48 protein-coding genes and 2 tRNA genes (2 of these 50 running past the window's edge) are annotated in these 57,492 nt (G+C 59.9%); 25 read left to right on the top strand and 25 right to left on the bottom strand.

The genetic code is table 11. The features are described from left to right. The 3 genes from A3OQ_RS0100835 to A3OQ_RS0100825 form a co-directional block, all read right to left on the bottom strand. Positions 1–1,224 carry the 5' portion of an OpgD/OpgG family glucan biosynthesis protein gene (locus A3OQ_RS0100835; RefSeq protein ID WP_020173450.1) on the bottom strand. It extends 351 nt beyond the left edge of the window, so the window shows 1,224 of its 1,575 coding nt (coding positions 1–1,224); its start codon is at positions 1,222–1,224; its stop codon lies beyond the left edge, outside the window. Between the two features lie 415 nt (positions 1,225–1,639). Then, complete coding sequence (locus A3OQ_RS25170; protein WP_020173449.1) at positions 1,640–1,765, bottom strand: hypothetical protein; 126 nt, start codon at positions 1,763–1,765, stop codon at positions 1,640–1,642. A gap of 132 nt (positions 1,766–1,897) precedes the next feature. Then, positions 1,898–2,134 (bottom strand): hypothetical protein, encoded by a 237-nt coding sequence (locus tag A3OQ_RS0100825; protein ID WP_020173448.1) that lies wholly within the window; start codon positions 2,132–2,134, stop codon positions 1,898–1,900. A 141-nt stretch (positions 2,135–2,275) separates the two neighbouring features. On the opposite strand from A3OQ_RS0100825, the gene A3OQ_RS0100820 reads away from it, so the two are divergent. The 4 genes from A3OQ_RS0100820 to A3OQ_RS0100800 all read left to right on the top strand — a co-directional run bounded on the left by A3OQ_RS0100820 (position 2,276) and on the right by A3OQ_RS0100800 (position 7,268). Then, a complete protein-coding gene (locus A3OQ_RS0100820; protein WP_020173447.1) occupies positions 2,276–3,865 on the top strand; it encodes a gamma-glutamyltransferase family protein in 1,590 nt (529 codons plus the stop codon). 98 nt (positions 3,866–3,963) lie between these two features. Then, on the top strand, positions 3,964–4,623 hold the full coding sequence (locus tag A3OQ_RS0100815) for a hypothetical protein (protein WP_020173446.1): 660 nt from the start codon (positions 3,964–3,966) through the stop codon (positions 4,621–4,623). Between the two features lie 66 nt (positions 4,624–4,689). Continuing rightward, positions 4,690–5,625, top strand: a complete 936-nt coding sequence (locus tag A3OQ_RS21005) for a hypothetical protein (protein ID WP_020173445.1) — start codon at positions 4,690–4,692, stop codon at positions 5,623–5,625. Positions 5,626–5,639: 14 nt separating this feature from the next. Beyond that, entirely contained in the window at positions 5,640–7,268 is a 1,629-nt protein-coding gene (locus A3OQ_RS0100800) for a Dyp-type peroxidase (protein WP_020173444.1), read from the top strand. Positions 7,269–7,418: 150 nt separating this feature from the next. Here A3OQ_RS0100800 and rpoD read toward each other — a convergent pair whose 3' ends face one another. From rpoD to oxlT, 3 genes are all read right to left on the bottom strand, one after another. Next, positions 7,419–9,464 carry an RNA polymerase sigma factor RpoD gene (gene rpoD, locus A3OQ_RS0100790; protein ID WP_020173442.1) on the bottom strand — a complete coding sequence of 682 codons (2,046 nt, stop codon included), beginning with the start codon at positions 9,462–9,464 and terminating at the stop codon, positions 7,419–7,421. 214 nt (positions 9,465–9,678) lie between these two features. Continuing rightward, positions 9,679–11,646 (bottom strand): DNA primase, encoded by a 1,968-nt coding sequence (gene dnaG, locus A3OQ_RS0100785; protein WP_020173441.1) that lies wholly within the window; start codon positions 11,644–11,646, stop codon positions 9,679–9,681. A 190-nt stretch (positions 11,647–11,836) separates the two neighbouring features. Further along, on the bottom strand, positions 11,837–13,153 hold the full coding sequence (gene oxlT, locus A3OQ_RS0100780) for an oxalate/formate MFS antiporter (protein WP_026595349.1): 1,317 nt from the start codon (positions 13,151–13,153) through the stop codon (positions 11,837–11,839). Positions 13,154–13,622: 469 nt separating this feature from the next. Here oxlT and A3OQ_RS0100775 point away from each other — a divergent pair, with 469 nt between their 5' ends. From A3OQ_RS0100775 to panB, 5 genes are all read left to right on the top strand, one after another. Beyond that, positions 13,623–14,342, top strand: a complete 720-nt coding sequence (locus tag A3OQ_RS0100775; RefSeq protein ID WP_020173439.1) for a GntR family transcriptional regulator — start codon at positions 13,623–13,625, stop codon at positions 14,340–14,342. Between the two features lie 39 nt (positions 14,343–14,381). Beyond that, complete coding sequence (oxc, locus tag A3OQ_RS0100770; RefSeq protein ID WP_020173438.1) at positions 14,382–16,199, top strand: oxalyl-CoA decarboxylase; 1,818 nt, start codon at positions 14,382–14,384, stop codon at positions 16,197–16,199. Positions 16,200–16,294: 95 nt separating this feature from the next. Next, positions 16,295–16,750, top strand: coding sequence for a PAS domain-containing protein (locus A3OQ_RS0100765; protein ID WP_026595347.1), 456 nt, complete (start codon positions 16,295–16,297; stop codon positions 16,748–16,750). A gap of 97 nt (positions 16,751–16,847) precedes the next feature. Continuing rightward, a complete protein-coding gene (gene frc / locus A3OQ_RS0100760; protein ID WP_020173436.1) occupies positions 16,848–18,101 on the top strand; it encodes a formyl-CoA transferase in 1,254 nt (417 codons plus the stop codon). Between the two features lie 200 nt (positions 18,102–18,301). Beyond that, positions 18,302–19,123, top strand: a complete 822-nt coding sequence (gene panB / locus A3OQ_RS0100755; RefSeq protein ID WP_020173435.1) for a 3-methyl-2-oxobutanoate hydroxymethyltransferase — start codon at positions 18,302–18,304, stop codon at positions 19,121–19,123. A gap of 192 nt (positions 19,124–19,315) precedes the next feature. Here panB and A3OQ_RS0100745 read toward each other — a convergent pair whose 3' ends face one another. The 3 genes from A3OQ_RS0100745 to hisN all read right to left on the bottom strand — a co-directional run bounded on the left by A3OQ_RS0100745 (position 19,316) and on the right by hisN (position 21,486). Next, complete coding sequence (locus tag A3OQ_RS0100745) at positions 19,316–20,020, bottom strand: thioredoxin domain-containing protein (protein WP_152428264.1); 705 nt, start codon at positions 20,018–20,020, stop codon at positions 19,316–19,318. 108 nt (positions 20,021–20,128) lie between these two features. Then, positions 20,129–20,578 carry a GatB/YqeY domain-containing protein gene (locus A3OQ_RS0100740; RefSeq protein WP_026595346.1) on the bottom strand — a complete coding sequence of 150 codons (450 nt, stop codon included), beginning with the start codon at positions 20,576–20,578 and terminating at the stop codon, positions 20,129–20,131. 110 nt (positions 20,579–20,688) lie between these two features. After that, the gene (hisN, locus tag A3OQ_RS0100735) at positions 20,689–21,486 is read right to left on the bottom strand and encodes a histidinol-phosphatase (RefSeq protein ID WP_020173431.1); all 798 of its coding nucleotides are present in this window, start codon (positions 21,484–21,486) and stop codon (positions 20,689–20,691) included. A gap of 180 nt (positions 21,487–21,666) precedes the next feature. Between hisN and A3OQ_RS0100730 the strand changes: the two genes are divergently transcribed. Then, positions 21,667–22,221, top strand: a complete 555-nt coding sequence (locus A3OQ_RS0100730) for a hypothetical protein (protein ID WP_020173430.1) — start codon at positions 21,667–21,669, stop codon at positions 22,219–22,221. Positions 22,222–22,643: 422 nt separating this feature from the next. On the opposite strand, the gene A3OQ_RS0100725 is transcribed toward A3OQ_RS0100730, so the two are convergent. Then, positions 22,644–23,612 (bottom strand): N-formylglutamate amidohydrolase, encoded by a 969-nt coding sequence (locus tag A3OQ_RS0100725; RefSeq protein WP_020173429.1) that lies wholly within the window; start codon positions 23,610–23,612, stop codon positions 22,644–22,646. Between the two features lie 220 nt (positions 23,613–23,832). Between A3OQ_RS0100725 and cpdR the strand changes: the two genes are divergently transcribed. From cpdR to A3OQ_RS0100710, 3 genes are all read left to right on the top strand, one after another. After that, positions 23,833–24,216 (top strand): cell cycle two-component system response regulator CpdR, encoded by a 384-nt coding sequence (gene cpdR, locus A3OQ_RS0100720; protein ID WP_020173428.1) that lies wholly within the window; start codon positions 23,833–23,835, stop codon positions 24,214–24,216. 106 nt (positions 24,217–24,322) lie between these two features. Further along, positions 24,323–24,397 (top strand) — tRNA-Val (locus A3OQ_RS0100715). A 178-nt stretch (positions 24,398–24,575) separates the two neighbouring features. Further along, positions 24,576–24,651, top strand: a tRNA-Ile gene (locus A3OQ_RS0100710). A 51-nt stretch (positions 24,652–24,702) separates the two neighbouring features. Here A3OQ_RS0100710 and A3OQ_RS0100705 read toward each other — a convergent pair. The 3 genes from A3OQ_RS0100705 to A3OQ_RS24970 form a co-directional block, all read right to left on the bottom strand. After that, positions 24,703–25,548: a Fic/DOC family protein gene (locus A3OQ_RS0100705; protein ID WP_020173427.1), complete on the bottom strand. Its 846-nt coding sequence runs from the start codon at positions 25,546–25,548 to the stop codon at positions 24,703–24,705. A gap of 6 nt (positions 25,549–25,554) precedes the next feature. Further along, on the bottom strand, positions 25,555–25,746 hold the full coding sequence (locus tag A3OQ_RS24215) for an antitoxin VbhA family protein (protein ID WP_152428263.1): 192 nt from the start codon (positions 25,744–25,746) through the stop codon (positions 25,555–25,557). Between the two features lie 153 nt (positions 25,747–25,899). After that, entirely contained in the window at positions 25,900–26,718 is an 819-nt protein-coding gene (locus A3OQ_RS24970) for a hypothetical protein (RefSeq protein WP_020173425.1), read from the bottom strand. Positions 26,719–26,984: 266 nt separating this feature from the next. Between A3OQ_RS24970 and hemW the strand changes: the two genes are divergently transcribed. Beyond that, the gene (hemW, locus tag A3OQ_RS0100690) at positions 26,985–28,154 is read left to right on the top strand and encodes a radical SAM family heme chaperone HemW (RefSeq protein WP_020173424.1); all 1,170 of its coding nucleotides are present in this window, start codon (positions 26,985–26,987) and stop codon (positions 28,152–28,154) included. Between the two features lie 455 nt (positions 28,155–28,609). On the opposite strand, the gene gltB is transcribed toward hemW, so the two are convergent. Further along, on the bottom strand, positions 28,610–33,289 hold the full coding sequence (gene gltB / locus A3OQ_RS0100685) for a glutamate synthase large subunit (RefSeq protein ID WP_152428560.1): 4,680 nt from the start codon (positions 33,287–33,289) through the stop codon (positions 28,610–28,612). Positions 33,290–33,764: 475 nt separating this feature from the next. On the opposite strand from gltB, the gene A3OQ_RS0100680 reads away from it, so the two are divergent. Then, a complete protein-coding gene (locus A3OQ_RS0100680; protein ID WP_020173422.1) occupies positions 33,765–34,832 on the top strand; it encodes a threonine aldolase family protein in 1,068 nt (355 codons plus the stop codon). A gap of 102 nt (positions 34,833–34,934) precedes the next feature. Continuing rightward, on the top strand, positions 34,935–35,744 hold the full coding sequence (locus A3OQ_RS0100675; protein ID WP_020173421.1) for a hypothetical protein: 810 nt from the start codon (positions 34,935–34,937) through the stop codon (positions 35,742–35,744). A gap of 69 nt (positions 35,745–35,813) precedes the next feature. Here the strand turns inward: A3OQ_RS0100675 and A3OQ_RS0100670 are convergent, their stop codons facing one another. Further along, positions 35,814–36,281, bottom strand: a complete 468-nt coding sequence (locus A3OQ_RS0100670) for an Hsp20 family protein (protein ID WP_026595343.1) — start codon at positions 36,279–36,281, stop codon at positions 35,814–35,816. 287 nt (positions 36,282–36,568) lie between these two features. On the opposite strand from A3OQ_RS0100670, the gene A3OQ_RS0100660 reads away from it, so the two are divergent. Then, the gene (locus A3OQ_RS0100660) at positions 36,569–37,537 is read left to right on the top strand and encodes an alpha/beta fold hydrolase (RefSeq protein ID WP_020173418.1); all 969 of its coding nucleotides are present in this window, start codon (positions 36,569–36,571) and stop codon (positions 37,535–37,537) included. 4 nt (positions 37,538–37,541) lie between these two features. Here the strand turns inward: A3OQ_RS0100660 and A3OQ_RS0100655 are convergent, their stop codons facing one another. Beyond that, positions 37,542–41,048: an indolepyruvate ferredoxin oxidoreductase family protein gene (locus tag A3OQ_RS0100655; RefSeq protein WP_020173417.1), complete on the bottom strand. Its 3,507-nt coding sequence runs from the start codon at positions 41,046–41,048 to the stop codon at positions 37,542–37,544. A gap of 357 nt (positions 41,049–41,405) precedes the next feature. Here A3OQ_RS0100655 and A3OQ_RS0100650 point away from each other — a divergent pair, with 357 nt between their 5' ends. Together A3OQ_RS0100650 and A3OQ_RS20995 are read left to right on the top strand one after the other, a co-directional pair. Further along, positions 41,406–42,089 carry a DUF1007 family protein gene (locus A3OQ_RS0100650; RefSeq protein ID WP_020173416.1) on the top strand — a complete coding sequence of 228 codons (684 nt, stop codon included), beginning with the start codon at positions 41,406–41,408 and terminating at the stop codon, positions 42,087–42,089. 239 nt (positions 42,090–42,328) lie between these two features. After that, positions 42,329–43,516 carry a nickel/cobalt transporter gene (locus A3OQ_RS20995; RefSeq protein ID WP_210162187.1) on the top strand — a complete coding sequence of 396 codons (1,188 nt, stop codon included), beginning with the start codon at positions 42,329–42,331 and terminating at the stop codon, positions 43,514–43,516. A 158-nt stretch (positions 43,517–43,674) separates the two neighbouring features. Here the strand turns inward: A3OQ_RS20995 and A3OQ_RS20990 are convergent, their stop codons facing one another. The 3 genes from A3OQ_RS20990 to A3OQ_RS0100625 form a co-directional block, all read right to left on the bottom strand. Beyond that, a complete protein-coding gene (locus tag A3OQ_RS20990; protein ID WP_020173414.1) occupies positions 43,675–45,411 on the bottom strand; it encodes a peptidoglycan L,D-endopeptidase MepK in 1,737 nt (578 codons plus the stop codon). Positions 45,412–45,700: 289 nt separating this feature from the next. Beyond that, positions 45,701–47,758: a L,D-transpeptidase family protein gene (locus A3OQ_RS24965; protein WP_020173413.1), complete on the bottom strand. Its 2,058-nt coding sequence runs from the start codon at positions 47,756–47,758 to the stop codon at positions 45,701–45,703. A 157-nt stretch (positions 47,759–47,915) separates the two neighbouring features. Further along, positions 47,916–49,421, bottom strand: a complete 1,506-nt coding sequence (locus A3OQ_RS0100625; RefSeq protein WP_020173412.1) for a sigma-54-dependent transcriptional regulator — start codon at positions 49,419–49,421, stop codon at positions 47,916–47,918. Positions 49,422–49,441: 20 nt separating this feature from the next. On the opposite strand from A3OQ_RS0100625, the gene A3OQ_RS0100620 reads away from it, so the two are divergent. Further along, a complete protein-coding gene (locus tag A3OQ_RS0100620; RefSeq protein ID WP_152428262.1) occupies positions 49,442–49,672 on the top strand; it encodes a hypothetical protein in 231 nt (76 codons plus the stop codon). A 3-nt stretch (positions 49,673–49,675) separates the two neighbouring features. Here A3OQ_RS0100620 and A3OQ_RS0100615 read toward each other — a convergent pair whose 3' ends face one another. From A3OQ_RS0100615 to A3OQ_RS0100605, 3 genes are all read right to left on the bottom strand, one after another. Continuing rightward, positions 49,676–49,915 carry a hypothetical protein gene (locus A3OQ_RS0100615; protein WP_152428261.1) on the bottom strand — a complete coding sequence of 80 codons (240 nt, stop codon included), beginning with the start codon at positions 49,913–49,915 and terminating at the stop codon, positions 49,676–49,678. A 306-nt stretch (positions 49,916–50,221) separates the two neighbouring features. Continuing rightward, entirely contained in the window at positions 50,222–50,446 is a 225-nt protein-coding gene (locus tag A3OQ_RS0100610) for a hypothetical protein (protein ID WP_152428260.1), read from the bottom strand. 296 nt (positions 50,447–50,742) lie between these two features. Beyond that, positions 50,743–50,979 (bottom strand): hypothetical protein, encoded by a 237-nt coding sequence (locus A3OQ_RS0100605; protein ID WP_152428259.1) that lies wholly within the window; start codon positions 50,977–50,979, stop codon positions 50,743–50,745. A 357-nt stretch (positions 50,980–51,336) separates the two neighbouring features. On the opposite strand from A3OQ_RS0100605, the gene A3OQ_RS0100600 reads away from it, so the two are divergent. Continuing rightward, positions 51,337–53,193, top strand: coding sequence for a M3 family oligoendopeptidase (locus A3OQ_RS0100600; RefSeq protein WP_026595340.1), 1,857 nt, complete (start codon positions 51,337–51,339; stop codon positions 53,191–53,193). Positions 53,194–53,206: 13 nt separating this feature from the next. Here A3OQ_RS0100600 and A3OQ_RS0100595 read toward each other — a convergent pair whose 3' ends face one another. From A3OQ_RS0100595 to A3OQ_RS23295, 3 genes are all read right to left on the bottom strand, one after another. Next, a complete protein-coding gene (locus A3OQ_RS0100595; protein WP_083931431.1) occupies positions 53,207–53,950 on the bottom strand; it encodes a DUF2019 domain-containing protein in 744 nt (247 codons plus the stop codon). 357 nt (positions 53,951–54,307) lie between these two features. Beyond that, positions 54,308–55,048 (bottom strand): DUF2019 domain-containing protein, encoded by a 741-nt coding sequence (locus tag A3OQ_RS0100585; RefSeq protein ID WP_020173404.1) that lies wholly within the window; start codon positions 55,046–55,048, stop codon positions 54,308–54,310. Then, positions 55,045–56,028 carry a hypothetical protein gene (locus A3OQ_RS23295; protein ID WP_020173403.1) on the bottom strand — a complete coding sequence of 328 codons (984 nt, stop codon included), beginning with the start codon at positions 56,026–56,028 and terminating at the stop codon, positions 55,045–55,047. Before A3OQ_RS23295 ends, A3OQ_RS0100585 begins: the two co-directional genes overlap by 4 nt. A gap of 281 nt (positions 56,029–56,309) precedes the next feature. Here A3OQ_RS23295 and A3OQ_RS0100575 point away from each other — a divergent pair, with 281 nt between their 5' ends. The 4 genes from A3OQ_RS0100575 to A3OQ_RS0100560 all read left to right on the top strand — a co-directional run. Continuing rightward, a complete protein-coding gene (locus tag A3OQ_RS0100575; RefSeq protein ID WP_020173402.1) occupies positions 56,310–56,570 on the top strand; it encodes an AbrB/MazE/SpoVT family DNA-binding domain-containing protein in 261 nt (86 codons plus the stop codon). Further along, a complete protein-coding gene (locus tag A3OQ_RS0100570) occupies positions 56,567–56,947 on the top strand; it encodes a type II toxin-antitoxin system death-on-curing family toxin (RefSeq protein WP_020173401.1) in 381 nt (126 codons plus the stop codon). The genes A3OQ_RS0100575 and A3OQ_RS0100570 overlap by 4 nt, the downstream gene beginning before the upstream one ends. 9 nt (positions 56,948–56,956) lie before the next feature. Next, positions 56,957–57,100 (top strand): hypothetical protein, encoded by a 144-nt coding sequence (locus A3OQ_RS24770; protein ID WP_020173400.1) that lies wholly within the window; start codon positions 56,957–56,959, stop codon positions 57,098–57,100. 128 nt (positions 57,101–57,228) lie between these two features. Next, positions 57,229–57,492, top strand: the 5' portion of a protein-coding gene (locus A3OQ_RS0100560; RefSeq protein ID WP_244427069.1) for a hypothetical protein. Its footprint extends 18 nt past the window's final position; 264 of the gene's 282 nt are visible here — the first part of the coding sequence; it begins with the start codon at positions 57,229–57,231; its stop codon lies off the right edge, out of view.

The raw sequence follows: 57,492 nt of genomic DNA, 5'->3' as shown, positions 1-57,492 counted from the left end.
CGCCGCCCAGTAAAGCCGATAGGCGAGATCGACATTCGTACCCGCGGCGGCGGGCGTCGCCGGCACCCACATGGCGACGATATTGTCGTGGATCTCGTCATCGGTCGGAATCTCGACGAGATGGATCGCGCCCTTGCCCCATTGGCCATGCGGCTCGACCCAAAGGCTCGGACGTTTGTCGTAATTCACGCCGTCCTGATAATGATCGAAATTGCGGTCGCGCTGCAAAAGACCGAAGCCGCGCGGATTCTCGTCCAAGAAGGCAGACGCCATGATGCGCGGCGGATTGTTGAGCGGCCGCCAGATGTGTTCGCCCGCGCCCGTCCACATGGCGAGTCCGTCGGAATCATGCACCTCCGGCCGCCAGTCGGCGCCGGTCGGCTTCACCGTTTCGGAAAACCAGTACATCGACGTCAAAGGCGCAAGCCCGAAGCGGACGATCTCGGCGCGCAGATGCAGGCTCTGCTCGATATCCATGATGACGCTTTTGCCACGCTCCATGCGGAACTTGCAGGCGCCGGCGATTGAGGCGCCTTCGAGCAGCGCATAGATCGTGATCGTGTTGCCGGTCTCGGCGCTATCGATGAAGAATTTGGTGAAGTCGGGAAATTCCTCAGAGCGGTCGGCGACCGCCACATCGAGAGCGACGGCGCGGGCCGAGAGGCCATATTGGTAGAGTTCGCCGATCGAGCGGAAATAAGCGGCGCCGAGAAAAGCGACCCAATCGTTCTTTGTCCAATCGAGCGTGCCGTCGCGCGCCTCCTGGATGCGCAGGCCCGCGAAGCCCGCGCCCTCCGGCAATTGCCTGGCGACGGAATCGTCCGGCATGTCGAAATAGCTTTGATCGTAAATGATCTCGCGCGCCTCGCCATTCGTGACGACATTCATCTCGACGGCTTTGGCGAAGAACATGCCGAGATGGAAGAAGCTGACCGGAAAGCGCTGCGGGCCATCGGCGAAAAGCGAATGGTCCATCTTGAATTTGATCTTGCCCCAGGCCTCGTAATCGATCTTTGCCAGGATTTCGGGCGATGGCCGCTTCGGCCCCACATAGGGCTCGCCTGCCATGCGTTTGGCCGTCTCCTTCAGGAGGTCGAAGGAAAATGGCCGGGGCGGGCCAAATTTCAGCATGTCCATGGCTTGCGCCGTCTCATCCGTGCTCGCGGCAAGCGCAAGGGCGCCGGCCGCCTTTAAAAGAAACCTGCGATCGAGGGATGCGGTCATTCGGTGTCTTTCACGGCGGCCATGCGGCTGATTGGCAAAGAGGATGCCTCAGCCAAACGAGGCTGGGGTTTGGGATTGAGGGAAGCTGGAAGGATGGGAAGCGACCGTCACATGCTATGGAAAGACGTTGAAAAAATGGCTTCGCGGGACGGTAGGGACTTAAAGCATGAGCCGCTTGGCTGTCGAGTCCCAGGGCGGGATGAGCAAAAGTGTAAGCGGTTTTGCGCCCGCATCCCGCCCTAACTTATTAGAATCGATCACATCCATGATTTTGGATCGATTCGATCCAAAATCATCGTGATCTAGAGCGGGATACTTGGCGCCGTTTTGATCCGATCTCGGATGAACATTGAGAGAGCCGCGGGGCGGGGGAACCCCGCAGCTCTCCAGACCTGCCGGGGACGGCGGAATGGGCTTATTTAGGGCTCGACGGAAAAACCGCCGCACTGGCAACGACAGTGCCTTCGGCGACGAAAGTCGCGCTGGCGGCGAGCGCGACAAGCGCGAGGACGATGCGGCGGAAAGTCTGGTTCTGGTTCATCGGGGTTTTCCTGTGCTGGCTGCCGGACTGGCATGGGCACATCAAGCCCCAAGAAAGCTGCGCCCGCCGTGCGGCGCGGCACTTAACGCCTTATTATCAAATGAGGTGACGCTTGTGACGCGAAGGCCGTCACTAATTCTTGATCGGCTCGTGGCGGATCGCGGTGCGCATGAAGAAATAGAGCAGGACGAAGCCTGAGAGTCCGAATATGACTTCAAGCCCGCGGCTGATTGAGGGATCGAGCTGCAACAGGCCGCCGAGCGCCCATCCCGCGGCCCAGGACGCGCCGACCATTTCGGTGCCGACGAGAATGGCGACGGCGACGATCGTCGAAAGGTGAAGCCAGTTGATCTTGGTTGGTCCTGCCACTTATGCGATCCCATATCTCTTGGTGGGGACGGACCCTAACCAAAGAAGCGGCGGATGCAAGCGCCGCTGCGAAGGCTCAAGGCCCTTGTCATTATACCTGCATGGCGGCAAGAGCGTCATGACCCCGAGGACGGCTTTTAAATGATTGAAACTCCGGTCTTTTCCAAGGCGGCGGTCGCGGCCCCGCATCATCTGGCGGCTGAGACGGGCCGGGCGCTTCTCGCCGAGGGGGCCAATGCGATCGAGGCCATGATCGGCATGGCGGCGACCATCGCCGTGGTCTATCCGCATATGAATGCGATCGGCGGCGACGGATTCTGGCTCATCCGCGAGCCATCGGGCAAAGTGCTTTACATCGAGGCCTGCGGCCCGGCCGGCAGCCTCGCCACGATCGAGCGCTACCGGACGCTCGGCTATGACGCGATCCCCGCGCGCGGCCCGTTCGCGGCTCTGACCGTGCCGGGCACAGTTGGCGGCTGGCAGGTCGCTCAGGAGATTGCGACGGCGGTCGGCGGAAAGATCCCGCGCACGGATCTGTTGCATGACGCGGTCCGGCTGGCGCGGGACGGCTATCCGCAATCGAAGACCGAGGCTAAGGCCCAGCCCTTCGAATTCGCGGCGCTTTGCGACGCGCCGGGCTTTGCCGAGACCTATCTCGTCGATGGAAAAATTCCGCCGGAAGGCACGCCTCGCCGCAACGTGAAGCTCGCCGATACGCTCGCGCATCTGGCACAAGCGGGCTTTCCGGATTTCTATCGCGGCGATATCGGCCGCGAGCTTGCGACCGATATGGAGAAACTCGGTATCGCCATCACGCGCGCCGATCTCGAAGGCTTCCAGGCCGTGCGCCGCGAGCCTCTCTCGCTGCGCCTGCCGGGACGCACACATTATAACGCGCCGCCGCCGACGCAGGGCCTGGCTTCACTCATCATTCTCGGCATCTTCAATCAGCTCGGCGTCAAGGAGGCCGAGAGTTTCGAGCACATTCATGCGCTCGTGGAAGCTTCAAAACGCGCGCTGACCATCCGCGATCGGGTCTGCACGGATTTCGACGCGCTCGCGATCGATCCTGACGGCTATCTCTGCCCCGATGCCTTCGAGCGCGAGGCGTCCAAGATCAACATGAAGCGCGCGGCACCCTTTCCTTTACCGCCCGAAGAGGGCGATACGGTCTGGATGGGTGCGATCGACGCGGAAGGCCGCGCCGTGTCCTTCATTCAATCGATCTATTGGGAATATGGGTCGGGCTGCGTCTTGCCGCGCACCGGCGTCAATCTGCAAAATCGCGGCATTTCATTTTCGCTCGATCCGAAAGCCATGAACCCGTTGCAGCCGGGACGAAGGCCCTTCCATACGCTCAATCCGCCGTTGACGGTTTTCGACGATGGGCGCGTGCTCTCCTATGGCTCGATGGGCGGCGACGGCCAGCCGCAATTCCAGGCGCAAGTCATGACACGCATCTTGTTCGGAGAAAGTCTCGCGGGCGCGGTGGATGCGCCGCGTTTCCTCTTCGGCAAGACCTGGGGCGATGCGACGACGACGCTCAAACTGGAGCCGCGCTTCGACAGCCGGCTCTTCGAACAGCTCGAAAAAGCCGGTCACGATATTGAAATCTTCGCCGAGCCCTATGTGAGCCGCGTCGGCCATGCGGGGGCTTTGATGCGCTTTCCCAACGGAAAAGTTGAAGCCACGCATGATCCGCGCTCGGATGGCGGCGCGGCCGGGCTGTGATCGGGCAGCCGGCATGACAACGGCTTTATGACTGTTGCCAAGTCACGCTGAACAAGCTTAACCTTTAAGAGGTGCGAGTTCTCCAAACGGGGGTGGCGATGTCGAATGTTGCCGGCAAGGCCTATGGCATGAATGTCATCACGCCGATGCGGCCGCCCTTTTGGACCGGCGTCAACCGCTTCATTTTCATGTTGACGCGGGCCTTGCCGCAAAGCCTCGCCGGCTTGCTCGGCCTGTCGCTCATTCATTTCGCGCGCTGGGTGATCATCAAGCGCGATCAATGGCCTGATCTCGGCCAGGGCAAACAGACGCTGCAAAACGACTACATGCTATTTTGCAGCAATTTCAACGGCACCTGGGATCAATATATCGACGCCTTCGCCGATGGCCTTCCGGGCGGGCTCGATCTCTTGTGGTATGGGAGCACGAAATATCCGCATTCGATCCCGATCACGCCATTCAAGAATTACATTCGCGCCAATCAGATCGACACGGATTATTACTATAACGCGACGCCCGGCGCAGCGCAGCGCGATGTCAAAGCGGCCTTACGCGTGCGCGCCGAACTTACCGTGCTGTCGCGGGATTTCGCCACGCTGTCGCCGGAGGAATTCGCCCTTCGCTACAAAGCGATGCTGGTGAAGCTTCAAAACGATTTGGGGTCGCAAGGTTACGCGCCCGTCGCGAGCAACGATACGAAGAATGCCGATATCAACCGTCAGCCGCTTATCGCGCTGCAATGGCCGCGCAGCGCCTGAAGCGCGCTACCGGGTCCATATGATTTTTTGCTGGTTTTAGACCGATCGTTTTTAAAAGGATTCCCGATGCCGAATATCGATGCGGGACATTATTTTCTGACCGTGCTCCTTCCGATCAGGAGGGACCCCGTCGAGATCTACGACCATGTCGTCACGACGCCCATGCTGGCCGTACGCGAATGGCTGGCAGGCCTGCCGACGGCGCATCAATCGCCCGTCTGCGTATCGGCCGGTAACAGTCCTTTCGCGCGCAATTTGCGCAATCATTTCGCGCGCTTTTCCGTGATCGACGTGCCGGCCTTCAATGGACGGGTGCAAACCGATGCCGTTGTCATGGCCCTGCGCAAGATCAATCCGATCGTGCCCCAGCCCGTCGATCAGTTGAACACGCCCTATCTTTTCTTCTCGGCCGATTTCAATTGCATCCACGGCGACGACCGGGATCTCGAGTCTTATCTCGCAACTCTCTGGGCGACGATGGAGCCGGAGATCCGCAAGATCTTTCAATATTGCTATGGGTTCGAAACGGTCGAGTCCGCCGCGACATTCACCGCCTTCATCAAACGCGGGCAGGTCGAGACGACCATGCCGTTCCATGATTATTGGATCGACACGCCGAAGCTGCCGACACTGCCATTGCCTTTGATGGGCGCTGCCGCCCTTATCGGTGGTCTCGCGCTTCTGGTGGGTTTCGTCGCGCTCGTCGCGCATGGCCATGTCCTGGTCTGGCTTCTGCTGACGCTGATCGGCGCGGGCATTTTCTTCGGCCTTTACAAGTTCGTCATGGCGCGCGGCGTGCAACCCTTCCCGGCGGCCCATGGCGCGGATCTGCCGGGCGTCCTCAAATCGCTTTATCTGCAAAAGCAATTCACCCGCTTTGCCATAGACAACCAGGGCGCGGATCCCGCCGCGCTTCACGCGGCTTTCGCAGCCTTTCTGCAAACCCATCAGCCCGACCATGTTGCGTCGCCGACGCAGGCGCCGGGCGTCATCGGCGCTTGAAGCGAGAAAAGACCATGAGCATCGAACTCGATCTCGCCGATATCCAGGGCAATATCCTCACCGCCTATGGGCGCATGGGTTTTCCCAAAGGGCGTTTCATTCTCCTGCACGTCAACAATGCGGCCGGCGGGCGCGCCTTCGTGACATGGCTCCTGCCGCGCGTCACGACGGCTCTGCGCTGGCCGTCGCACCGCTCGGCCCTCCATGTTCCGGAGGGCAAAGGAGCCGAGCGTCCGCAGGTCGCCGTCAACATGGCCTTCACTTTCTATGGGCTGCTGGCACTCGACGTGCCGACGCGGACCCTGCGCGGCCTGCCGGACGAATTCATCGACGGCATGATCAAGCGCGCGCCCGTCCTTGGCGATGATGCATCGGGTCCCGGCTGGCCCGGAACATGGGACCCGGTCTGGACCGCCGGCCTGCATGACGGCACCAAAGCCGTCCATATTCTCATCATGCTCAATGCGCAGATGAACCCCGACGGGACGCCCGTCGCCGAGCTCGACATTCTGACGCAAGCGATCTCCCATTATTGCGCGGCGCCGGAGAACGGCGTGAGCCTGCTCGATGGGCATCGCGGCGATGCGCCGGAGTTCCAGAACCTTTCGGCTATCATGGAAACGGTGGCGGGTCAGATCCAGCCGGTGCCGAAGGAGCATTTCGGTTTCACCGATGCGATCGGCGATCCCGTCTTCGACGGCCAGCTTGCGCAACAGGATCTCGATCGCCGTGTCATCGGCAATGGCAAGGTCGACGGCCAGGGGAAATGGTCGCCATTGGCGACGGGTGAGTTTCTGCTTGGCTATCCAGACGAGGCGCAGGAAATTCCAGGCGCCGCCATGCCGCTCGCCTTCAGCCGTAATGGGACGTTCATGTCCTATCGCAAGCTGCACGAGAACGTCTTGGCTTTCCGCTCTTTCATCGACAAGGCGGCCACGGCTTTCGGCGGCGCCTTCGGAATTGCCGACCCGCATGAGGCGCGCGAAACCTTCATGGCGAAAATATCGGGCCGTTGGTCCGATGGCGTGCCGGTCTCCAAGGCGCCCGACTTCGCCGCCTGGCAGGCGTTCAATCAAAAAGTGCCCGCGCCCGCCGACCCGACCGATGTGGCGCAAAGCCTTGCGCGCGATCGTGCGCTCGCCGACTTCACCTATGGCGACGATCAGGCCGGTGCGAAATGCCCAGTGACGGCGCATATGAGGCGCGTCAACACGCGCGACGCGCTGGCGCCGACGCCGGGCGACGGCTCCGTGCTCAACAATCGCCGCCGTATCTTGCGGCGCGGCCTGCCTTATGGCGCGGCGCCGCAAGGCTTGACGGACGATCATGGCGATCACGGCATCGTCATGCTGAACATTTGTTCGAGCCTGTTTAGGCAATTCGAATTCGTGCAGCAGCAATGGATCAATTACGGGCTCGATTTCAACGCCGGCAATGACACATGCCCGCTCGTCGGCAACCGTCCGCAAGGCGACGGCGCAAAAGCGAAATTCGTGATTCCGGCCGATCCCGCCTCGGGCAACGCGCCTTTCATCGTCGAAGGCCTGCCGCAATTCGTCGAGACGCGCGGCGGCGATTATTTCTTCGTGCCTTCGATGACGGCACTGCGCATGATCGGGCTCGGTGTGGTTGATCCGACGTAGTGTCTGGGCCGCCGATCACGGCGTCATGGCCGGGCTTGACCCGGCCATCCAAGCGCAATTCTTGAATAAGAAAGAAACAACGTTCCTGGATGCGCGCATCATCCCCGGACTTGATCCGGGGACCGCGCATGACGCGCCAAATGGCTGAGCCTAATTATCGAGGAAGCTGCGCAACTTCCTTGACCGGCTCGGGTGCTTCAGCTTGCGCAGCGCCTTCGCCTCGATCTGGCGGATGCGCTCGCGCGTGACCGAGAACTGCTGGCCGACTTCTTCGAGCGTATGATCGGTGTTCATGCCGATGCCGAAGCGCATGCGCAGCACGCGTTCTTCGCGCGGGGTCAACGACGCGAGAACGCGCGTCGTTGTCTCGCGCAGGTTCGATTGGATCGCGGCGTCGATCGGCAGGATCGCGTTCTTGTCCTCGATGAAATCGCCGAGATGCGAATCTTCCTCGTCGCCGATCGGGGTTTCGAGCGAGATCGGCTCCTTGGCGATCTTCAAGACCTTGCGGACTTTTTCGAGCGGCATGGCGAGCTTTTCGGCAAGCTCCTCCGGCGTCGGCTCGCGGCCGATCTCATGCAGCATCTGGCGCGAGGTGCGTACGATCTTGTTGATCGTCTCGATCATATGCACGGGGATGCGGATCGTGCGGGCCTGATCGGCGATCGAGCGCGTGATCGCCTGCCTGATCCACCAGGTCGCATAGGTCGAGAATTTATAGCCGCGGCGATATTCGAACTTATCGACGGCTTTCATCAGACCGATATTGCCTTCCTGGATGAGATCCAGGAACTGCAAGCCACGGTTGGTATATTTCTTGGCGATCGAAATCACGAGGCGGAGGTTCGCCTCGACCATTTCTTTCTTGGCCTGACGGGCTTCGCGTTCGCCCTTTTGCACGAGATGGACGATCTTGCGGAATTCTTGAATCTCGAGGCCGGTCTCGGTTGCGAGCCCGTGAATGTCGCCGCGGATGTCCTTGATCGGATCCTTGCCCTTGGCGACGAATTCCTTCCAGCCGCGCGAGCCGAGCTTCGAGACGCGCAGGATCCATTTCGGATCGAGTTCCGAATTCTGGTAGTTCTTGAGGAAATCCTCGCGCGAGACGCCGTGGCTTTCGGCAAGGCGCAAAAGCTTGGTCTCGAAACTGATCAGGCGCTTATTGATGTCGTAGAGCTGTTCGACAAGCGACTCGATGCGGTTTTGATTGAGCGACAGCGATTTGACGTCGGCGACGATCTCTTTCTTGAGCGTCTTATATTTGCGCTCCTGCGCTGGCGTCAGCGTCTCGTTCTTGAGCTTGTTTTCGACGTTTTGATCCTGCAGGCGGCGCAGCTTCTTATAGGCGTCGGCGATGCGGTCGAAGGTCTCGACGACCTTCGGCTTCAGCTCGGTCTCCATCGCGGAAAGCGAGACCGAATTCTCCATATCGTCGTCTTCTTCGAAGGCGTCTTCCGGAATCGGTGCTTCCTCGCCGTCGCCGCCTTCGGTCGGGCGCAGGCCCGCCGGCGGCGTCAAGGGCGCGGTGGGCGCCAGCGCTAGAGCTTCGGCCGCGCCCGGCGCCGTCATGTCGATCTTGGGCGTGTTCTTGCCGTCAGGCCCTGCATAGGTGGCTTCGAGATCGATGATGTCGCGCAGCAGGACCTTGCTGCCGTTCAATTCGTCGCGCCAGATGATGATGGCCTGGAAGGTGAGCGGGCTTTCGCAGAGCCCAGCGATCATGGCTTCGCGGCCGGCCTCGATGCGTTTGGCGATCGCGATTTCGCCTTCGCGCGACAGAAGCTCGACCGAACCCATTTCGCGCAGATACATGCGCACGGGATCGTCGGTGCGGTCGGCAGGCTCGGAGGAGCGCGTGGCGACAGCCTTCTGCTGCGTACCCATCTCGACGAGTTCGCCGCCCTCGGCTTCTTCCTCTTCGGCTTCCTCGGCCGGTTCGGCCTCTTCGGTTTCCTCGCCCTCGATGACATTGATGCCCATCTCGTTGAGCATGGCGAGAATGTCTTCGATCTGCTCGGAATTGACTTCTTCCGAGGGAAGCACGGCATTCAATTCGACATAGGTGACGAAGCCGCGCTTTTTGGCGAGCTTGATCATCCGCTTGACGGCGGCATCGGACAGATCGAGCAAGGGGCCGTCGGCCGTCTCGACCGCCGCGCCTTCCCCTTCAACCTTCTCTGCTTCCTTTTTCGCCATCAATGGTCTCCAATTTCTAATTTTGTCTCGCACGCGCGGCTTCTGGCGAAATGAGAGAGGGGCCCGCATTTCTGCAAAGACCTGTATCAAACTCATTCCGGGCCGGCCCCGACACACAGAACCGACACAAAACCGTCCAATATTTCAAATGTCCCGATGCCTGGTCAGGATAAGGAACGCGCCGCGGCCATGCGGCAGAACGACCCGTCTCTTCCTAAAGACTTCCGCTTGGATGGCCAGATAGAGCACCGAAACCCTCCACAGCGGCTTCCATCCCGGAAAGAGCGGATAATTGCTCTTGGATATCTTTGAGGCGCGCGAGATTGAGCTCGCTTGCGTCATTTCCTAGAGCTAATTCGGCTAATTGCAACTCCCTATGTAGCGCCCTTGCCTTATGATGCAAGGTCAAGGCCTGTTTCAAAACCTCTTCCGCATCTGCATCCGAGGCCTTCGGGTCCATATACCAATGCGAAGCCAGGGCACTTATCGACTCAAGCTTGCGCTGAAACGGTTCAAACCCGCTTTGCGCCAATTCCGCCCCTAACCCATGATGATCCAGCCCTTCCCGTCCGGCAAGACCGAGCAGTTTTTCGCGGAATTTGGCGGCCTCCGGCGTTGAAAGCTCAAGCGCCGCTATATCTTCCAGATAGGTTTCGATCAACGCCGGATGGTTGAGAAGAAGCAATAAAATCAAAGCTTCTCGCGGCGGCAAACCTGCCGTCGCCGGGCGGAACAAAGCGCTGCGGGCGAGACTCGTGCTGACGGAGGGCGCCGCTGCGAGGCTTTTGGCCTCGTCGCCCGGGCCGAATCCGCGCCTGTTGCCAAAGCCGCCAAATCGCGATGTCTCAAAACGAGACGCGCCGAATTGGCCGCGCGGCGGGGCGCCGCGGTCGCGCACTTGAACCGCCCGGTCCGCACCAAAAAGCGTGTCGAGCCGCGTCTTGAACTCGGCTTGATAATAATGCCGCAGCGTTTCGTCGGTGATCGTTCTGGCGATCTCGCCGAGCCTCCGGTGAAAGGCGGCGCGGCGTTCGGGCGTGTGGAAATCGACGCCCTCCGTCTCGCGCATCCAGATCAGATCGACGAGCGGCAGAGCTTGGCCGATGACGGATTGAATCGCGCCGCCGCCGCCGGAGCGGGCGAGATCGTCCGGATCCTGCCCATCCGGCAGAAGCGCGAAGCGCAGCGAGCGGCCATTGCCGATCAAAGGCAAAGCCATGTCCATCGCCCGGTAGGCTGCCTTGCGGCCGGCCCGGTCGCCGTCGAAACAGAGCACCGGCTCCTCGGCCATTTTCCACAGAAGTTCGCATTGGTCGGGCGTCAGCGCTGTGCCGAGCGGCGCCACGCATTGCGGAAAGCCCGCATTCGACATGGAGATGACGTCGACATAGCCCTCGACGACGATCACGCCGCCGCGTTCATGCGCGGCTTTGCGCGCCCGATGGTGATTGTAAAGAACAGAGCCTTTGTGAAAGAGCGGCGTCTCCGGCGAGTTCAGATATTTGGGCTGCCCGTCCTTATCGAGCGTACGTCCGCCGAAAGCGATCACCCGGCCAGAGCGATCGCAGATCGGAAAGATCACGCGATCGCGAAACTTGTCATAGGGGACGGCGATCTCGTCGCCATGGATCAGGAGCCCTGTCTCGATCATGGCTTCGACCGTTATGCCCTTGGCCGCGAGCGCATCGCGCAAGGCATATTTTTCCGCCGGCGCATAGCCGACCCTAAATTGCTTTTGGGTGTCGAGGCCGAGGCCACGCTGATCGAGATAGGTCCGAGCCCGCTGGCCAAGGCGCCCATGCAGATGCGTCTCGAAAAACAACGCCGCCTGTTCCAACACCTCATGCAGGCTGGCGCGCTTTATTTCCTGTTCCTCGGTCTCGCGCGTCACGGTGGGCAAGGGCAATCCGGCGTCGGCCGCGAGACGTTCGACGGTTTCCGGAAAGGAAAGCCCGTCGGTTGCCATCACGAAGTCGAAAATATTGCCGTTCTTGCCGGAGGAAAAATCAAACCAGGCCATCTTCTGGTCGTTGACGAAAAAAGACGGCGTCTTTTCCGCATTGAACGGCGACAGGCCTTTCCATTCGCGGCCGGATTTCATCAATTTGACGCGCCGCCGCACGACTTCCGAGACAGGAAGCCTAGCTTTGATCTCTTCGAGAAAAGACGGTGGAAAACGCATTTTTGGATTGTCCGCATCCCGCCATCCGGCGCAAGGAGCAAGGACTTAACCCACAGCAACTCACAGAAAAAAATCGAAATTTTGACGCAGTCTGGGGCCTTGCCGGCCGAAGCTGCAAAGCTTCGGATTTTGGACATGAAAAAAGGCACGCTGGGAAGGCGTGCCCTTTTTCTTCGCGGGGAGGAAATTTTTAGACGAGACTGCCGTTCGCCGTCTGAACGGTGGCCGCCGCCGCAGGCTCGCTTTGCAGGATCAGAGCACGGCGCATCGGCTTGATGACGAAGAGCGCCAAAAGCGCAGCTGTAATATTGAGCCCGACCGCGATGCTGAACACGGCATACCATCCATAGGCGGCAGCCAGGAGACTCGCGAGCGGCACGAGCAACGAGGCGGTTCCTTTGGCCGTATAGAGCATTCCGGCATTGGTCGCGGCATATTTGGAGCCGAACGTATCGCCGCAAGTCGCTGGAAACAGGCTGTAGATTTCGCCGAAGACGCCGAAGAACAGGCCCGACGCCAGCACGAAGACGATCGGATTTTGACCATAGGCGCAGAGCGTCAGGAGCGCCGCCGCACCGAGGCTGAAGGCGATGAACATCGTGTTCTCGCGTCCAATATGATCGGAGATATACCCGAAGAGCGGACGGCCGAAACCGTCGAAGATCCGATCGAGCGAGATGGCGAAGGTCAAAGCCGCCATTTGGAAGCCGAGCAGGCTGACCGGCACATCGGCAATCTTGTAATCATGCGCGATGGGGCCGATTTGCGCGGCTGTCATGAGGCCGCCCGCTGCGACCATCACAAAGGCCGCATACATGACCCAGAAAACCGGCTGCTTGATGGTTTTTGACGGCTGGTAATCGATTTTGGTTTGCGGCAGGTGGAGCTTCTTCTTGCGCGGCGGCATCGTATGTTCGGGCTTGCGCAGGAAAAGCGCGAGCAAGACGACAATGATGCCTTGGCCGATGCCGAAGCTGAAGAAGGCGTTTTGATAGCCGCTTGTGGCGATCATCTTGGCGATCGGGACCACGGTGAGCGCGGCGCCCGCGCCAAATCCCGCGGCCGTCGCGCCGGCCGCGAGACCGCGGCGATCGGGGAACCATTTCAGCGCATTGCCGACGCATGTGCCGTAGACGGCGCCCGCTCCAATGCCGGCGACGACAGCGGCGGCGTAAAGGACGAAGAGCGAGCTGGCTATGGAGTTTAGCATCCAGGCGAGCGAAATCATGACACCGCCGAACATGATCACCACGCGCGGACCGTAGCGGTCGACGAACCAGGCTTCGATGGGAACGAGCCAGGTTTCGGTCACGACGAAGATTGTGAAGGCCAATTGGATGGCCGGCCGGCCCCAGTGGAATTTGGCGTCGATCGGATCGACGAACAGGGTCCACCCATATTGCAGGTTTGCAATCATCGCCATGCAGATGATGCCCATGGCGAGCTGAAGCCAACGAAACCACGGAGCAGGCGCACCTACGTCCGCAGGAGATTGTGACGTCTCCATTAAATCCTCCCAGAACTCTTTATTGCTGGCTTTTGGCGCCGGCTATGCTGGTATACTTGTATAAGATATGCCACCATGCAAGAGTTTATTTCTATTGGATGACAAGCCGTATCAATGGACGCGCTCTGTCGGCAGGTCCATTTCTCAACATAATTTTAAGGGTTTGGCCACGGCCGCGCCTTGCGGCAAAAAATCGATAGAGATTTCGGTCCGCGCATAAAACAATAAATATAATCAATTATTTATACATAAAGATGGCTCTTCTTTGGACGCCTTCAGCAACCTGCGGCCCAAAAATCTTTATCCGCAGTTCCGCCAATCGTGAGGCGCGGCGCCACAATCGAAATGATATGTTGTAGTTGGCATTCCAACAGTTGGCATAATCATCCCCGTTGACATGCTGGCATGTGGCATGCCAATGTTATTTTAATAATTGAACCCGTTTTGACGGGTTAGGGCAGGATTAAGGATGGCAATAGACATCAAGCGGTCAGGGCTGACCGACAATGGCGAGCTTTTCCCGAAAATTCGGGCCGAGGAGAGCTTCAAAAACAAGGTCTACACAGCCCTCAAAGAAGCGATCATCCGGATGGACGTTTATTCGGATCCGGATCCGGTGATGCTCGACGAACGCGAGCTCTCGGAACGGCTCGGTGTTAGCCGGACGCCGATCCGCGAAGCCGTCGCCATGCTCGAACAAGACGGTTTTCTGCGCACGGTTCCGCGCCGCGGGATTCTCGTCGTCCGGAAGACACAGCGCGAAATCGTCGAGATGGTGCAAGCCTGGGCCGCTCTGGAGAGCATGGCCGTCCGCCTCATCTCGATGAACCCTCATGCGGATGTCGGCGCGCTGCGCCAGATTTTCGAGGAATTCAGCGCGAACCATAAGCCGTCCGAGCATATCAACGAATATTCGTCGGCCAATATCGCCTTTCATCAGGCGATCATCCGCATGAGCGGCTCGCAGGTCTTGGCCGACATGACCGAAAATCTTCTGCTGCATGTCCGCGGCATCCGGCAATTGATGATCAGCAAGCATGATCGCGCCGAACGTTCGTTCGGAGAACATCTTGCAATCATCACTGCGCTGGAAAAGCGCGAAACCGAGGAAGCCGTGCGTCTGTCGCGCGACCACACGCTCGGTCTAGCCGCCGTGGTCGAAGAGCAGGGGACCGAATTGTTCCAATAGGACGGAAAACAGTCCGCGATATTCATAGGGAGAGAGACGATGTTGAAAGAGGCCGCAAGAGCCGAGGTTCGGCAGGGCGAAACGACCGGAGCCGAAGATGCGCTGAAGGCGAAGCCGCGCGATGCCGGAATCGTCGTGGCCGAAGCCGGCGCCGAACAGGAGCTGACGGACGGCTTTCATCTCGTCATCGACGCGCTCAAGCTCAACGGCATCGACACGATCTATGGCGTGCCCGGCATCCCGGTCACCGATCTCGGCCGTCTCGCACAGGCCGAAGGCATGCGCGTCATTTCGTTCAGGCACGAGCAGCATGCCGGAAATGCGGCGGCCATCGCCGGCTATCTCACGAAAAAGCCCGGCATCTGCCTGACCGTGTCGGCCCCCGGCTTTCTCAACGGTCTGACGGCGCTCGCCAATGCCACGACCAATTGCTTTCCGATGATCCAGATCTCGGGCTCGTCCGAGCGCGAAATCGTCGACCTGCAGCAGGGCGACTATGAAGAGATGGACCAGCTTGCCATAGCCAAGCCGCTCTGCAAGGCGGCCTTCCGCGTGCTGCATGCGGCGGACATCGGGATCGGCGTCGCGCGTGCGATCCGCGCCGCCGTGTCCGGCCGTCCGGGCGGCGTCTATCTCGATCTGCCGGCGAAATTGTTCTCTCAGGTCATGGATGCGAAGGCCGGCGCCAAGTCGCTCGTCAAGGTCATCGATCCCGCGCCAGCCGTGCTTCCCGCGCCCGCCGCTGTCGAGCGCGCTCTCGATGTTCTGAAGAGCGCCAAGCGGCCCCTGATCATTCTCGGCAAGGGCGCTGCCTATGCGCAGGCCGATAGCGAAATCCGCGCTCTCGTCGAACAAAGCGGCATTCCTTATCTGCCGATGAGCATGGCCAAAGGCCTGCTGCCCGACACGCACCCGCAATCGGCCTCCGCGGCGCGTTCCATGGTGCTGAAAGAAGCCGATGTCGTGATGCTGATCGGCGCCCGCCTCAACTGGCTGCTGTCGCATGGCAAGGGCAAGACCTGGGGCGAGCCCGGAACGCAGAAGTTCATCCAGATCGACATCGAGCCCAAGGAGATGGACTCGAATATCGAGATCGCCGCTCCGCTCGTCGGCGACATCGGCTCCTGCGTATCCGCTCTTCTCAAGGGCATCGACGGCAACTGGTCGGTCCCGCCGGTCGAATGGACGAGCGCGATCAATGCGCGCAAGGAAGCGAACCTCGCGAAAATGGCGTCGAAGCTTTTGAAAAATTCGTCGCCGATGGATTTCCATTCCGCGCTCGGCGCGCTGCGCACCGTGATTAAGGAGCGGCCGGACGCCATCCTCGTCAATGAAGGCGCCAATACGCTCGATTTGGCGCGCGGCGTCATCGACATGTACCAGCCGCGCAAACGCCTCGACGTCGGCACTTGGGGTGTCATGGGCATCGGCATGGGCTTCGCCGTCGCCGCCGCGGTCGAGACCGGCAAGCCCGTGCTCGCGATCGAAGGCGACAGCGCCTTTGGCTTCTCCGGCATGGAGGTCGAAACGATCTGTCGCTACAATCTGCCGATCTGCATCGTCGTCTTCAACAATAACGGCATCTATCGCGGAACCGACACCGACCCGACGGGTCGCGACCCCGGCACAACGGTCTTCGTCAAGGACTCACGCTACGACAAGATGATGGAAGCTTTCGGCGGCGTCGGCGTTCATGTGGCGACGCCCGACGAGCTTTCGCGCGCCGTGAACGAGGCGATGGACTCCGGCCGGCCGACCCTCATCAACGCCGCGATCGATCCGGCCGCCGGCAGCGAGAGCGGCAATATCGGGAACCTCAATCCGCAAAGCGTGGTTCGCAAGAAGGCGGCTGCGTAAAGCCCTGTCCCGCCGGCGGCGGAGATGCGGGACAATCCGGGCGGGCGGCGTAACGCGCTGCCCACCTCCAGTTTTGAAGTCGAGAGTAGGTGTCAATGCACTCGGCAGTGAACTTGAACGAACTGGTTGCGGCGATCGGCGATGCGATCATCGTATCCGATGCTAATGGTGCCATCACGTTGTGGAACCCAGCGGCGGAGCGCATCTTCGGCTTCAGCGAGAACGAAGCGCTGGGCCATTCCCTCGATCTGATCATCCCCGAGCGCCTGCGCCAGCGGCATTGGGACGGCTATCATCAGACGATGAAAACGGGTGAGACCCGTTACGCCTTCGATGTCCTGCGGGTGCCCGCAGTGCACAAGGATGGCAGCGCTTTGTCGATCGCCTTCACGGTTGCGCTTCTGCATTCGCCGCAAGGTGCGCTGACAGCCATTGTCGCCGTCATTCGTGACGAGACCAAGCGATGGGCCGAGGAGCGCGATCTGCGCAAGCGGGTCGCGGAACTCGAAGCCAAGCTAAGCGAGATGGAAGGTAAAGGCCTTCGGCCATGAGGGTTTCCACCGGGAAGGGTGGATCATTCACGACCGGAGCGGGCCGCAAGGTTTCCCGTTTCGGTACAAAGCAAAAAGTTGGAAAGGAAATGGACCAATGAGCGACAAGCCACTCGAGGGCATTAAAATTATCGACTTCACCCATGTGCAGGCAGGGCCCGCCTGCACTCAGCTTCTGGCCTGGTTCGGCGCCGACGTCATCAAGGTCGAGCGGCCCGGCTCCGGCGATGTGACGCGCTCGCAATTACGCGACGTACCCGGCGCCGACGCGCTTTACTTCACCATGCTGAATTCGAACAAGCGCTCGCTGACGCTCGACACCAAGACGCCGGCTGGCAAAGAGGTGCTGACGAAGCTCATCAAGGAATCCGACATTCTCGTCGAGAATTTCGGCCCGGGCGCGCTCGACCGCATGGGCTTCACCTGGGAGCACATCAAAGAGCTGAACCCCGGCATGATCGTCGCCTCGGTCAAGGGCTTCAGCGACGGCCATCATTACGAAGATCTGAAGGTCTATGAGAATGTCGCGCAATGCGCTGGCGGCGCTGCCTCGACCTCGGGCTTCTGGGACGGCCCGCCCACAGTCTCGGGCGCCGCGCTCGGCGACTCGAACACGGGCATGCACCTTGCCATCGGCATTCTCACGGCGCTGCATCAGCGCAACAAGACCGGCAAGGGCCAGAAGGTCGCCGTCTCGATGCAAGACAGCGTCTTGAACCTCTGCCGCGTCAAACTGCGCGACCAGCAGCGTTTGGACAAGGTTGGATATCTCGAAGAATATCCGCAATATCCGCACGGCAAATTCACCGACGTCGTGCCGCGTGGCGGCAATGCCGGCGGCGGCGGACAGCCTGGCTGGGTCTTGAAGTGCAAGGGCTGGGAGACCGATCCCAACGCCTATATCTATTTCACCATCCAGGGTCATGCCTGGGCGCCGATCTGCAAGGCGCTTGGCAAGCCCGAATGGATCGAAGATCCGGCCTATAAGACGGCCGAAGCGCGCCAGGACAAGATCTTCGACATCTTCGCCTTCATCGAGGAGTGGCTCTCCGACAAGACGAAGTTCGAAGCCGTCGATATTCTGCGCAAGTTCGACATCCCGTGCTCGCCGGTGCTGTCGATGAAGGAAATCGCGGCCGATCCGTCGCTGCGCGCCAGCGGCACGATCGTCGAGGTCGATCACAAGCAGCGTGGCAAATATCTGACCGTCGGCAGCCCGATCAAATTCTCCGACTTGAAGGTCGAGATCACCGGCTCGCCGCTGCTGGGCGAGCACACGGACGAGGTTTTGGCCCAGCTCGGCTATAATGCCGAGCAGATCAAGGAGATGCACGCCGCGCGGGCGGTGTGAACCCATGCCGCGCTGGTATAAGGCCAGCGCATGATACAAATTGCGGGCGGTCCGGCTGATGTCGGGCCGCCCGTTGCCGTTTAAAAAGCCCTGCCTTATTACACCAAGACCCCAGGCATTTTCCGCTCCAAGCTATTACATGTGTTTTTGTCGGCTTTTTCCGCCGATACGCGTTCAGAGCGGATGGAAGGGAGCCGGTCTTGGCAGAGACGACCCGCGCGCAGCGTTTTTTCGAGATGAAACGTCAGGGTAAGCCCATCGTCATGCTGACGGCCTATGATGCGCCGACGGCCGCGGCCGAATGGCAGGCCGGCGTCGATATTCTGCTCGTCGGCGACAGCGTCGGCACCAATATTCTCGGCTATGCCAGCGAGCGCGAGGTGACGCTCAATGACATTTGCCACCATACGCGTGCCGTCCGGCGCGGCGCGCCTGAGGCCTTCATCCTCTCCGATCTTCCCTACAAGACCTATGAGACGCCAGAGGCCGCACTCACTCATGCGCGGTCTCTCGTCGAGGCCGGCGCCGACATGGTCAAATTCGAAGGCGCGCGGCCGGCAATCGTCGAGGCGCTTGTGGCGGCGAAGATCGACGTCTGCTGCCACATCGGTCTCGAGCCGCAGCATCACGAGGATAAACGCGTCAAGGGCCGCTCGGCGGCCGATGCCGCCGCCCTGATCGATGCGGCGCTTGCGCTCGACAAAGCCGGTATGTCGATGCTGATTTTGGAACTCGTGCCGGAAGAAGTGGCGGGCAAGATCACAAGCCGCGTCACAGCGCCCAGCATCGGCATCGGCGCCGGACGCAAGACCGACGGGCAGGTTCTGGTTGTCACCGACCTCTTGGGCACGACAGGCAATAATTTCCGCCACAATAAGCGCTATGCCGAAGCGGGCATCCTGCAAGACAACGCCTATCGCACCTATGTCGAGGATGTGCGCCGCGGTGCCTTTCCGGCTGAGGCCAATCTCTTTCACATGAGCGAAGAGGAATTGGCGATCTTCATGTCGGAAGCGACGTGAGGGCCTGACTTTTTTTCAACCGTCATGGCCGGGCTTGACCCGGCCATCCACGTTTGGACGTCGCTCCAGCACCCCGATCATTGAAGCAATGTCTCGGCGTGGATGGCCGTGACAAGCACGGCCATGACGCGGAGGGAAGGCACTATTATTATCATTTGTGCCTGGATGCGCGGGTCAAGCCCGCGCATGACGCTACCCGCACTTCAGCTTGTCGCATGAGCGCACCGCCGCGATCATCGCATGCAGGCTTTTTGCGCCGGGATAGCCGAGGAGACCCACGCCTTTCAGCATGAAGGACGGGGTCGCGTCGAAGCCGAGGCTCTGAGCAAGTTTGGCTTGCTTGATCAGGACCGAACCGACATCGTCCGCATCGGCGTTGGTCTCGATGGCGGCGGCATCGAGCTTCATTTTCTTGGCAATATCCAGGGAACTCAGCCCGTCGTTTTGCCCATGATGGGCAAATAGAGCCTTATGAAATTCATAGGCGCGCGCGGGTCCATAGAGTTTCAGCACGGCCTGCTGCACTTTCGCGGCCTGCACCGAGCCGACGCCGCCGACAACGGCATTGTTCACGAGCCCTAAGCGAAAATTCTTGTCCTTGGCGACCAGGGTATCGAGATCGCCGGTCGCCTTGCGGCAATAGGGGCAATTATAATCGAAAAATTCGACGAGGATCACATCGGGGCTGGAAGAACCCACCCAGACGACGCCCGGCAGATCGGTCACCGATAATTCGGCCGGCAGGCGATAATTGACGATGGGTTTGCCGTCGTCGCCGATGAGATCGAAAAGATTGCTGGTTTGTGCTAGCGCCGTTTGCGCGCGGATCGCCACACCTGCTGCGCCAGCGAGCGCACCGGCAAGAATCTGCCTTCGGCCGAATATCATGGGGCTCATCAAGGTCAATCGCTTTCAGGGTCACGCGCTTCGAGCTTGGATGGGCGTGCCTGACCCTGTTTGAAAAGTCGAAGCAACTTTTCGGGATCAGCGATCTCATGTCATGCGTCAGGCGCCGAGTTTGGCTTTCACCACGGCGCTCGCCTTGCCGAAATCCATGCGCCCGGCGTATTTGCCTTTGAGCAGGCCGACGACTTTGCCCATGTCCTTGATCGATGTCGCGCCGGATTCTTTGATCGCTTCTGCGATCGCAGCCTCGACATCCGCCTCGCTCATCTGCTGCGGCAGGAAGCTCTGGATGATCGCGATTTCCTCGCGCTCCTGCGTCGCAAGATCGGTGCGCCCTGCCTTGTCGTAGATCTCGACGGATTCCTGGCGGCTCTTCACCATTTTCTGGAGAAGTCCCAAAATATCCTCGTCGCTGACCGTCTTGCCTTGGCCGCGCGCCTCGATGTCGCGATCCTTCAGCCCGGCAGTGATCATGCGGATCGTCTCGACCCGCCGCTTCTCGCCGGCCTTCATGGCCGTCTTGAGTTCTTCCGTAAAACGTTCGCGCATCTGCGCCTCCAAAGAGTTTTCGTCGCGCTGAAAACTAGCCGCCGCTTCACCACAGCGGCGAATTCTTTTTGACGGATAATCTTATCCGAAAAGTCCGCAACTTTTCGGGATCATCCGTTCAGAAGCTTCAAGGCCGCTTCATGGACCCGCGCGTCGCCCGACGCGATCACATCGCCGCCGCGGACCGCGCTGCCGCCGTCCCAAGACGTCACCATTCCGCCGGCGCCTTGGACGATGGGGATCAAGGGCGCGATATCGTAAGTCTGCACGCCGCATTCAATGACGCAATCGACATTGCCCGCCGCGAGCATGGCGAAAGCATAGCAATCGCAGCCATAGAGCGAGAGCCGCGCCTTTTGCTCGAGGCGTCTGAAGGCTTCGAGCTTGGGCGGCGGATAGAGCAGCGGCGAGGTCGTCATGAGCGTGGCGCGACCGAGGTCGCTGCACGGACGCACGCGAAGCTTACGCTCGCCGAGTACATGATCGTGGCCGGGGCCCCGCCAGCGCGCCGCCTCGCAGTCGCCGACGAAGCGTTCCTGGGTGAAAGGCTGCACCATCATGCCATAGGTCGGCTCGCCATTGCGGAGGAGGCCGATCAAAGTGCCCCACATGGGCATGCCGGAGATGAAGCTTTTGGTGCCGTCGATCGGATCGAGCACCCAGACATATTCGGCCTGATCCTGATGCGCGCCGAATTCCTCGCCGATAATGCCGTGGCCTGGAAAATATTCGCCGATGAGCCGCCGCATGGCCGATTCGGCGGCCCGGTCGGCCTCGGTCACCGGATCGAATATGCCACCCCGGCTTTTGTCTTCGGCCCCGATCTGCGTCCGGAAGAAGGGCAGGATGGTCTCACCAGCGACGTCGGCTAATCTTTCGACGAAAGCGGCGAAATCCACGGCGGTCATAGGAGATCCTTTATTGGCGGGGCGGTCGGTGCCAGAGCATGTCCCATGCCCGCTAGCACACCGCAAGCGCAACAAACCCGTCCGAGGGAGATTCTTCAGGGTTCGGCTCGACAGTCGTCCCCGGCGCTCCAGTTGAAATAGAATGCCGGAACCGCAAAATTCGGCACAGGAGGAGACGAAATGTCGAGATCGGGCCTGATTTTGGCGGGTGCGCTCGTCACTTTCGCCGGCGGGATAGCGCCGGCGCGGGCGATCGAAACCTGCTTTCATATGTGTCTGAAGGGGAAACTGGTTTCGCCCAATATCGACGACCAGACGATCCGCGATGACATGCAGGCCTGCAAAGCCCGCTGCGACGAAGAGCAGAAGGCGCAACTCGAGTCGGATGGGATCGCAGAAAAGGTCGCGGCGTGCGTACCGGAAAAGCTGCCCGACGCGGAGATGAAGAAAGTCCGGTCCGCCAGCCCCTCGATCGTCGCTTTTGCCAATGCCTTCACCTGGGACGTCAATAATGTCCTGACCGACAAGATCATCCGGCAGGTCGAGATCACGACCCAGAACCTGTCCTTGGAGGACATTACAATGTCGGCCGGCGGGACCGTCGAACCGGGCCAAAGCGGGACATTTCTCATCAGATATATTGCCGACGGCTATCCGAGCATGCGCGTGACGACCCGCGTCAAAGCGATCTATGCCTGCGCACTGGAGCCAGGCGCGGCATCCAAACCCGACTGATTTTGGCTCCATCCGGGCGTCCGGGCTCGCACCCTTGATCTCCACTCCGGAAGGCATCCCAGCACCGAATCAAAGCGATGCTGCTGCGCAGCAGCGCTTAAGTTAATAATGTCGCACCCCTTTTCAAGGGCCGCTAAAGTACGGACGAAGGTACAGCTTTTTCAGTGACTTATGGGAAATTCTGCGACGGGCCGACGCATCCTTGGTCCGGCTCTTGCAAGGTGTGCGACGCACGTGCATATTATTGCGGCGCGGCAACATCGTTGTCGCCGATGCCCTCCTTGGGCGTTTCCTCCCTAGACTTGGGCCGCTTGTGGTAACGCAGGCGGCCTCTTTATTTTTAAAGGGCGGGTTTTGCCTCAGAGGCGCTGGCGCGTCTTTATAAGGCACGCTCGCAGGCATGGCTATCTATCTAAAGTCGCCTATTCGGCCGCCAAGGGCCGTTCGTGGCCGAGGCTGCCCGCGGCGCTGATCAAGAAAGCCGCCACTTTCATGAGATCGCCTGCGATGCGATCGAAGCGCGGCAGCGGGCTCAGATTCTTCTCATCCATGTAAAGCGCCCGGTTGACCTCGATCTGGATCGAATGGAAATGGCCGGCCGGATTGCCGTAATGTTCGGTGATGAAGCCGCCCGCGTAGGGCTTATTGCGCCTGACCGCATAGCCTAAATGGCGCAATTCATATTCGATTGCGTCGGTCAGCCCGGCATCGCAGCTCGTCCCGTAGCGATCGCCGACGATGAAATCGGCCTTTATCGCCTTTTCCGTCACGATGCCCGCCGTGCCGCCTTGCAGGGACACAGAAGGCATGGAATGGCAATCGATCAGAACGGCAACGCCGAAGATCCGATGCGCGCGGTCGAGGAGGCTGCGCAACGTCTGGTGGTAGGGCTTGTAGAGTTGCTCGATCCGCTGGATCGCTTCATCGACCGGCAGCCTGCGGGCGTAGATCTCCTGCGACTCGCCGACCACGCGGGCAATCGTGCCCAGCCCCCCCGCGACCCTGATCGAACGCGTATTGGCGAAGGCCGGCAGACGCCCTTCGAACATGCGCGGATCGAGCTCATAGGGCTCGCGGTTGACGTCGAGATAGGCGCGCGGAAATTTGGCCGAGAGCAATGGCGCGCCGAGTTCGACGACCCGGCCAAACAGGCCGTTGACAAAAGCGTCCTCGGACCGCCGCAAGGTTTTCGCATCGAGCCGCGCATTGGCCAGAAAGCGCTCGGTATAAAGACTGCCTGAATGCGGCGACGAAAACACGAGCGGACAAAGAAGGGCCGGAGGCTCTATCACATCGAAGGGCGGATCGAGTTCCGGTTCCAGCGGTCTTTGCGCAGGCGGTTCTTGCGATGGTGTCGGGTGCGCGGCTTTGCCAGGCTCCTCTTCGGTCATTATCTGGTCTCCGCCGGTGCGCCAGAGGCGCAGCGTTTCGCCGCCGCTTGTTTTACCGGAGGGGAAAGACGCCAGCCGGCCTCAAGCATCTGGGGCGCGCCCAAGACTGAAGCAAAGATCCGCTTTGCCTGCAACCCATTATGGTTAGCGCAGTCGATGCCAGGTTTCACTCGATTTTTACCAAAATAGTTTTACATGTGGGCCGATTAGCGAGGCTCCGATGACTGAAAACCCGATTCTGCCGAATTACAAGATTCTCCTGGCGGAGGACGACCATGATATGCGGCGTTTCCTTGCCAAAGCTCTCGAGACCGCCGGTTTTCAAGTATCTTCCTTCGACAATGGTCTCTCCGCCTATAATAAATTGCGCGAAGAGCCCTATGAATTGCTCCTGACCGACATTGTGATGCCCGAAATGGACGGAATTGAGCTCGCCCGCCGGGCTACAGAGCTTGATCCGGACATCAAGGTCATGTTCATCACGGGATTTGCCGCCGTGGCGCTCAACCCCGACAATAACGCGCCAAAGCAGGCGAAGATCCTGTCGAAGCCCTTTCATCTCAAGGACCTCGTCGGCGAAGTCCAAAAGCTTCTCGCAGCCTGACGCCTTTTCCCGCGCGAAATTGACCCTCCAAATCCGCCTTGCACCTCAGCGCAAGGCGATATATTCCCAGACCAACGGCAACGGTGCGTCGAGTACGCTCCGCTGCGGGCGCGTAGCTCAGCGGGAGAGCACTACCTTGACATGGTAGGGGTCACAGGTTCGATCCCTGTCGCGCCCACCATTGCTGAGACGTTGCGCGCATCGGCATCATGTGCACAGCGGACAAGATGTGCCTGACGGACAAAGCTGACGCCTTTCGGGCAAGCGCGCCTTGCGCCGCGGATTGCACCTGCCGCACGTTGCGGTAAAAGGCGCATCCGGCATAAATTGGGATTCGAAGCTGACCTTCGAGGCCTGCCGGGCCGGTAGCTCAATGGTTAGAGCCGGCCGCTCATAACGGTCTGGTTGCAGGTTCGAGTCCTGCCCGGCCCACCACCGATTTTAAGATTTCCCGCAAATTTATGATCTGCCCGTCCGCAGCGGTTGTTACGCCAGAGTAAAAGCGTCGCCCACATTCGGGATCGGTTCACGCAGGTCGGACAGCTTGCCGACGAGAATCTGCAAGGGGCCGTGGCCGATGAAATAGGGGCCTTGCACGCTCGTCAAAACAAGCTCTGCCGTTTGGCCGGGTTCAGGCGTCGCGATCTCATAATCGTTCCAGGGAAATTTTTCTGCGTCGAAAAAGGCGATCGCTGCTTTGAGCGCCGCGACGCGCTCCGGGTCGAGCAATTCGGTGATCAGGCTGCGATAGAAAGTCGTGTCGTCGAGCTCGTGCAGAGAGATCGCGGCATGGCGCATGCGCTCGCGCGAGATCACCGAAAAATCCAGCGCATGGCCGGCCTCGCGCGCAAGCTCCCGCAGAAAGATCCTCAAAGTCCGACCATTGCCTTTGCGAAACGGATGCATGGCGGTGAAATCGGTGATGATGTCGGTGACGGCTCTGGCGAAATCCGCACGGTCGGAGCCGCGCCAGAAATGATTGTCCCGCAGGCCTTTGTCGAATTGCTCGAACGAGGTCGGCAACAGGCGGGCGTAGAGATAGTCCTTGCCGTCGGCCTTGTTGAATTCGGTTTCGCTCGCAACCGTGCCGTCCGAGAGCGTGACCTTCTCGCCGCGCGTCCGGCCTGCCCATTCATAGACATCCTGGAAAAGATGCTGATGCAGGCCTTTCAGATAGGCCGAATCAAGCGTCGGCTTCGGGCCATGCCCCGCTTCGATCTCGATCCGCCGCGCGGCGACGAAAGCTGCTTCCACCGGGCGCAGTTTCGCTGCGATTTGAATGCCGAATTTGTTCTTGAGGACGCCGGTCTCCGTGTAAGTGTAATTCGGCATGAAGGATCATAATCCCAGAAGGGCGTGGATGCGCGGAGCGATCTCAGTCGCCGGAATTTCGCCGGCGACATAGGCGTCGAAAATCGCGTCGGTTTGCGGATCGCGAAACAGGCCATCGATCCGGTTTTCCGCATCGGCCGTGTCGAGATGCATTTTGCGGTCGGTGCTGGAAGGCGTTTGCGAGGCGTCGGCGGACACGTTTGGCTGGCTCCCCTGAGTCAAAGGCGGGATCAAGCGGCTATCGGAGTTCCTATGCAAGTTCCAGGCAATGCGCCGGAGTGAGAAGTTTCCATTCTTTGCCATGCGCCTCTGCGCACCGGCCTTTACCGTGCGTGTTTTCGCTCCGATGACTCAACGCTGGGTGATCGTGGCGAGTGCGACGAATGTCTGGCTCGGCAAAATTGGCGCAGCGCCGGCCATGATCCGCGGCCGCGCCAGAACCGGCAGCCGTTGCGTATAGGAAAGCGTGAGACTGGCCGGGCGGCTTGGCGGCAGCGGCACGTCGGCGGCCTTGTCTTCGGCCAGGGTCAGCTTCGAATCTGTCTCTTCCTCTGTCCCGCTGAGTTCCTGCGGACGGGCCGGCGGCAAGGGAAAAGCGGCGAAGACCACATCGGACGGTGCGGGTTTGGCCGGCTCGCGCGAAGCCAGTTTGACCGGCTCGCTTGGAACCGGCGGGGGCTGGCTCGCGCCTGTTCTCGACCACGCGTTTGCCACGCTATGCATCATGCCGGAGAGCGAGATGTCCGGATCGACCGGCCGCGGCACGGTCTTGCCGACCGACGCGACCATGATGCGCGGTTCGTTGCAATCCCTGATGCCAAGTTGAATCAATTCGGCGCCCGAGATGACTTTATATTCGCGCGTGAGCGTGCCAAGACGTGCCCGCACCGCGTCGGGATAGGAGTTGAACAGCTCGGACGAAACGCCGTAGTCGCTGATGTGATTTCGGGCATTATAGGCGAGATGGAACTTCAGGATGCTGTTTGGATAGACGCAAACATTCGGCAGGCTGAGCGCCAAAGTGCAGGCCGAACGGCACTCGTGCAGCCTGACTTCCCGATTCTCCTTGCGGTATTCCTCGGTGCGCGCCTGGTATTCGCTGACGAAGCCGCCGACATCTTTCGTGACGACAACCGGCGCCGGCAGAGGCGGGGGGACCAGATAGCTCAAAACGCATCCTTTTACTGGGGGATTTCTCCCTGGATTCTCAAAAACGTGGTGAACGCCGCCTTAACTTTTGGCTAGCATGATGAGACTGGGAATCGCATAATGTCCCACGTATCATTTTGGCACAGGTCTAGCCAAACCTGAGGCCAGCCATGACGGGTGTTTTCGGCAAGCGTATGGCGCGTCTTTTGCCCTCATCACTGTGTCGCGACGAAGGTTGAGTTCTTTTGGATCGGCCCTCTGCCGCGCAATCAGGACATAGAGCGAAAATGGCGAGCCAAACCTATGTTCCGGCGGATCCCGGCTTCGGTGTTTACGTGCACTGGCCTTTCTGCCTGTCGAAATGCCCCTATTGCGATTTCAATAGCCATGTTCGTGCCAATCCGATCGACGAAGAGAGATTTGTCGCAGCCTTCCGCACGGAGCTTGCGCATCGCGCCGCCCTGACAAAAGGCCGCAAGGTCGCCTCGGTCTTCTTTGGCGGCGGCACGCCCTCCTTGATGAAGCCGGAGACGGTTTCAGCCATTCTCGGGGCAATCGCCAAACATTGGACGATCCTGCCCGGCGCGGAAATCACGCTCGAAGCCAATCCGACAAGCGTCGAGGCCGGACGTTTCCGCGGCTACCGTTCGGCCGGCGTCAATCGCGTTTCGCTCGGCGTGCAGGCTTTGAACGATGCCGATCTGAAAGCGCTCGGACGTCTTCATACATCGGCGGAGGCGCTCGCGGCGGTGAAAATCGCGGCCTCGATCTTCGATCGCTATTCCTTCGATCTCATCTATGCACGGCCTGGCCAAACGGTGGAGGCTTGGAAAAACGAGCTGCAAGCCGCGCTGTCGCATACGGCCGATCACATGTCGCTCTATCAATTGACGGTGGAGCCGGACACGATGTTCGAGCGCCTGCGGGATGCGGGAAAACTCAAACTGCCGAATGCCGACAAGGCGCGCGCCCTTTGGGACATCACGCAAGAGATCATGACGAAGGCGGGACTGCCCGCCTACGAGATTTCAAATCACGCGCGGCCGGGCGCCGAGAGCCGGCATAATCTCATCTATTGGCGCTATGGCGAATATGTCGGCGTCGGCCCCGGCGCGCATGGGCGCATTAAGACCGCGAAGGGTCGCCGTGCGCAATCGACCGAACAGCATCCTGAAATGTGGCTGACGGTTGTCGAAACCGACGGCCATGCGCTTGTCGAAGACGAATTGTTGTCGACCGAAGAGCAGGGCGATGAGTTTTTGCTCATGGGCCTGCGGCTGACCGAAGGCATCGAGCCGTCGCGGTTTCAGGCGCTCTCCGGACGCAGCCTCGATCCGCAGCGCATCGCCTCGCTCGTCGAAGAGGGCATGGTGGAATATACGCCGCATGGCTGGCTGCGCGTCAGCCAGGAGGGCTTTCCGCTGCTCGATGCCGTGGTGGCGGATCTGGCGGCTTAAATTTGGGAGTCTAAAAGACGATCATGAGCGGAAGGACAAAGGCCGCCTTTTGCATAAGAGTCCTTATTTGAGCTGCCGTCGTTCTTCCCTATATTTTCATTGCAGATCCAAGCGACGCAGAATTGATCGATGCTTTTTACTGGCCGCTGCGCCGGTCGAAAATTATCGCCAATTGGATCTTACTAATAGTCTTGGTCGTTGTTTTCGGTGCGATAGCTGTCGAAGCTATCGCAAGGGAGCGTTGGTCAAGACTAAAACTGCTTATTGTAGGCCTATGCAGCTTCATACTTTGCACTGTTGCGACCGTTTTACTTAGTGATAAAATTCGAAACTCTATCGTCTTTCGTTGGCCTGATTCCTTGTCGTGACACATACAAGGTACGTCGGCGCGATGATTTGCAGCTTCCCTCATCCCAGGAGCCTCACGAGGTGAGCGTCTTGAAGGATGAGGCAGCTCACCCAGCCGGCGTCAGCGCCTTTTCGTCTTCGGCGATCATTTCCTGCAGCGCGCGTCTATATTCGACGGGCATCACCTTGCGGAATTTCGGCCGGTACTCGTCCCACTTGTCGAGGATGAGCTTCGCCCGCTGCGAGCCCGTATATTTCGCATGGTTCGAAATGAGCTGATGCAGGCGTTCGGCGTCGAAGCGCGTCATGTCGTGCATGATATCGACGAGGCCATGCGAGTCGAGATCGCCGCCCTGATGATATCTCTGCTGCATGAGCTCTTCTTCTTCCGCCATGGGTTCGAGATCGACCATGGCGAGATTGCAGCGTTTTGCGAAAGTGCCGTCTTCGTCGAGCACGTAAGCGATGCCGCCCGACATGCCGGCGGCGAAATTGCGGCCGGTCTTGCCGATGACGACGACGATGCCGCCGGTCATATATTCGCAGCCATGGTCGCCGGTGCCCTCGACCACCGCGACCGCGCCTGAATTGCGCACGGCGAAACGCTCGCCCGCGACGCCGCGGAAATAGCATTCGCCCGAGATCGCGCCATAGAGCACGGTATTGCCGACGATGATCGATTCCTCCGCGACGACTTTCGTGTCGTGCGGCGGATAGATGATGATGCGCCCGCCTGACAGGCCTTTGGCGACATAGTCGTTGGCCTGGCCTTCGAGCTCGAGCGTTACGCCATGGGCGAGCCAGCCGCCGAAACTCTGCCCGGCCGTGCCTTTGGCGAGAATGTGGATTGTATTATCGGGGAGCCCGTCGTGACCATGGACGCGGGCGATCTCGCCCGACAGCATGGCGCCCGTCGTGCGGTCCGTGTTGTGGATGGCGGTCTCGATCCGTATCGGAACACGGGATGTAATGGCGTCCCGCGCGGCTTCGATCAGTTTGCGGTCGAGCACGGCGTCGAGCCTATGGTCCTGACGCGTCGCATGGAAGATTGGGTCGGCGCCGACGGGTTGGGGCTTATGGAAGAGCTTGGAGAAATCCAAGCCTTGCGCCTTCCAATGCGCGACGGCCTTTTCTTTGTCGAGCATCTGCATCTGCCCGATCATTTCGTCGAAGCTGCGATAGCCCATGTCGGCCATCAGCTCGCGGACTTCCTCGGCGATGAAGAAGAAGAAATTGATCACGTGCTCGGGCTGGCCGACGAAGCGCTTGCGCAAGACGGTATCCTGCGTCGCAATGCCGACGGGGCAGGTATTCAGATGGCATTTGCGCATCATCACGCAGCCTGCCGCGATCAAGGGCGCCGTGGCGAAGCCGAATTCGTCAGCGCCGAGCAAAGCCCCGATCACGACATCGCGGCCGGTGCGAAGACCGCCATCAACCTGCACCGCGATGCGCGACCGCAGGCGGTTGAGCACCAAGGTCTGATGCGTCTCGGCAAGCCCGATCTCCCAAGGGGAGCCCGCATGTTTGATCGAGGTCAGCGGCGATGCGCCGGTGCCGCCTTCGAAGCCCGAGATCGTCACATGATCGGCACGTCCTTTCGAGACGCCGGCGGCGACCGTGCCGACGCCCACTTCCGAGACGAGCTTCACTGAGACATCGGCCTGCGGATTGACGTTCTTCAAATCAAAGATGAGCTGCGCCAAATCTTCGATCGAATAGATGTCGTGATGCGGCGGCGGCGAGATGAGGCCGACGCCTTGCGTCGAATAACGCACCTTGGCGATCACGGCATTGACCTTATTGCCCGGCAATTGGCCGCCTTCGCCTGGCTTTGCGCCCTGCGCCATCTTGATCTGGATCATGTCGGCATTGACGAGATATTCGGCCGTCACGCCGAAGCGGCCGGACGCCACCTGCTTGATCGCCGAGCGCATGGAATCGCCATTGGGCAGCGGCTTGAAACGGTCGGATTCCTCGCCGCCTTCGCCGGTGTTCGACTTGCCGCCGATGCGGTTCATGGCGATCGCCAGCGTCGTATGCGCCTCGCGCGAGATCGAGCCGAACGACATGGCGCCGGTCGAGAAGCGCCGCACGATCTGCGCGGCGGACTCGACCTCGCTGATATGGATGGGCTGGCGGCCATCTTCCACAGCTGCCTTCACGCGGAAGAGGCCGCGGATCGTCAGAGGCTGATCGAGCTGGTCGTTGATGAGGTCCGAATAGCGGCGGTAGGTCTCGGCATTATGGCTGCGCACCGCATGCTGGAGCAAGGTCACGGACTCGGCCGACCAGGAATGCGCTTCGCCGCGAATGCGGAATTGATAGTCGCCGCCGACATCGAGCGCATTGCGATAGATCGGCGCGTCGCCGAACGCATCCTTGTGGCGGCGCAAAGTCTCCTGCGCGATCTCCTTGAGGCCGACGCCGCCGATGCGCGTGGCCGTGCCGGTGAAATATTCCGCGACGAACTCTTCCGACAGGCCGACGGCGTCGAAGATCTGCGCGCCGCAATAGGATTGATAGGTCGAAATGCCCATCTTGGACATGACCTTCAACAGACCCTTGTCGATCGACTTGATGTAGCGCTTCACGGCTTCATAGCCGTCGACCTCTTCGGGAAATTCATCCGCCATGGAGGCGAGCGTTTCGAAGGCGAGGTAGGGATTGATCGCTTCCGCGCCATAGCCCGCGAGCAGCGCGAAATGATGGACTTCCCGCGCGTCGCCCGTCTCGACGACAAGCCCGACGGAGGTTCGCAAGCCTTTGCGGATCAGATGATGATGCACGGCGGCGGTTGCGAGCAGGGCGGGAATCGGAATGCGGTCCGGCCCGACCAGACGGTCGGTGAGGATGATGATATTATAGCCGCCTTGCACGGCCTGATCGGCGCGGTCGCACAAACGCGCCAGCGCTTCGGCCATGCCTTCGGCGCCGGTCTCGGCGGCATAAGTCGTGTCGAGCGTCTTCGTGTCGAAGGAGTCCTCGAACGTGCCGATCGAGCGGATCTTGTCGAGATCGCCGTTCGTCAGAATCGGCTGATGGACTTCGAGCCGCTTCTTTTTCGATGAGCCTTCATGATCGAGAATATTCGGCCGCGGCCCGATGAACGACACGAGGCTCATCACCAGCTCTTCGCGGATCGGATCGATCGGCGGATTGGTGACCTGCGCGAAATTCTGCTTGAAATAGGTATAGAGCAGCTTCGACTTCGACGAGAGCGCCGAAATCGGCGTATCAGTGCCCATCGAGCCGACCGCCTCCTGGCCCGTAACGGCCATCGGCGACATCAACAGATAGAGATCTTCGTGCGTATAGCCGAAGGCCTGCTGGCGATCGAGCAGCGAGACGTCGCTGCGCGTTGCGCGCGGCTCGACCGGCTTTTGCTCTTCGAGCTTGATCTGGGTCCGCTTCAGCCATTCGGCATAGGGATGCGATGTCGAAAGCTGATGCTTCATCTCGTCGTCCGAGATGATGCGGCCCTGTTCGAGATCGACGAGCAGCATGCGGCCCGGCTGCAACCGCCATTTGGCGACGATTTTTTCTTCGGGGATCGGCAGCACGCCCGCTTCCGAGGCCATCACGACGAGACCATCGTCGGTCACGAGATAGCGCGCCGGCCGCAAGCCGTTACGGTCGAGCGTCGCGCCGATCTGGCGTCCGTCGGTGAAGGCAACGGCAGCCGGGCCGTCCCATGGCTCCATGAGAGCCGCGTGATATTCGTAAAAGGCGCGGCGCTCCTCGTCCATGAGCTGATTGCCGGACCAGGCTTCCGGGATCAGCATCATCATGGCATGGGCGAGCGAATAGCCGCCCTGCACCAAAAACTCGAGCGCATTGTCGAAACAGGCCGTGTCCGACTGGCCTTCATAGGAGATCGGCCAAAGCTTCGAAATATCGTTGCCAAAAAGGCCCGACGCGACGGACGCCTGCCGTGCGGCCATCCAATTGACGTTGCCGCGCAACGTATTGATCTCGCCATTATGCGCGACGAGACGATAAGGATGCGCCAACTGCCAGGTCGGAAACGTGTTGGTCGAAAAGCGCTGATGCACGAGCGACAGCGCCGTCTCGAACAGCGGGTCCTGCAGATCCTTGAAATATTCGCCGAGCTGCGTTGCGAGCAACAACCCCTTGTAGACGATCGTGCGCGACGACAAAGACACGGCATAGAAGCCGCGCGTATGCGGATCGGCAAGTTTATAAATGCTGTTCGAGATCACCTTGCGCAAAAGGTAAAGCCGCCGCTCGAAGATCGTTTGGTCTTCGATATAGTCGGGCCGTCCGATAAAGACCTGCCGGATGACGGGCTCCGTCGGCTTGACGCTCTCGCCGAGCCCCGTTGAATCGACCGGCACGTCGCGCCAGCCGAGAAAGACGAGACCTTCCTCGGTGGTCGAACGCTCGACGATTTCTTCGATGATTTTGCGGCCGCCCGGATCGCGCGGCAAAAACAGATTGCCGACGGCATAATCGCCCGGCGCCGGCAGCTTGAAGCCAAGCTCGGCGGTTTTCGTCTCGAAAAAGCGATGCGGAATCTGGACGAGCATGCCGCAGCCGTCGCCAGCCTTTGGATCGGCGCCGACAGCGCCGCGATGGTCGAGGTTGAGCAGGATCTTGAGGCCCATCTGGACGAGATCATGCGACTTGCGGTTCTTCATGTCGGCGACGAAACCGACGCCGCAGGCGTCGTGCTCGTTGAGCGGCGAATAAAGCCCCTGCGCCGCGGGCAGGTTCGGGTCGAGGCCCGGCATGAAGCCTGCTTTGGACCCTGGGAGCGCGGCCATAGGTTTCGGCAGCCGGGCCTCGCTCTGGCCCTGCTCATGCTGCTTTCCTTGCTCTGCGCTGCCGCTCATCCTTGGGCTCCGCTCCTTGGCTTTACCTCGCCGGCGCCATACGTATGCCGGGCTTGATTTAAAATGGTCAGTAAAGCTGTCCTATCAATGGCGAAGATTGCAGATTTGATCGGGTTCCACAAGCGGGAACTCGGTTGCCCCGGACCATCGGATGAAAGGTCCCTCATGCTGAGGAGCCGCCAAAGGCGGTGTCTCGAAGCACGAGGGACCGCTCAGCCCAGAACGATCTTTTGCTCCGCTTCTCGCCCTCGTCCTTCGAGACGCTTGTATTCCAAGTCACTTGCGCAACTTGAATACAAGCTCCTCAGGATGAGGGCGAGAAGGCTGGGCGCGGGTGCGTCCTTATCATCCTTGCCTCGTCCAGGAAGACGGGTGAGAAACACGTCCGCTATTTGGAATTGGCCGCATGGATTTTACAAGCGACAATACATTCGGGGCGCACCCGAAAATCCTCGAAGCGATCGTCGCTACGAATTCGGGGCCCGTCGCCTCCTATGGCGAAGATCCTTTCACGCAGAAAGCCGCGGCGCGGCTCTCCGAAATTTTCGAACATGAAACCTCGGTCTTTTTCGTCGCGACCGGCACGGCGGCGAATGCCTTGGCGCTTGGCGCGGTCTGCCCGCCCTGGGGCGCCGTCTTCTGTCACGAAGATGCGCATATCAGCGAAGATGAATGCGGCGCGCCGGAAATGTTTACCGCCGGCGCCAAGATCGTCGGCATTCCGGGCTTTGCCGGTAAAATCTCAACCGCTAATTTCAAAAAGGCTTTGGCGTCCTTTCCGCGTGGCCAGGTCAAGCAGGTTCAGCCCGCCGTTTTGTCCTTGTCGCAATTGACGGAAGCAGGCACCGCCTACGCTTGCGAGGACATAGCGAGCCTTGCCGCGCTGGCGCATGAGGCCGGGCTCAAGGTCCATATGGACGGCGCCCGTTTCGCCAATGCGCTCGTCGCGCAAAATTGCAGCCCCGCTGCCATGAGCTGGCAGGCGGGCATCGACGTGTTGTCGCTCGGCGCGACGAAGAACGGTGCCTTGGCCTGCGAAGCGGTGATCTTTTTCGATCCCGCCATGGCCGAAGCCTTTGCCTATCAACGCAAGCGGTCCGGTCACACGGTCTCGAAGGGCCGTTTTCTCGGGGCGCAAATGCTGGCCTATCTCGACGCGGGGCTTTGGCTCGGGCTCGCGAAGATCGCGAATGATCATGCGGCACGGCTTGCGGCGGGTCTCGCCAAAATACCTGGCGTGCGGCTCCCGTGGCTGCCGGACGCCAATGAGATTTTCGTCATCATTCCGGGCGCGATCGACAACAGGCTGAAGGCGGCTGGAGCAGCCTATTACGAATGGGGCCTGCGCGATTATCCGCCGGAGGTCATCCCTCCGAGCGAAGGAGAGGTCTTCGTCCGGCTTGTCACGTCTTACGCGACGGCTTCCGCCGATATCGACCGCTTGATCGCAATCGCTCAAGGAATCGCCAAGTAAAGCTGCTTGGTGCGCCTTATTCCGACCGACATTTCCCTCGATCTTCGCGCAAGATGCGTAGAATACGTTGCGCGGGTACGTGGGAAAGTGCGGAGGCCTCTAATGAAGCCGGTCAACCCGAGTGATGTCTTGAGCCGATTCAAGCTGAAACGCGGAGCAAGCTTATTGGCTTTGGGCCTTGGCCTTGCAGCGTTGCTCCCGATCGCGGCACAAGCACAATATTACGGGCGCGGATACGGGCCTTACGTCGTTTCCCCATATGGCGGTTATGATGGCGGCGGCCGTTACGTCGTTCCGCCCGATGGGGCTCCGCCGCCACCGCCCGGCCCCTATGGCGGACCTTACGGCGGTCCGCCGCCCTATGGGCCTTACGACGATGCGGGGCCCGGCGGCCCGCCGCCCGGTCCGGCCTACGGCGAGTATGACCCGCCGCGGCGTCCGGGGCCCCGGCCCTTACCTTACGACGGTCCGTCCGGCCCGCCGCCTGCCCAGCACGGCGGTCCATCCGGTTTGCCGCCAGCCCAAGGCGGCGGCGCCGGCCCCGCGTCGCTCGACATGATCCAAGGCCGCATCAAGGCGGCCGGCTACAGGTTGATCGCGCCGCCGCGGCAGAAGGGCAATATTTATCTCGCCGAAGTCGAAGATTCGAAATCGGTGCGCCACCGTCTGGTCTATGATGCCAAGGATGGGCATCTCATTCAAAACATGCCTTTGGGGCCAATCAAAAAACAAGGCGGCCCGCTGCCTTCCGAAGAGAGCAAGGCGCCGAAAGAGCCGGAGCCAGGCAGGGCGGGCGGGCCCAAAGCCAATGAGCCGGTGGCCGACGAGGCGAAAGCCGTGACGCCTCCGCCGGCTCCGCATACGGACGAACCGGCGCCGCCGGCGCCCAGTGCTCCCAACGACGGGAAATGATCATTCTTCCGAAATAAATAAGGGCGCCCTTGAGGCGCCCTTATCGCTGATACCGCGGGAGATACGCGATTAAGCAGCCTTTTGGGTCTCGACGACCTTCGGGGTGGATTTGCCGATCGGAATTTGGCGCGGCTTTTGGGCTTCCGGAATCTCGCGTACGAGATCGACATGAAGCAAGCCGTTCTCAAGGCTGGCGCCCATCACCTGCACATGTTCGGCAAGCTGGAAGCGGCGCTCGAAAGCCCGCGCGGCGATGCCCTGATAAAGCACTTCCTTGGAAGCCGGGTCGCTCTCCTTGCGGACTTCTTTCGAGCCGCGGATCGTCAGGCCATGCTCTTTGGTTTCGATCGAAAGCTCGGCTTCCGAAAAACCCGCGACGGCGACGCTGATGCGATAGGAGTTTTCACCTGTCCGCTCGATATTATAGGGCGGATAAGTTGGCGTGGTCTCATGGCCGGCGGCCTCGTCGATCATATTGAAGAGACGATCGAAGCCGATGGTCGAACGGTAAAGCGGGGAAAGATCGAAGTGACGCATTTGAATATCCTCCTTCAAGAAGCGACATCGAGCTTGCCATCGGCACCCCTCAAGGTAGTCTCCGGCGCCGTCAAAAGCGTGGAAGACCAACTGCGCAGCTCAGCGATGCCCCGATCAACGAAGGCGGACGTGATACGATCGCCGTCATCCGACCGGAGATGCATCTCAGTAAACTGCGCCTAACCAAGATTACCGAGGTCAAGCTTGTCTTGCGCGTCCTATAAGCGGCCCGCGCTACCCTGAATTTGGGTGGCCTTTGGGCCTTTGCAAGAAGGGTTTTTGAAAAAATGGATTTAGTCGGCCTGCCCGAAAATCCGGTGCCGCCGGGCGCGATCATAGTGCCGGTTCTGGCCCAAGACGGGCTGACCTTGCGGGCCGTGCGCTGGGTCGCCTCGACGCCGCGGGGGACGGTGTTCGTCTCGCCGGGGCGCGGCGAATTTATCGAGAAATATTTCGAAGTGGTCGAGGAGCTTCTGACCCGCCACTTCGATGTCGTCGTCATGGATTGGCGCGGCCAGGGCCTGTCGGAACGCGAACTCGCCAATCCGCACAAGGGCCATATCGACGATTTTCTGATCTATGAACGCGACCTCGCGGCCGTCGGGCGGCAAGTGCTCGAAGCCTTCTGCCCGAAACCCTGGTTCGCGCTCGGCCATTCCATGGGCGCAGCCATTCTGCTCGCGCATGCGCATCATGGCGCCGATCTCTTCGAGCGCATGGTGCTGACCGCGCCGATGATCGATCTCTACGGCTTGAGATTTCCGCACCTGGCCCGTGCCTTCGCCGAAGGGCTCGATACGATAGGTCTTGGCGGCACCTTCATTCCCGGCGGCAGCCGGTGGCCGATCACGCGTCATCCCTTCGAAGGCAATGTGATTACCTCCGACCGCACGCGCTATGCCCGCTATGCGGCGGTCGCGGCGGCGGCGCCTGAACTGACGATCGGCGATCCGACCATCGGCTGGGCCAACGCCGCCTTCCGCCTCATGCGGCAATTCGAAGAACCGGATTTCGCGCGCCGCACCATGACGCCGATTTTGATTCTCGCAGCGGGCGCCGATCGCGTCGTGAAGACGTCGGCGACCGAGACCTTCGCGAGCAGGCTGAAGGCGGGACGTCATCTCACCATCCCTTATGCGCGCCACGATCTTCTTTTGGAGAGCGATCCGATCCGCGCCCAGGTCTGGGCGGCTTTCGACGCTTTCGTGCCGGGCACGCAGGAGGCGGCGGTTATCGCGGCGGCGAAACGGGCGTAAAGACCTATTCCGCCGCCAGCGAAACGCTCTCGGGCCCGCGCCGGAACTGCGCGAGAAGCTGCGCTTCTTCCGCTTTGGCGGCGGCGAGGTTCTTCATCTTGACATGACCATAGCCGCGAATCTGCTCGGGCAAGGAGGCCAGTGCGACGGCAATCTCGTGATTCTCGCGCGTGAGGCCAGCGAGGAGCTCGGCTAGAAGCTGCTCGTAGTCGCGGATCAAGGCGCGTTCGGCCCTGCGCTCTTTCGTAAACCCGAAAATATCGAAGGGCATTTTGCGCAGGCCCTTCAGGCCCGCGAGGAATTTAAGTCCCTTCATTGCCCATGGACCGAAGGTGATTTTTTGAGCTTCGCCCCTGGCGTTCCTGCGGGCCAGAAGCGGCGGCGCCATGTGGAACTCGAGCTTCAGGTCACCTTCGAAGGTCAGCGCAAGATCGCGCTCGAATTCGCCGTCCGAGTAGAGCCGCGCGACTTCATATTCATCTTTCACGGCGAGCAGTTTCGCAAAATTGCGCGCGACCGCTTCCGTCAGTCTGGCATTGCCTGGCAGTTTCGCGCGCTCGATGGCGGCGACATGTGAGACGAGGGCCAGATAGCGTTGCACGGTGGCGGCGCCGCCATAGGCTTTGAGATAGGATACGCGGCGCTCGATGATCTCGTCGAGCGTGGCCGCCGCCGGCTGACTGGCTGGGCTCTGCCGCGCCGTGGCGGCGGCTTCGACCGCCTGCGGCTCGACGGCATAGCGCCGGCCCCAGCCAAAGGCCGCTTTGTTCAATTCGATCGCTTCGCCATTGAGTTCGATCGCCCGCAGAATCGAGGCTTCTTCGAGCGGCACGAGGCCTTGCTGCCAGGCAAGGCCGAGCATCATCATATTCGCGCCGATCGAATGGCCGAGAAGGGCTGTGGCCATGCGGCTGGCGTCGAAGAAATGCGTGCGGTTGCCGCCCGCCTGGGAAATGCTGCGTTTGAGCCGTTCGAAGGGCAGCGAAAAATCCGCGTCGCGCGTAATTTCGCCGGGATAGATTTCGGCCGAATTGATGAGGACGCCCGTCTCGTCCTTACGCATGGCGGCAAGAACCTTCGTCGAGCCCGAGACGATGAGGTCGCAGCCGAGAATGAGATCGGCGCTTCCGGCGCCGACGCGGATGGCTTGAATATCGCCGGGCTTGTCGGCGATCTTCACATGGCTGAAAACCGCGCCGCCCTTTTGCGCGAGCCCGGCCATATCGATAATGCCGCAGCCTTTGCCTTCGAGATGCGCGGCCATGCCGATAATGGCCCCGATCGTCACGACACCTGTGCCGCCGACGCCCGTGACGAGAATGCCATAAGGCTTGTCGGCGAGGACAGGTTTTTGCGGTGCTGGCAGCGCCGACGTGATGGACGCATCGGGAGACATGGCTTCGACCTTACGCGGCGTCGCACCATGCACCGTGACGAAGGCCGGGCAGAAGCCTTCGAGACAGGAGAAATCCTTGTTGCAGCTCGATTGATCTATGACCCTCTTGCGGCCGAATTCGGTTTCGATCGGCTGGACTGCGATGCAATTCGATTTGACACCGCAATCGCCGCAGCCTTCGCAAACGCGCGTGTTGATGAAGACGCGGGTATCGGGATCCGGCTCTTCGCCGCGTTTGCGGCGGCGTCTTTTTTCGGAGGCGCAAGTCTGATCGTAGATCAGGACGGTAGTGCCTTCGGTCGCGGCAAGCTGGCGCTGCACCTCGTCGAGATCGAGCCGCGAATAGATCGACGTGCCGGCCGGCCAATGCGTGGAGGCCGCATATTTATGCGGCTCGTCGGTGACGATGGCGATCTGCGTCACGCCTTCGGCCGCGACCTGCCGCGCGATCATATCGACGGTGAGGCCGCCCTCGTGACGCTGGCCGCCGGTCATGGCCACGGCGTCGTTGAAGAGGATCTTGAAGGTGATGTTGACCTTACTCGCGACGGCGAAGCGCAAGGCAAGGCTGCCCGAATGATTATAGGTGCCGTCGCCGAGATTCTGGAACACATGCGGACGCTTCGAGAAGGGCGCTTCGCCGATCCAATTGGCGCCTTCGCCGCCCATCTGCGTATAGCCTTCGGTCGCGCGGTCCATGGATTGCGCCATGTAATGGCAGCCGATGCCCGCATAGGCGCGCATGCCGTCCGGTACATTCGTCGACGTGTTATGCGGGCAGCCGGAACAGAAATAGGGCGTCCGCGACGCGATATCCTGCTGGCTCGCAAACCGGGTCCGCGCGGCTTCGAGTTGGCGCACGCGGCGCTCGAGGTCGGCGTTCGGCGTATATTTTAAAAGCCGCGAGCCGATCGCGAGCGCGATATCGTCGGCGTCGAGCGCGCCGCTCACCGGAAACAGCCAATTGCCTTGTTCGTCTTTCTTGCCGATCAGAATGGGCTGATCGCTCGTGCCGTAGAGATGTTCGCGCACCTGCATCTCGATCAAGGCGCGCTTTTCTTCGACGACGATGATCATATCGAGGCCGCGCGCGAAATCGCGCAGGCCTTTGGGTTCGAGCGGCCAGACGCAGCCGATCTTATAGAGGCGTAGGCCGAGATCATTAGCCCTGGTCTCGTCGATACCAAGATCATCGAGCGCCTGACGCACGTCGAGATAGGATTTGCCCGCCGTGATTACGCCGACGCGGGCACGCGGGCCGCCCGAGAGAATAATCCGGTTCAGCCGGTTGACGCGCAGCCAGGCGAGCATGGCGTCTAGCTTGGCTGTTTGCAGGCGGATTTCCTGATCGAGCACGCCGTCGCGCGGCCTGATGTTGAGGCCGCCTTGCGGCAAAGCGAAATCGGTCGGCACTATCGGCATGAAGCGCCCGAAGGAGGCATCGATCGAGGCCGTCGATTCGACCGTATCCTTCACGCATTTGAGCCCCACCCATGCGCTGGCGTAGCGGCTGAGGGCATAGCCGAGAAGGCCGTAATCGAGAATTTCCTGCACGCCGGCGGGCGACAGGATCGGCATCATCGTATCGACGAACGTGAATTCGGACTGATGCGCCGTGGTCGAGGATTCGGCCGTATGATCATCGCCCATCAGGGCGAGCACGCCGCCGTATCTCGATGTGCCGGCGAGGTTGGCATGACGGAAAACATCGCCTGAGCGATCGACGCCCGGCCCCTTGCCGTACCAGAGACCGAAGACGCCATCGAATCGGCCCTCGCCGCGCATCTCGGCCTGTTGCGCGCCCCAGACGGCCGTCGCTGCGAGGTCTTCGTTGAGGCCCGGCTGGAATAGAATATCGCGGGCTTCGAGCTGTTTTTTCGCGCGCTGGAGATTGAGATCGAGGCCGCCTAAGGGCGAACCGCGATAGCCCGACACGAAGCCAGCCGTCTTCAGCCCCGCGCGGCGGTCGAGTTCCGCCTGCATCAGCAAAAGCCGGACGACCGTCTGCGCGCCGGAAGCAAAAATGCGCTGCTTGGCGAGATCATATTTATCGCCAAGCGAGACGGAGGCGAGGCCTTCGACGATGTCGATTGGTCTGACGACCGCGTCCGTCATCCTGGTCCCCCTGCCGTGCCATGGCGGCATCTTGGCCGCGCCCGCTTCAAAAGCATGGTTTGGTCGTAGTCACTTGGCACTGCCATTTTGATAGGCGGTCGGCCGTTTGGGATCAACCCATCATTTCCCAGTATAATCACCCGCATTCGCAGCGTATAGGAGGCGCAACGGGATTGCCCCAGCCTCTTGCCGGGGGAGGCCTGGACCTGCGGATAAATTGCAGTGCAATTCCCCTGTTTAAGATGCATTTGCATGGCCCGCCGCCTCGCTTTGGCCAGACTTCCTTCCCTAATAAATCAATCTCTTGCTTCAAAACCCATTTCGGGCGAGAGGGGTTGAAAGAAAGGGTAAGATTTCGTGATCGGAAAAGCCCTGCACGGAACGCTGCTCGCCGCGCCTCGGGCCGCCGCTTTGCTGGTTTGCTTTGCGATTGGCCTTATCGGCCTGGGGCAGCCAGCCGAAGCGCATCCGCATGTCTGGGTCACCGGGCGCACGGAAATCATCTTCGATCAGTCCGGTTTGATCAAGGCCGTTCGCAACGCTTGGGTCTTCGATGAAATGTATTCGGCCTTTGCGACCGAAGGCCTCGGCAAGAACGGCAAGCCGCCAACGCCTGAAGAGCTTGCGCCGCTCGCCAAGACCAATATCGAATCCTTGGCCGAGTTCGACGATTTCACTTATGCGAAGGAAGCCGGCGTCAAGGTCGCCTTCGGCGAGCCGACCGATTACGTGCTCGAAGAACGCGACGACAAGCTCGTCGTCTTGCGATTTACACTGCCTTTGAAGACTCCTGCACGCGCGTCAAAGGCCTTTTCGCTGCAGATCTACGATCCGACCTATTTCGTCGCTTTCAGTCTCGACTCGAAAGATCCCGTCACGCTCATCAACGCCCCGAAGGGCTGTTCGGCCAATGTGCTCGGCGCGAATCCGCTGCAAGCCGAGGAAACCAAGAAACTGTCGGAAGCCTTTTTCAGCGGCCTGTCGCCCGGCACCAATTTCGGCGTGAAGCTCGCCGACCGAATCATCATCGCGTGCCCGTAAGGTTTTTGCACCGATAAGAGCTTCAAATTAATGTGCACGGTCTGAAAAACCTGTGCCATTTTTCGGCTGAGATCATGCTTTAGGGTTTTGCGGTACGATCTATGGATCGTCATTGCGAGCGCAGCGAAGCAATCCATAAGAGTGCCTGAGCTTTTGTCTGGATTGCTTCGCTACGCTCGCAATGACGGCGCTATGTGAGTTCTGACTCCGTTGAAGGTTTGCGGATGAAATCATCCATCATGCGCAGGATTGAAACGCTCGATTCGCTTGCTGCGGGCTTAGCGCTAGGCTTTATCACGCTCATCATTTTCTCTTGCGATGGCGCTTTCGCACAAGGCGCGCATCATCCTTTCGCCGTCGGCGCGAACGAAGGCGCAGTCGGCAATGTGAGCGGATTCGGCGCCTGGATCATCGGGCAGGAAAGCGTTTTCTATCGCCAAATGACGCAGGCGTTGCACGCTATCAAGGCGCACGAATCGGCAGGTTGGGCGCTGGCCGGCGTCAGCTTTGCCTATGGCGTGTTTCATGCCGCAGGGCCGGGCCATGGTAAGGCGGTCGTGACCTCCTACATGGTCTCGAATGAAAGAGCGCTTCGGCGCGGTCTCGTCATTTCGCTGCTTGCCGCCGTGTTGCAAGGCCTTGTCGCCGTGGGTCTCGTCGGTATCGCCGCCTTGATCTTTCACGCGACCGCGCAACGCATGACCGCTGCCGCCAATCTGATCGAGACGGCGAGCTATTTCGGTATCGTCGCCCTCGGCGTTCTTCTTCTTTGGCGCAAAGGCGCGGCCTTCGCCACCGCGCTCAGCGCCATGCCGCGCGCACAAGATCACGATGATTTTGGATTTAACCAATCCAAAATCATGAACGTGATCGATTCCTATAGATTAGAGCGGGATGCGGGCGGAAAACCGGTACCCACTTTTCCTCATCCCGCTCTCGAAGAGATCTTCGCGGCAAGCGCACCGTCTCTGTCGACGATGGGACGAGGCACATCGGCTTTCTTCGCCGATAATGGCGCGCAGGATCATGTGCATGGTCCCGACTGCGGGCATTTCCTAGCGATGGACCCGACAAAACTCGATGAAGGCTTCGTCTGGAAAGGAGCCTTGCTAACCATGCTGACGGCGGGTGCAAGGCCATGCTCAGGAGCGATCCTCGTTCTGGTCTTCGCGCTCGCGCAGGATATGTTTTTGGTGGGCGTCGGCGCGACTTTCGCGATGTCGCTTGGCACCGCCATCACCACCGGCGCTTTGGCGGCTTTCGCGGTTTATGCCAAACGCACGGCGGTGAAATTCGCGGGTCCAGGTTCGCCGCGCGCATTGGTGTTCGGACGGCTGATCGAAGTCGGTGCCGCGCTCTTGGTTCTGCTCTTCGGCTGCGCTTTGCTCGCCGCGCAATGGATGGGATTTACGCTGACCGCCCTTTAGAGGCATGATCTCGATCATCGAGAGCGGCGGACGTTCAAATCGAATCTTTTGAAGGCGTCATGCGCGGACTTGATCCGCGCATCCAAGCACAACACTTGGTTGATGCCCGGATCAAGCCCGGCCATGACGCAATTGAAAGTTCGAGGCTCTAGACTGAGTTAATTCCGCGGCCGCGAAAAACTTGCAACGAGCTGAAGCGAATCGCGCGCGGAGGGCAGCGGTTGAACGGCGGCGCCGGAGAAATGCGACGTGTCGAGATCGGTCGCATTGCTTGCGAAGCGCGCGACATAATTGGCTGACAGTCTATTCGACAATGTGCCGGGCTGGATGCGGGCCGCGGCGCGCAGCCCCGAAAGGCTCGCGCCGAGTACCGACTGAGTCGGCATGTCCTCCGTCGCCGTATCGCTTGTGAGGCTGCGGAAATTGCTGCCGTCGAGCCTTGCCGACACGATTGTCCTACTGGCCCGCGACGGCGTGGTTTTATTCAGCGCCGCCGAACGCAATCCAGGCAGAGGCGCGGATAGGGAAGACTCAGGCGCAGCGGGCGTCGCGGCATAGGCCAAAACGTCCGCGGGCGATGCTTTCGCCCTGTCCGGCCCTTGCGTGATGACGGCCGGTAAGGCCGCATGTCCGAACTCGGCTGGATGCGCCGGTAGCGGGGTTGAAATCAGAGACGCGATCGCATCCGGTTTCGCGGCGGCGGGCAGTTTTTGCCCGGCCTTTGGCGCGTCGGTCGCAATCGATGCCGTCGTATCATTTGGTGCGATCGACGCGAATGTGGCGACGCCGGCGGGACGCGCCGGTGGCAGAGGCACGGCGGCCAGGGTCATCAGCTCGCTTGGGCGCTTCGGCGGAATCGGAAGCACGCTTCCATAAGCCGACGTATCGGCGTCCTGGGATGCGGTGTCCGCATCGGCCTGCTTGCCGCGGAGTGCCGGGGTCGCCGTTGGCTGGAGACTCGCGACCTGCTGGCTGCTCGGTGCGGGAGCCGCCGCAGTCTGAGCCGGATCGGGAGCGCGGCGTTGGCCATAGCGCTCGGCAAGCGATTGCGCAGCAGGCGGATTAGCCGAGGCTACAAAAGATGTGTCCGGATTGCGGCTGGCGCCGCGGGCCGGGCCGCCGCGCGGCGTCGGGACGGCGGAAGCAACTTCCTCGACATCGTCCTCGCCACCGCTGCCGCCGCCGAAGAGCCAAGCAAAGAAGCCCTTCGACTTCGGCTGCTCTGCATAGGCCGGCGCCGAGCCGCCATTCGCCTCGATTTCGGCGCGGGCTTCTTCATAACGGGCAAGCGGTTGTCCATTCGACGGAATATGGACAGTTTTGCCGTCTGGGAAGAGCCGGGCGAGCTGGTCATAGCTCATGCGGGGCCAATGCCTGACGCTGCCGACATCGAGATGGACGAAATTCGAACTCGGATAATAACCGACGCCGCCTCTTTGCATGCGCATGCCGATCTCGCGGAGTTTCTCCATCGACATGTCGGGCATGGTCGTATCCATCGCCTTGCCCAGCATGTGCTGCGAATGTTCGGCGACCGCGCGCGAGCGGCGGCGCAACATGGCATTGGTCTCGGGAGAGCGATAGGCTGAGAGGACGGTGATCGGCTCGGTCGCCCCGGCGGTCCGGTAGACCTCCCAAACGACGTCGAAGAGGCGCGGGTCCATCTTCGTCTGATCGTCGTTGCGCCAGTCACGCAGGAAATAATTCAGTTTTTCGAGGACGGCCGGGTCGTAATGGCCGTTGACGCGATAGGTTGCCTCGATCGAATCGTGCCGGTGCGCATGGTAGAGGCTGATTGTCCGTGTATCGCCATTCGCCTCGGCCGTTTCTGTGGCCGTCGGGAGAAAGGCACCCGCCCAGAACGCCATGACGCTCGTCGTTACGACGACGCGCACGCGATTCCTGGTGGCCTTTTTGAGGCTCGGTTGTCGCAAATGATGGCTCGCGGTTCTCGGGTTACGCGGCTTATGCCGCCCGTTTTCGTTGGACTTAACGTTTAAAACCGAGAACCGTTAATACCCCGTGCCCATCGGACCCATGGCATTCCCCCGCTCTCCCCACGATCCAGTTAAGCACCGTGGTTGGCCGGAAGAAAGCCGGAAATTATGGCGAAGCTGTGTCAGAGGCCATATGGCAGCCGCATATGCGGGCAGCTTATTGGCGGAAAACAAGCACTTAAATGGCTTAGCCCTCAAGCCCGAGCGCGACTTTGACCTTGTGTGAATAGCCATAAAGATCGTCGCGCAATTGCAGCCGGCCGGTCTCATCCACATAGGTCGTGAAATATTCTATGTGGATCGGCAAGGGCGTCGGCAGGTTGATGTAGCGCTCGCCAGACCCGATCAGACCCTTCAGTCTTTGTTCGCTCCAGGAATGATTGAGTATGATTTCGGCGAAACTGAAGGGCTGGTCGACGCGGACGCAGCCGTGACTGAAGGCGCGCTTCGCCGAAGCGAAGAGAGCCTTCGACGGAGTGTCGTGGAGATAAACGGAATAATCGTTCGGGAAGAGGAATTTGATGCGTCCGAGCGCGTTCCTTTCACCGGGCGGCTGACGCACGGTGAGCACGCCGTGACGCGAACTCACCTGCCAGCCTGAGGCGGCGAGATAGCTGAGATCGCCACCGGACTTCGGCAGGAATTCCTTGCGGATGATCGATTGCGGCACGTTCCAATAGGGGTTCACGATCAAATATTGCATTTTGTTCGAGAACACCGGCGTCGGCGTGTCGGGCTTGCCGACGACGACGCGATGGCGCGTCAAAAGCTGGTCGCCGTGAATCACCGAAACCGTGAAGTCGGGAATATTGACGGCAACATAGGTCTCGCCCATGTCGCGCGGCATCCAGCGCCAGCGCTCCATATTGGCGAGGATTTCGTTTTCGAGCCGCGACGGCTGACCGCCCGACAGAGCCGCGATCGTGCGCGTGGTGAGCACGCCCGAAGCGGGCAGGCCGGCGGATTTCTGGAAACCGGCCACGGCGGCTGCGACGCGCGTGTCATAGACGAGGTCTTCCGGCGCGGCAGGTTGCTGGACGTCGAGACCGAAGCGCGCCCGTATCAAAGTCACGCGCGGGTCGCGCATCCCGACCGTCAATTCTGGACCGGAGGGGATGGGCTGATGCGCGACGGGCGCTTTCTCACGGCGCATTTCGGCGAGCTTCTGGCGCAGCGCCTGATAGGCTTTTTGCGGCGGGTTGAAACCCCAAAGAACCTCTCCAGCCTTGTCGCCCGCGTCCGCCACGGCGGATAAAATGGCGAAAGGCTCGGCTACCTCGGGCTTCTCGCCGATCAAAGGCGAAATCGTCTTCGGGTCGATTCGGCCGCCCGAGGCGGCGCGGCCGTAGGCGATCACGGCTTCCGACAAGGCGAGATCGGCCTTGACCCGGTCCGCGTCGCTGCCGCCTTGCAGATCCGGCACGAAAGCGAGCGGCAAACCGTCGTCGGCGGCGTGTTGAAGCCGGTCGATCACGGCCTTCGCGGCTGGCGTCGCCTGTCCGTCGGTGCTCCAGAGCGGCGCGAAATCGTGCAACGTGTAAAAGGCCGCCAGTTCTTCGCGAATCTTTTGCGTCTCGGCGGCGTGCGGACCCTTCACGTCCGAATAGACGAGATTTTCAAGCGCCGTCTGCAAGAGGCCCAGCAAGGGCGATTTTTCCGGTGTGGCCTGCTTTGCCTCGTCGGTGGGGGGCGCAATGATCTCGGCGGGCGGGGCGACGGCCGTATCCGTCGGCTCGGCCGGAGCCGCAGGGGTGGCTGTCTCGGCTGGAGCGAGGGGATCTTCCTTGATCGACCCTGTCGTATCCGTGTCGATCGAAGCCTTTTCCGCCGATGGCTCGGGCTGGGACGAGGGCGTCGCGGGTGCGTCAGCCGCCGCGGCGGCCGGTTCGGGCGATGACTCGTCCTTGGATTGGGTCACGTCCGGCGGTGCTGCCCCGGCGGGCGCATTCGCGTCAGGCGCTGGGTTGAGCGTGGCGAGAGGCGTTTCGCTCTCTGCCGATGGCACGGTGACTGGCGTGCTCTCGGCGGCTTGCGCTTGAGCCTGCTCCGGGGCCGTCGCGTCGAGCCCTTTCGCCGCCTCCTGGGCGGGGGCTTGAGCCTGTTCTTGGACCGGCCCTTGGGCGAATGCGGTCGAATCGGGCAAGCCCGAGAGCAGGAGCAGGGCGGCGGCGCCGCCAAGCGAGAGAGCCATGAAAGGCGCGCAGGCGCCGAGGCGGGACGTGCCGCGCTTAGAAAGAACGTTCATCTGACGACGCATTGAAACCTCGACACCCCCGTAGGTAAAGAAGGGGTGAGTTGGTTACGAAATCAATGCACGAACGGCTGTGCCTCTGCACACGATGCCGTTATCTCATAGAGCGTGGCAGGGCGGCCACATTTGCTGGTTCCAAGCGCAGGATCTTTCAGGCCGCGGCATCATCGGCCTTGTCGCCGCCTTGTTCCTGCTCTTGTTCGGTGAGATGGAAGCCATATTCCTTCATCTTGCGATAAAGGGTCGAGCGGCCGATTCCGAGTTTGCGGGCAACTGCCGACATCTGGCCGCGATAATGCGCCAGCGCGAAACGAATCGTTTCAGCTTCGAGCTGATCGAGCCTGCGGATATCGCCGCCTTCGCTCAACAGGCTTAGGACATTCGGGTCGCGAACCTCGACCCGCACCACCTCCCGCTCGGGCTTCGGCTGGGACAAAACCGCGGGAATGGCCGGAATGCGCAGATCGAACCCGTCCACATGCGCGGCGATCTGCGGAAATTCGGTGATTGTCAGCTCGTCGGCATCGGCGAGCACGACGGCCCGGAACACGGCGTTTTCCAATTGCCGGACATTGCCCGGCCAATCATAGGTCTTGAGCAAGGCGACGGCCTCGGAACTGAAGCCGCGGATGCGCTTGCCTTCCTCGGCGCCGAAGCGGGCGGCAAATCGCCGGGCGAGGTCCGGAATATCGTCGCGCCGTGATCGCAAGGGCGGCACCGAAATCGGAAAGACGTTCAAACGATAATAAAGGTCTTCGCGAAAACGGCCGCGTTTCACGAGCTCGATCAGATTTTGGTTCGTGGCCGAGATCAGCCTGATATCGACCTTGACCGGCCGCTTTCCGCCGACGGGGTCGATTTCGCCCTGCTGAAGCGCCCGCAAAAGCTTGACCTGGATTTCGAGGGGCAATTCGCCGATTTCATCGAGAAACAGGGTGCCGCCATGGGCCTCCGCGAATTTACCGATATGTTTTTCGCTGGCGCCGGTGAAAGCCCCTTTTTCATGCCCGAATAGAATCGATTCGACGAGGTTTTCGGGCAGGGCACCGCAGTTGACGGTGACGAAAGCCTTGCCGCGCCGGTCGGATGCGCCTTGGATGGCGCGCGCGATTACTTCCTTGCCGACGCCAGATTCGCCTTCGAGAAGGACGGGAATCATCGATTTGGCGGCGCGTTCGCCGAGCCGTACGACTCGCTCCATATCTTCGCTTGAGCTTGCGATGTCCTTGAACGACAAGGTGCCGGCCGCCTGCCGGTTCATGCGGCGCACTTCATCTTCGAGCGCGTCGACCCGCAGCGCATTCTTGATCGAGACCTGCAATCTTTCGGCGCCGACGGGCTTCACAACGAAGTCCAGAGCGCCGGCACGCATGGCCGAAATGACGGTTTCGATCGAGCCATTGGCCGTTTGGACGATGGTCGGTACCTGACAACCGCGATCGCGCATCCGCTCCAGGACCGCCATGCCGTCGAGATCCGGCATCACGAGGTCAAGAATAACGAGATCGACCGGTAGCCCGGCTGTGGCTTCGAGCCGCGCCAGAGCCGCTTCGCCTGTTTCAACCACCTCGACCTCGTAGCCAAAGCGCCGCACGAGTGTTTCGAGAAGACGGCGTTGGACGGGGTCGTCATCGACAACCAGAATCAAACAGGACATGCGACCTCATGAGGGGCGAAATGATTTCGCCGGCCGCCATGCTGGTCGATCAGAGTAAACGCCGTGTTAATGGCCGTGCCGTTTGGGAGCAGGCATGGGGTCAAAATTATGCGCCGGCGGTTTCGGCTTGGCCCAAGTTCGGAAATTTTTTCGAAACTGCGCCCGTGGAAGCCGAGCCGGAGCCTGGCGTGCCGCTCGAAAAGAAAAGCGCGGCATCAGATGCCGCGCTTTGCAGAACCCGCTCGGAGTGAGAATTAGTCGCTGAAGTTGCCGGGGCCTTCCGGATGGAAGGGGCTGGCGCCAAGATCAAGGCGACCGCGCGAACCGGAGTGATCGTAGCGGGCAATGTCGCTCAGCGCGCCGAACTGGCCTTGAACCTGATACAGAGCCTGGAACTGATCGGTCGGAATCCAAGAGACGGGAGCGGCCGAAGCGGCGCCCATCGAAGCGATCACAGTCAAACCGGCAAAAGCCAAGGTGCGAATCGTGTTCATTGTCTTATCCTCCTTGAGGCATTCCGTTGGAACGAAGATCATCTTCCATTCCGGGGCTGGCCAATCGCGCCTGCCTTGCCCTTAAGACGTTTGAGGAGGGGCTTTTGTTGCATCGTTTTTTAAATTCCAGTTCAAGAAACTGTGAGACTTCGGATCACGCTGGCGTGATCTTTTAGCTCGTCCCTATAGAATATTAGCATATGCCAATATAAATCCGCTTGAGACAGCGTAGAGGCCAAAAGCAAAGCGCGGCGAAAACGCCGCGCTTTGTCTTAGCCCGTGCCATTTCTAACTGGGCCGGAACTCTCAATCGCACGAGACGCCGCAGGGGACGCCCTGGAGGTCGCGATTGTAGGCGGCAAAATAATCACGTGCCGCCCGGACGCTATGGACCGACACATGATCATGTGTCACCTGAGGCTGATACATGCTGTAGAACTGGTTGGCGTTAGCAGCCGGAGCCGCGGCGGCGGCCCCGATCGAAGCGATCACAGCCATTGTGGTGAAAGCCAAAGTGCGGAACATCGTCATGTCATGCCCTCCTCTGAGGAAAATCGGAACGAAGATCATCTTCCATTCCGGGCCGGCCAGTTGCACCTGCCTTGTCCTTATGACGCCGGAGAAGGGGCTTAGTTGCATCTCAGGCGTGGGCTTTGGTTCAAGAAAACGTGAGTCTTTCGATCGCGCCCGCGTGAGATGCTAGCATATGCACTATTTTGCGCTTAGGCGGCGGGAGTCGGACTTGCGATGCCCGGAAGGCTAGCTGGCAAAATTAAAGCGCGGCATTCCCGCCGCGCTTTTGCTGGTGACTTACTTGCAGTCGGATCTTACTCGACACCGCACGTTTGGATGCGGAAGGGCAGTACGCCGCGATAGCAGGACGAGCTATTCGAGGTGCTTTCATCGGCCATGCCGGTGACGCCGGGGAAAGCGGCCTGCTGGTTCTGGTAGTAGCTCTGATACTGATTGGCCGGAACCTGAGAACCATGCGAAGCTGCGAAAGCGGCTCCGGCCGAAGCGATCAAGGTCAAACCGGCAAAAGTCAAAGTGCGAATGTTGGTCATGTCATCTCCATGCAAAAGTTTGTGCATCGAGTCTTGTTGCTCGATGCCGGCAGACGTGCTGCCTTGTTGCTGACAGGCGGGACATAGGGAGATGCATGCGCGGCGTACATCATCTTTCATTCAAGAAAGAGTGAGACGGGCAACATGTCGCAGAACTATGTTTCGCGCCGTAACACAGCGATGACTTTTGTTTCGATACGTAGCCAAAACGATCGTTGGATACGATCATGATGATTGACGAAAATGAACGCTATTTTGAATTCGCACGATAGGAATAGTTGATCGGAGGATCATCGTTCCTTATGAAAGAGTCGAATGCCGTTCTTGGCGATGTCCCTCGAATCTCGTGGTTCTGCGATGACCCTTTTCCGCTCTTGCTCCAACTTTAAATATTCATATGCGGCGCCGGAGGCCTTGCGCGGCGCCGGTGACAACGAGCTTGGTGTTCTTCCGGAATGGAATCTCGCGGATCTCTATCCCGGGATGGAAGATCCGGCCTTCGCGCGCGACGTTCAAAAGGCGCAAGCGGACTGCAAGGCTTTCGCGGAAAAATATCGTGGCAAGCTCGAAACTTTGGCGGTCGAGAACAATGGCGCGGGCCTCGCCGAGGCCGTCAAAGCCTATGAGACGCTTGAAGAACTTTTGGGCCGCATCGCATCCTATGCAGGCTTGATCTATACCGGCGATACGACAGACCCGGTGCGCGCGAAATTCTACGGCGACGCGCAAGAGAAACTCACCGACGCATCGTCCGATCTTCTCTTCTTCCAGCTTGAACTCAACCGCCTGGACGATGCGCTGCTCGACAAAGCGGCGGCAGGTGCGCTCAGCCATTACCGGCCTTGGGTTGAAGATATCCGCAAGGAAAAGCCCTATGAGCTCGACGACAAGCTCGAGCAATTGTTCCACGAAAAATCTCAGACCGGGCGTGGCGCCTGGAATAGACTCTTCGATGAGACGATCGCCTCGCTGCGCTTTCATGCCAATGGTCAAGAGCTGACGCTCGAACCCGTCTTGAACCTGATGCAGGATGAAAAGGAGGAGGTTCGCAAGGAGGGCGCCGATGCTTTGGCAAAGACGCTCAAGGAAAATCTGCGGACCTTCGCGCTCATCACCAACACGCTCGCCAAGGATAAGGAAATTTCCGATCGCTGGCGCGGCTTCAAGGATGTCGCGGATTCCCGCCATCTCTCGAACCGGGTCGAGCGCGAAGTGGTGGATGCGCTTGTCGCGGCCGTGCATGCGGCCTATCCGCGTCTGTCGCATCGCTATTATAAGTTGAAAGCCAAATGGTTCGGGCGCGAGACCTTGAACCATTGGGACCGCAACGCGCCGCTGCCGAACGTCCCGTCGAAGACCTATCCCTGGACGGACGCGCGCGATACCGTGCTTTCCGCCTACGGCGCTTTCTCACCGCAGATGGCGGGCATCGCCAAGCGTTTTTTCGATGAGCGCTGGATCGATGCGCCGGTGCGTCCCGGCAAATCGCCCGGCGCTTTCGCGCATCCGACCGTGCCCTCCGCGCATCCTTACGTGCTCTTAAATTATATGGGCAAGCCGCGCGATGTCATGACGCTCGCGCATGAGTTGGGGCATGGCGTGCATCAGGTTCTCGCTGGGCCTAACGGCGCGTTGATGGCGCCGACGCCGCTGACGCTTGCCGAAACGGCTTCCGTCTTCGGCGAGATGCTGACCTTCCGCGCTTTGCTTGCGAAAACGGATACAGTCTCCGAGCGGCGCGCCATGCTCGCCGCCAAGGTCGAAGACATGATCAATACGGTCGTGCGGCAGATCGCGTTTTATACGTTCGAGCGAAAGGTCCATACCGAGCGCCGCAACGGCGAATTGACGGCGGATAAGATCTGCGAACTCTGGATGAGCGTGCAGGCCGAAAGCCTGGGGCCGTCGATCAAACTCGGCGAGGGCTATGAGTCCTATTGGGCCTATATCCCGCATTTCGTGCATTCGCCCTTTTACGTCTATGCCTATGCCTTCGGCGATTGCCTTGTGAATTCGCTCTATGGCGTCTACGAGAATGCGCGCGAAGGCTTCGCCGAGCGCTATCTCGCGATGTTGTCGGCCGGCGGCACCAAGCATCATTCCGAATTGCTCAAGCCCTTCGGGCTCGATGCGCGCGATCCGGCCTTCTGGCAGATCGGCCTCACCATGATCGAGGGAATGATTATCGAGCTGGAGGGGCTGGAAGGGAAGTGATCGGGGCGCAGGTTCAACCTTGAGGCGCTCCGCTCTGCTTCCTTCGCCATTGGTCGAGCGTCCTCCGCGCGGATGCGCGCTCTCCCCCATATTTGCCATTGGCGATCGATTCGAGAATCGGGATCGCCCGGTCGCTTGCAATAGACAAACAAGAACTCGCGGCCACACGCCGAATAATAGGGTTGGGGTGTTCCAGGAAAGGCAGCAGGGCCGTCAGGGCGTGGCCTGCTTCAAGCTCACGGCGGACGTCCCCGATCTCTCCCAAGATACGGTTGTAAGTTTTAGTGTCGGGAAGCCCATTTTCGTCCGATATAAACTCCGCGGCGGCGTAGAGTCTCGTCGCGGCGTCGTTATAGCGCTCCGCCAGATCTGCGATCGACATGTCAGACAGAGCAGGCTGTTTCTGCGGCTTCTTTTTAGCTCTTTGAACGAGCGCAATGACCTCGCCGGTCGACAAATTCTCGCGGACCGCGCCATAGACAGCATCAGACCACTCGGGATCGATGGCGCGGAACTGACCCGCCGCCCAATAGCGCACGTCTTCGTTCGGATGATCATAAAGAGGGCGAAGGTCGGAGATCGGCTTTCTTGCCTTGAGTTCTTGTCCGATGAGCTGCATCTTGTCACCGATAGCCTGAGCTTCCGCACTTTGCCGGTTCATCTTGAATGGAAGGTTGAACACGCTTCCGAGGCGGCTCGCTCCGTCAATGAAATGGGTGATAAGATCAGCCGTATTCATGTGCGAATAATCGGTCATTTCAGAATCCCATAATCGCGTAAGGCAGCCAACCCAATCTGCTTTTGTCCCTCGAAATCGAGCGACGATATCGATTCTCTGAAAGATGGACCATCGTCGCTTATTCCGCGGTTATAATCCGCCGTGATTTTCTCATGCTTCAATCGAGGAATCCAAATGATGTTATCTGGGCCATCGATCATCGCATCTCCGAATTTGGCGCGATTGGCATCATTTTGCTCGACGATATGGTGTTGCTCATAGCCCGCTGAATATTGTTCCGGCCGAAGTCTGAGTTCATCTAAAGTTTTTGCATGAACGACTAAACAACTCGCTTGTCAGCCCGCGCTATGTAGGGGCTGACGGATAGCGTGCTCTCTACTTTGAGGCTGTACCGGATGCGGCGGAGCGCCATTTTCGTAAAATCTCTGCGGCCCCGATCGAATCGCCAAGTATATTGCGCCCGGCCATGTCCTCAATGATCGGGATTGCGCGATCGGGATCGAGTGGCAAGCAATGGATAGCCGCGACATAGCGAGCGATGAAGTTTGGGTGATCGAGGAATTCGGTGAGCATACCAATCGTGCCGCGCTTCTTCAGCTCTTCGACGACGAGGTTGGTCTCCCTCACAATCCGATTGCGCGTCTGCCAATCCTGGAGGCCCTCGTCATTGGTCAAAAAACAGGCGCCATATCGGCGCGCGCACGTATCTTCGAAGCGGGCCAGGAGCTGAACGAAAGACATTTCACTTAAGGCGGGCTGCTGGGGAGGCGGCTTCAAGGCATGCCGCATCATCTCGACAACTTTTTGCGTAGGCAGTTTTTCGCGAATGGCTCCATAAACAGCGGAGGCCCATTCTGGATCGATCTCTTCAAATTGACCGGCCGCCCAGGCTCGGACATCGAAATTGGGATGGTCGAACAGCCTGCGCAGTTCCGCCAAGGGTTTACGGATTCTTAACTCCGCTGCGACCTTCTGAATTTCAGACGAAATTCTCTCGGCTTCAGGAACAAACGGGCTCATCTTGAGAGGAAGATTGAAGGCGCTCCCGAGACGGCTCGTTCCGTCGATGAAAAGCTCAATCAGGGCCGGGGTCGTTGTTTTTGCATAGTCCGTCACTTGAGCACTCCGTATTTACGCAGCAATTCCAGGCCTTTTTCCCTTTGAGTTTCGAAATCTTCTGAACGCATGCGCTCGCGTAAGGTCGTCGTTTCCTCGTCTTCGATGCTATTATATTCGGCAGTGAGCTGCTCATGTCTCAGTCTTGAGATCCAAATGATATTGCTTGGATCATCGATTCGCTCATTTCCAAATTTCCTGCGATTTTCGTCATTTTGTTCGACAATGTGATGTTGCTCATACCCGTCCGGAAACATGTCGGGGCGTATTTGAAGTTCTTCCAGCGTTTTGGGTGAATCATGATAGGCGTGGAGTTGGGCTGTGATCAAATCCTCGCCGACGTTAAGTTCCATCCGCCCAAGTTCTTTGAGTAATTCAGCGATCACTTCAAGATAGAAAGATGTCGCGTTTCCGCGCGGGACCTTTGGAGAAAGCTTGGGGTTATCAGCGGCCCATACTCTGATTTTTTTATTTACTTCCTTCGGTGGCCATCGCCGAGATTGGTCAAGTTCTCGCGACTGATCTTCCTTCGGTACAGGTGCGAACCAACCTCGATTAGGGGACTCATTGGTTCGCGGATGTTTCCTGTTCCAGTCTTCGTCGGCTTTGAGCAGCCCGCTCCATTGCAGCGATGCGAGAAGCTCACCGTATCGATCTTCCGCTTCGTCATCGAAAGGCGGCTGATCTGGAAATTGAAGGAAGATCGTTACGAAGCACGCATGCGTAACATCGCCCTTATTGAGGGTGCGTGCGACGGCGTGCAATCCTTCGATCTTGCCGGTCAGATCGATAGGGCATTGATAATGAGCGGTCAGAAGCGCATTGAGAGTGTCCAAATCGCGAGGCGCCCAAACCTCGTCGCCGTATTCGTCGAGCGTCCGCTTCATCAAGCGGACATTCCCAACCTTGGGACCCAGCTCGTCGCACGAGACAGAACCGCCATTGCGTGGCGGAGATAATTTGAATTTCGCGAACTGCATGTTCCACCTTTCGGAAAGAACATACAGTGAACATTTGTCTTCGCTGAAGAGGGACCGCTCTATGCGGAATGGCGATTCCACAACGAGCAAGCCTTGCCGATGTCGGAACTGCAGGACCTCTGGGCTCGACGCGCCCGCCGATCTTCTGGCAGGTCAACTTGATCGTGGGCACAATTTGCGGAGCTGGAGGGGAAACGGCTTAGAATCGGGCCTCCGCGGGACTGGAAGCCTTCCAGCTCTGCATTATTTATGTTATACAATCTGTATAACGGAGTTTTGCCATGGGCATCGAAGGACAGGATGCAGAAATCGAAGGCGCCGTCCTTCAGATCCGCAAGATTGGCAATTCGGTTGGGGTCATTCTCCCGAAGGAACTTCTGGCACGTCTTCGATTGAAGGAAGGCGACAAGCTGCACATCGTCGAACAGACTGAGCGTGGCTTAAAGCTCAGCCCCTATGATCCGCATCACGCGAAGGCAATGGAGATCGCGCGCAAGGCTTTCCGCGATTACGCGGATACATTCAAAGCGCTCGCCAAATGACGGAGCCTTTGTGGCTCGACGTCGATATCGTGCTTGATATTCATGGTGAACAATTGGCGCTCTTCGGAGGCCCGGAAGGTATCCGGGACTTAGGTCTTCTAGAGTCCGCGCTGGCGAAACCGCTCAATCGCTTCGCCTATGGAGAAACCGATCTCGCCGTGCTTGCGAGCGCCTACGCATTCGGCATTGCCCGCAATCATCCGTTCGTTGACGGCAACAAGCGCGCGGCTTTCGCGGCATTCATCGTGTTCCTTGGTTTGAACGGAATAGACTTCAAAGTGCCCCCGGCAGATGCGACAGCGAGTTTTCTGGCACTTGCCGCCGGGGAAATCGGTGAAGAGGCCTTCGCCCAATGGGTCAAAGACCACTGGCCTTGAGATTTCGCCATGCTTTCGGGGGTCGGCACCGAGCATCATTCCGAATTGCTGGCGCCCCTCGGGTTCGACGCGCGCGATCCGGCCTTCTGGCAGATCGGGCTTACGATGATCGAGGGGATGATCGCGGAGCTGGAAGGGCTGGAGGGGAAGTAGACGCCGAGGTCGGCGCTGACGCGGCCACCCGGTCAATCGGGTGTCGCGCTGTAACTTTCTGCTACGAGTCCGCGAATAAGCTCTGTGCCTATGATCGTTTAGGCGATAGCGAAAAAGCAGATTTTCATGTGCTTTTCGTTTTGAAGAGAGAGGAATGTCGCATGAACGTAAAATTGTTCCGTTCTTTAGCCATCGCCGCGGCCATTATCGGCGTCGCTCCTATCGCGTTGGCTGCTGGCCTCGACGGCTTGCACTATCAAAAGGAAATGACCGTCAAATTGAAGAGCGGCAAGACGGTCACGGTTATGGTCGGCGAGATGAACGGCAAGGCTATGGCCGTTATTCCCATGGAAGACTTGAATGACTTTTACGAACGGGCCGAAGGCCATAGC

The organism is Methyloferula stellata AR4 (assembly GCF_000385335.1).
Taxonomy (GTDB): Bacteria; Pseudomonadota; Alphaproteobacteria; order Rhizobiales; family Beijerinckiaceae; genus Methyloferula; species Methyloferula stellata.
Note: the sequence above shows the minus strand (reverse complement) of the source record. Positions and strands in the feature narration are given on the sequence as shown.

What these genes read in the sequence shown, in the direction of transcription:
- A3OQ_RS25170 (WP_020173449.1), bottom strand. Translation starts at nt 1,765, where the DNA reads ATGAACCAGAACCAGACTTTCCGCCGCATCGTCCTCGCGCTTGTCGCG.
- A3OQ_RS0100820 (WP_020173447.1), top strand. Translation starts at nt 2,276, where the DNA reads ATGATTGAAACTCCGGTCTTTTCCAAGGCGGCGGTCGCGGCCCCGCAT.
- A3OQ_RS0100815 (WP_020173446.1), top strand. Translation starts at nt 3,964, where the DNA reads ATGTCGAATGTTGCCGGCAAGGCCTATGGCATGAATGTCATCACGCCG.
- A3OQ_RS21005 (WP_020173445.1), top strand. Translation starts at nt 4,690, where the DNA reads ATGCCGAATATCGATGCGGGACATTATTTTCTGACCGTGCTCCTTCCG.
- A3OQ_RS0100800 (WP_020173444.1), top strand. Translation starts at nt 5,640, where the DNA reads ATGAGCATCGAACTCGATCTCGCCGATATCCAGGGCAATATCCTCACC.
- rpoD (WP_020173442.1), bottom strand. Translation starts at nt 9,464, where the DNA reads ATGGCGAAAAAGGAAGCAGAGAAGGTTGAAGGGGAAGGCGCGGCGGTC.
- dnaG (WP_020173441.1), bottom strand. Translation starts at nt 11,646, where the DNA reads ATGCGTTTTCCACCGTCTTTTCTCGAAGAGATCAAAGCTAGGCTTCCT.
- oxlT (WP_026595349.1), bottom strand. Translation starts at nt 13,153, where the DNA reads ATGGAGACGTCACAATCTCCTGCGGACGTAGGTGCGCCTGCTCCGTGG.
- A3OQ_RS0100775 (WP_020173439.1), top strand. Translation starts at nt 13,623, where the DNA reads ATGGCAATAGACATCAAGCGGTCAGGGCTGACCGACAATGGCGAGCTT.
- oxc (WP_020173438.1), top strand. Translation starts at nt 14,382, where the DNA reads ATGTTGAAAGAGGCCGCAAGAGCCGAGGTTCGGCAGGGCGAAACGACC.
- A3OQ_RS0100765 (WP_026595347.1), top strand. Translation starts at nt 16,295, where the DNA reads ATGCACTCGGCAGTGAACTTGAACGAACTGGTTGCGGCGATCGGCGAT.
- frc (WP_020173436.1), top strand. Translation starts at nt 16,848, where the DNA reads ATGAGCGACAAGCCACTCGAGGGCATTAAAATTATCGACTTCACCCAT.
- A3OQ_RS0100745 (WP_152428264.1), bottom strand. Translation starts at nt 20,020, where the DNA reads ATGAGCCCCATGATATTCGGCCGAAGGCAGATTCTTGCCGGTGCGCTC.
- A3OQ_RS0100740 (WP_026595346.1), bottom strand. Translation starts at nt 20,578, where the DNA reads ATGCGCGAACGTTTTACGGAAGAACTCAAGACGGCCATGAAGGCCGGC.
- hisN (WP_020173431.1), bottom strand. Translation starts at nt 21,486, where the DNA reads ATGACCGCCGTGGATTTCGCCGCTTTCGTCGAAAGATTAGCCGACGTC.
- A3OQ_RS0100730 (WP_020173430.1), top strand. Translation starts at nt 21,667, where the DNA reads ATGTCGAGATCGGGCCTGATTTTGGCGGGTGCGCTCGTCACTTTCGCC.
- A3OQ_RS0100725 (WP_020173429.1), bottom strand. Translation starts at nt 23,612, where the DNA reads ATGACCGAAGAGGAGCCTGGCAAAGCCGCGCACCCGACACCATCGCAA.
- cpdR (WP_020173428.1), top strand. Translation starts at nt 23,833, where the DNA reads ATGACTGAAAACCCGATTCTGCCGAATTACAAGATTCTCCTGGCGGAG.
- A3OQ_RS0100705 (WP_020173427.1), bottom strand. Translation starts at nt 25,548, where the DNA reads ATGCCGAATTACACTTACACGGAGACCGGCGTCCTCAAGAACAAATTC.
- hemW (WP_020173424.1), top strand. Translation starts at nt 26,985, where the DNA reads ATGGCGAGCCAAACCTATGTTCCGGCGGATCCCGGCTTCGGTGTTTAC.
- gltB (WP_152428560.1), bottom strand. Translation starts at nt 33,289, where the DNA reads ATGGCCGCGCTCCCAGGGTCCAAAGCAGGCTTCATGCCGGGCCTCGAC.
- A3OQ_RS0100680 (WP_020173422.1), top strand. Translation starts at nt 33,765, where the DNA reads ATGGATTTTACAAGCGACAATACATTCGGGGCGCACCCGAAAATCCTC.
- A3OQ_RS0100675 (WP_020173421.1), top strand. Translation starts at nt 34,935, where the DNA reads ATGAAGCCGGTCAACCCGAGTGATGTCTTGAGCCGATTCAAGCTGAAA.
- A3OQ_RS0100670 (WP_026595343.1), bottom strand. Translation starts at nt 36,281, where the DNA reads ATGCGTCACTTCGATCTTTCCCCGCTTTACCGTTCGACCATCGGCTTC.
- A3OQ_RS0100660 (WP_020173418.1), top strand. Translation starts at nt 36,569, where the DNA reads ATGGATTTAGTCGGCCTGCCCGAAAATCCGGTGCCGCCGGGCGCGATC.
- A3OQ_RS0100655 (WP_020173417.1), bottom strand. Translation starts at nt 41,048, where the DNA reads ATGACGGACGCGGTCGTCAGACCAATCGACATCGTCGAAGGCCTCGCC.
- A3OQ_RS20995 (WP_210162187.1), top strand. Translation starts at nt 42,329, where the DNA reads ATGCGCAGGATTGAAACGCTCGATTCGCTTGCTGCGGGCTTAGCGCTA.
- A3OQ_RS24965 (WP_020173413.1), bottom strand. Translation starts at nt 47,758, where the DNA reads ATGAACGTTCTTTCTAAGCGCGGCACGTCCCGCCTCGGCGCCTGCGCG.
- A3OQ_RS0100625 (WP_020173412.1), bottom strand. Translation starts at nt 49,421, where the DNA reads ATGTCCTGTTTGATTCTGGTTGTCGATGACGACCCCGTCCAACGCCGT.
- A3OQ_RS0100620 (WP_152428262.1), top strand. Translation starts at nt 49,442, where the DNA reads ATGATTTCGCCGGCCGCCATGCTGGTCGATCAGAGTAAACGCCGTGTT.
- A3OQ_RS0100615 (WP_152428261.1), bottom strand. Translation starts at nt 49,915, where the DNA reads ATGAACACGATTCGCACCTTGGCTTTTGCCGGTTTGACTGTGATCGCT.
- A3OQ_RS0100610 (WP_152428260.1), bottom strand. Translation starts at nt 50,446, where the DNA reads ATGACGATGTTCCGCACTTTGGCTTTCACCACAATGGCTGTGATCGCT.
- A3OQ_RS0100605 (WP_152428259.1), bottom strand. Translation starts at nt 50,979, where the DNA reads ATGACCAACATTCGCACTTTGACTTTTGCCGGTTTGACCTTGATCGCT.
- A3OQ_RS0100600 (WP_026595340.1), top strand. Translation starts at nt 51,337, where the DNA reads ATGACCCTTTTCCGCTCTTGCTCCAACTTTAAATATTCATATGCGGCG.
- A3OQ_RS0100595 (WP_083931431.1), bottom strand. Translation starts at nt 53,950, where the DNA reads ATGACCGATTATTCGCACATGAATACGGCTGATCTTATCACCCATTTC.
- A3OQ_RS23295 (WP_020173403.1), bottom strand. Translation starts at nt 56,028, where the DNA reads ATGCAGTTCGCGAAATTCAAATTATCTCCGCCACGCAATGGCGGTTCT.
- A3OQ_RS0100575 (WP_020173402.1), top strand. Translation starts at nt 56,310, where the DNA reads ATGGGCATCGAAGGACAGGATGCAGAAATCGAAGGCGCCGTCCTTCAG.
- A3OQ_RS0100570 (WP_020173401.1), top strand. Translation starts at nt 56,567, where the DNA reads ATGACGGAGCCTTTGTGGCTCGACGTCGATATCGTGCTTGATATTCAT.
- A3OQ_RS24770 (WP_020173400.1), top strand. Translation starts at nt 56,957, where the DNA reads ATGCTTTCGGGGGTCGGCACCGAGCATCATTCCGAATTGCTGGCGCCC.